Consider the following 56,994-nt stretch of genomic DNA (forward strand, 5'->3'; position numbering starts at 1 on the left):
CTACCGGTCCAAACCCTGCCGCGCAGGCAGATCTCGCAGATTGATCACGACGCAATACGCTCCCTAGTCCCGCAGCAGGCGGCGTTCGCCCCGTCGCGGCGCCCGGCACGTTCCCCCGCTGTCCCAAGGGGGGAGGTGCCCGCGAACGTCGCCTGCCGCGGCCGGGGCGGCGTCGCGGGGCGGACGGTCGTTTCGCCACGCACCGGCGCCGCCGCCACCGGGTGGTGAGGAGGGGCGCCCTCGTACGTCGCGTACGAGGGCGCCCCTTCGGCGTGTGATCGTCCCCCCGGACGCGGCGGAGCCCGCCGTCAGGCTGACGGGCGACCCCGTCCCTCCGGGCCGGCTCCCGAGAGCTTCGGACCGGCCTTGCGGACGCGGTCCGACGCCATGCGGCGAGCACCAGGCACGCAGGCCCGGCACCCCTCGGGAGCGCGACCGGCCACCGTGCACCCGTACCCGGCCGACCGGCTCGAACGCAACGCCGCGGGAGGCCGGCAGCCGGCAGGCCGTCCGCCCCGCCACGGAGTGTCGGGCAGGCAGCCGGGCGGACGGCGCGCAAGCGGGCCGCCGCATTGTACGAGGGGGAGCCGGCGGCCCGGCCGGCCTCTTGCGAGGCAATTCAGTCAACCGTGTCGGAACTCTCCGCGACAGCGCGCGCACAGCACGGATCCAAGCACTCGGTTCACACCCCGTGTGAAGGACGACCCACTAGTCTGTCCGCCACCGAGCCACCGGGGGGCACGATGCAGCCCAACACTCTGCTGGACGCGATCCTGGACGAGGCCGGGGTCTCCCACGCGGGACTGGCCGCACACGTCAATCAGGCGGGCCGGGCACGCGGCCTGGCGCTCCGCTACGAGCACACCGCCGTCGCGCGCTGGCTGAAGGGGCAGCGCCCGCGCGGCCAGGTGCCCGACCTGATCTGCGAGGTGCTCGCCGCCCGGCTGCACCGGCCGGTCACCCTCGACGACATAGGCCTGGGCGTCCCGGGCGAGCCCGCCACCGCGCACGGCACCTCGCTGTCCGGCTTCGTGGAACGGGCCACCGCCCTGTGGCGCTCCGACGAGCAGCAGCGCCCGCACATCCTGGGCGCGCCCGCCGTCACCGGCACGCCCGCCGTGATGCCGGTGTGGGAGTGGGAGAACCCGCCCGAGGACGTCGACGTCTCCCGTGGCGGCCGCCACCGGGTCACCACCGCCGACCTGGAGATGCTGCGCTCCGCCCGCGCCCACTACGAGCAGCTGTACCGCAAGGCCGGCGGCGTCGCGACCCGCGCCCGCATCGTCGGCTTCCTCAACGCCGAGGCCGCACCGCTGCTGCGCGGGAGCTACACGGACGCGACGGGCCGCCAGGTGCACCGGGCCACGGGCGGGCTGGTGGCGATCGCCGGCATCTGCGCCTACGACTCCGACGCGCACGGCCTGGCCCAGCGCTACTTCCACCAGGCGCTGCGGCTCGCCAAGGCCAGCGGTGACCGGGGACTGGGCGCGTACGTCATCGCGCTGCTGGTCAACCAGGCGCTGTTCATGAGGGAGTACCGGCAGGCCGTCGCCTTCGCCGAGGCCGCGCTGCGCGCCGCCGGCAGGCACATCACCCCGGCGCTCGGCTCGGACCTGTACGCGATGCAGGCCAAGGCGTACGCGCACCTCGGTGACGGCACGAGCGCCCTGTCGTGCATCCGGCGGGCCGAGACGGCCGCCGAACGCATCCGGCGCGGGCACGAACCCGACGAGACCGGCTATGTCCAGCCGGGCCTGGTCAACGTGCAGGTGGCGGAGGCCCTGCTCAGCCTCGGCGAACTCCGGGCCGCGCAGGAGCACGCGGCCGCCGCCGTGGACAACCCCGCGCACGACCGCGGACGGGTGCATCGGCTGGCGATGCTCAGCACGATCGAGCTCCGTCGGGGAAACGCCGACAAGGCGGTGGCCACGGCCGTGCGGATGGCCGAGCAGGCCCGCGGTATGGAGTCCCAGCGGCTGCGGGACAGACTCCGGGCGGTCCGTGAACACCTGGTGCGCAGCGGCTGCGCCGGTACCGCCGAGGCCGCCGAACTGATCGACGGGGCGCTGCGCGTGCCGCTGTAGTCACCTCGGCCGTCCTTCCCGGGGTGTGCACGGGTGCGCCCGCCGCGCTGCACGCTGCCCTCTGTGCGCCTGCTGTCAGCTCCTTCCTGCTGCGATATTGCCCCTTACCCAGCGGAAGGTGGCAGAAGCATGCAATGGGCGAAATTGAACGAACAAAATGTGTACTCAAATCGCTGGTTCAGCGTCAATCTCGCGGATGTCGAGCTACCGGACGGCCGGCACCTCGACCACTTCCTGATACGGCTGCGCCCCGTCGCCGTGGCCACGGTGGTGAACGATGCCAACGAGGTCCTCCTGCTGTGGCGCCACCGCTTCATCACGGACAGTTGGGGTTGGGAACTCGCGGCGGGTGTCGTCGAGGACGGCGAGGACATCGCCCGCGCCGCCGCCAGGGAACTGGAGGAGGAGACCGGCTGGCGGCCGGGACCGCTGCACCACCTGATGACCGTGGAGCCCTCCAACGGGCTCACCGACGCCCGGCACCACATCTACTGGGCCGATCGGGGCGAGTACGTCGGCCACCCCGTGGACGACTTCGAGTCCGACCGCCGGGAGTGGGTCCCCCTCAAACTCGTCCCCGACATGGTCGCCCGGGGGGAGGTCCCGGCCGCCAACATGGCGGCCGCGCTACTGATGCTGCACCATCTCAGGCTCGGGCAGGACGGGCCCTGAGGCCGCTACCGCCCGAGGGCCTGCCACACGGCGACGGCGAGGGCGCCCAGCGCGGTCAGGGCCGCGACGGCGGGCAGCGGCCATCGGGCGTGCTCCAGCGAGACGATCCGGGTGCTCAGCTCGTCGACATCCTTGGCGGTCTCCTCGGTGCGATGGCTCAGCAGCGCCAGTCCGCCCTCGACGCGGGCGTGGGCCACATCGAGCCTGCGGCGTAACTCTGCGAGTTCTCCATGGACGATCGGATGCTCGGGGCCGGTGGTCACGAGTCCGCTCCTCTCCGTGTCGGTGGAACCTCCCTAGCATGCGCATGGTGAGTCAACCCGCCTGGTGGACGCGTGGGGAGCGTGTGCGCGAGGCATATGCGTGCCCGGGAAGCACACGGTGTGTGAAACGGACGGGCCCGGCACTCGCCAGGAGTGCCGGGCCCGTCCGCTACGGTGCGTGATCAGCCGTAGGTGTAGAAGCCGGAGCCGGACTTGCGGCCCATCCGTCCGGCGTCGACCATCCGCTGGAGCAGCGGGGGAGCGGCGTACAGCGGCTCCTTGTACTCGTCGTACATGCTCTGTGCGACGGAGGCGACCGTGTCCAGGCCGATCAGGTCGGACAGCTTCAGCGGGCCCATCGGGTGGGCGCAGCCCAGCTCCATGCCGTTGTCGATGTCCTCGCGGCTGGCGATGCCCGACTCGAACATCCGGATCGCGGAGAGCAGGTAGGGGATCAGCAGCGCGTTGACGACGAACCCGGAACGGTCCTGGGCCCGGATGGCGTGCTTGCCCAGCAGCTTCTCGGTGAACAGCTGCGCGCGCCCGAGCGTGCCCTCGGAGGTGGTGAGCGCGGGGATCAGCTCGACGAGCTTCTGCACCGGCGCCGGGTTGAAGAAGTGGATGCCGATGACCTGGTCCGGGCGCGAGGTGGCGACGGCCAGCTTCACCAGCGGGATCGAGGAGGTGTTGGAGGCGAGGATCGCGTCAGGACGGGTCACCACCTGGTCCAGGACCTGGAAGATCTCGGTCTTGACCTGCTCGTTCTCCACGACGGCCTCGATGACGAGGTCCCGGTCGGCGAACTCGCCGAGGTCGGTGGTGAAGCTCAGCCGGTCCTGCGTGGCCTGACGCTCCTCCTCACCGATCTTGCCGCGCTCGGCGGCCTTGGCCAGGGAGTTGAACAGCCGGGTACGGCCGATCTCCAGGGCCTCGCCGGTGGTTTCGGCGACCTTCACGTCGAGTCCGGCACGGGCACAGACCTCGGCGATGCCGGCGCCCATCTGGCCGCAGCCCACCACTCCGACGCGTTCGATGTCGGTCACATCGTCCCTTTCGCTGCTGATCTACGGCTGATGCGCGGCTGTCCTGCGTCAGGCGCAGCCGCTTCTCGGCTGTGGCAGGTCCGCCGTTGTCCGGTGCCTGCTCCGATCGTGCACGTTACTCCGAGGTATCGATGATCGATCGTCCGGGTGGGGCATTCTGGCCCCGAACGATCCGTGACGGAAGCGGATCCGGGCCGGATCGGGGCGTGCATGGGGCGGATGACACGGCGGGCGTTCGCGCTGGCGGCGCTGTCGACCCTGGCGATGGGGCCGTCGGCCCCCGGCGACGAACGCCGCCGCGCGCAGGAGCCGGGCGAGATGCGCGGCATGTGGATCGCGACCGTCGCCAACCGCGACTGGCCCTCCCGACCGGGGCTGACGGCCGACGCGCAGCGCCGGGAGCTGATCGCCCACCTCGACACGGCGGTCCGGCGCCGGCTCAACGCCGTGTTCCTCCAGGTGCGGCCCACCGCCGACGCGCTGTGGCCGTCGCCCTGCGAGCCCTGGTCGGCCTGCCTCACCGGAACGCAGGGACAGGACCCCGGCTGGGACCCGCTGGGCACGGCCGTGACGGAGGCGCACGCCCGAGGGCTGGAGCTGCACGCCTGGTTCAACCCGTACCGCATCGCCGGCCACTCCGATCCGAGCCGGCTCGTCGCCGCCCACCCCGCACGCCGGAACCCCGACTGGGTGGTGACCTACGGCGGCAGGCTCTACTACGACCCGGGCCTGCCGGAGGTCCGCTCCTTCGTCCAGGACGCGGTCCTCGACGCCGTGCGGCAGTACCCCGTCGACGCCGTCCACTTCGACGACTACTTCTACCCGTATCCGGTCGCCGGGCAGACCTTCGACGACGACGCCGCCTACGACCGTCACGGCGGCGCATTCCCGAGCCGGGCCGCCTGGCGGCGCGACAACATCGACCGGCTGGTGCGCGAGACGGCCGCCCGGATCGAGGAGGTCCGGCCCGGCACCCGGTTCGGCATCAGCCCCTTCGGAGTGTGGCGCAACCTCGCCTCAGACCCGCGCGGCTCCGACACGCGGGCCGGGGTGCAGACGTACGACGACCTCTACGCGGACACCCGTACCTGGGTGCGCGAGGGCTGGATCGACTACATCGTGCCGCAGCTGTACTGGAACATCGGCTTCGCCGCCGCCGACTACGCGAAGCTGCTGCCCTGGTGGGCAGAGGTGGCCCGGGACAGCAGGACGCGGCTGTACCTCGGGGAGGCGCTGTACAAGGCGGGGGACCCCGCGCAGCCCGCGGCCTGGAGCGACCCGGCCGAACTGTCCCGGCACCTGACCCTCGCCCGGAACCACCCACAGGCACGCGGGCATGTGTTCTTCGCCGCGCGGGAGGTGGCCGCCGACCCGGCCGGAGCCATGGCGCGGGTGACGGCCGACCACTACCGGCTGCCGGCCGCGCCCCCGCGCTGACCTACGAGGACTGGGGCGCGTGCTCGCCCCGGTGACGGATCTCGGTGTCGGGACCCGGAGAGCACAGCCCCTCGTGCCCGTCCTCGAAGCGGACGCGGTACGGGGGATTGCCCTTCTGGCCCAGGACTTCGACGATCTCGCCGACCTTGTCGTGCTGACCGACCACCCTGCCGTGCTGGACAAGCTGGTCGCCCACGGTTGCGCGCATCTGTGCGGCCTCCTCACCGATCTCCGGGAGCAGCGGTCCGTGGCCTTGAGTCTACGGCGGCGGGCGCTGGTGGGAAGTGGCCCGCTCAGCCGCGGGTCCGCTGCGTGACGGCGATGCACACCAGCACCGCTGCCGCCGTCAGCGGGGCGGCCACCGTCAGGTGCTCGCCCAGCAGCAGCACCGACCACACCAGTGTGAGGAGGGGCTGGGCCAACTGCAACTGGCTGGCCCTGGGGACGCCGACGAGCGCCATGCCCCGGTACCAGACGACCAGGCCCAGGAACTGCGAGCCCGCCGCGAGCCACAGCAGCCCCACGATGCCGTGCACGGTCGGCTGCGCCGGCCGGAGGGCCAGGGCCAGTGCGGCGGCGGGCACCGCCAGGGGCAGGCAGAACACCAGTGCCCAGCCGATCACCTGCCAGCCCGGCATCATCCGCGCCAGCCGGCCGCCCTCGGTGTAGCCGGCCGCGCAGACCAGCAGTGCGGCGAACAGGAAGCCGTCGGCGGCCGTCAGAGCACCCCCGCTCTGCTGCACGGTGAACGCCACCACCGCCGCCGCGCCCGCGAGGGCTGCCAGCCAGAAGGTGCGCGAGGGGCGGGAGCCGCACCGCAGGGCCGAGCACAGCGCGGTGGTCAGCGGCAGCAGACCGACCACCACGGCGGCGTGCGCCGTGCTGGACGTCCGCAGCGCAAGGGTGGTCAGCAAGGGGAAGCCGACGACGACGCCCGCGGCCACCACCGCGAGCCCCGGCCGGTGGGCGCGTGCCGGTACCGGCACGCGCAGGGCCAGCAGGCAGCAGCCGGCGAGCAGCGCCGCGAGGGCACTGCGCAGCGCCACCAGGGCCCACGGGCCGAAACCCTCCAGGGCCCAGGCGGTGGCCGGGAAGGTGAGGGAGAAGGCCGTCACGCCCAGCGCGGCCTGGGCCGGACCAGTGGAGGGCCGGGGCGCCGGGGTGTCGACCGCTATCGCAGCCGGGGCAGTAGCGCTACTCTGAGTTCTCATGTATGAGCGTAGCAGTGTGAGTGAGCTGGCAACTCACCTGCGGGAGGAGCTCGATCGCTACTCTCCCGGAGGAAAGCTGCCGTCCAGCAGGGCCCTGGTCGAGCGGTACCGGGTCAGTCCGGTGACCGTCTCCCGGGCCCTGGCCCAGCTGGCCGCCGAGGGCCTGGTCGTCACCCGGCCCGGCGCCGGCGCCTTCCGGGCCCACCCCCGCCGCGCCACCGAGCCGGCCGGCGACACCTCGTGGCAGGAGGTCGTGCTCAGCGCCGACGGCGCCGCCGACCCGGTCCCCCGCACCGTGGACGCGTCCGGCGTCACGGTCTCCCTCGCCGCACCGCCACCCGGCGTCATCGAGTTCAACGGCGGCTATCTGCACCCCGGTCTCCAACCCGAGCGGGCGATGGCCGCCGCCCTGTCCCGCGCCGGCCGCCGTCCCGGAGCCTGGGGCCGGCCGCCGCTGGAAGGGCTCCCGGAGCTGCGGGAGTGGTTCGCACGCGGTATCGGCGGTTCGATCACCGCCGCCGAGGTGCTGGTCGCGGCGGGCGGCCAGGCCGCGCTGACCACCGCGCTGCACGCCCTGGCACCGCCCGGCGCACCCGTCCTCGTCGAGTCGCCCACCTACCCTGGCATGCTGGCGATCGCCCGCGCCGCCGGACTGCGTCCGGTACCGGTCCCGGTGGACCCGGACGGCGTCCGGCCGGACCTGCTCGCGGACGCCTTCGCCGCCACCGGGGCCCGGGTGTTCGTCTGCCAGCCGCTGTTCCAGAACCCGACCGGTGCCGTCCTCGCCCCCGCACGGCGAGGCGAGGTGCTGCGGATCGCCCGGGAGGCGGGTGCTTTCGTCGTCGAGGACGACTTCGTGCGGCGGCTGGTCCACGAGGACGCGGGCCCGCTGCCCCGCCCCCTGGCCGCCGACGACCCGGACGGCGTCGTCGTCCACGTCGGCTCCCTCACCAAGGCCACCTCGCCGAGTTTCCGGGTCGCCGCGCTGGCCGCTCGCGGTCCGGTACTGGAGCGGCTGCGCGCCATCCAGGTGGTGGACTCCTTCTTCGTGCCCCGGCCGTTGCAGGAGGCGGCGCTGGAACTCGTCGGCTCGCCGGCCTGGCCACGCCATCTCCGCGCCGTATCGGCCGAGCTGAGGACCCGTCGGGACGTGGTGACGGCGGCGCTGCGCCGGCAACTGCCCGAGGCCGCCGTGCCGCACGTCCCGTCCGGCGGCTACAGCCTGTGGCTCCGTCTGCCGGACGGCACCGACGAGTTCGCGGTGGCCGCCGCCGCCCTGCGCGCCGGTGTCGCGCTCGCCCCCGGCCGCCCCTACTTCAGCGCCGAACCCCCGGCCGCCCACCTGCGGTTGAGCTTCGCCGCGGTCGCGGGCACGAAGGAGCTCGCCGAGGGCGTACGACGCCTGCGCACCGCGTTCACGGAGGTGCTGACGTGATGTCAGGGCGAGGTCGGGGGCGCCGGGACCCCGATGCCCCGGCACGTGGCACGCCCCGTCGGACCCGCGGTCCGACGGCGTCCCGCCGCCCGCCGCCCCGCGCGCCCCCTGCCCGCAGGCCTCCCCGTCCGCAGGGCACCCCTCATCGGTCGACGCCGTCCCCGCCGCCTGCCGGGACCGCGCCACGACCGGCACCCCGCGCCTCGCCGACGGCTACGGGATCTCCACCGAGCCCGGCCGCCTCGACACGGGCCGCGTGCACGGCCGGCTGCCCACCGACGCCTACCGGGCGATCGGGCGGCCGCGCGAGAAGCAGGACCGGGCCATCGCCGGCTCGCTCGACCTGGCGTCCACGAGAACGGCTTCCGGGCGCCGGACCGCGCGGAGGGGGGCTGCTGCACACCTTCGGGTGAGGGAGCGTGTACCCCGGGTAGCCGCTGGGTGGCACCCCTTGACCTGTGCACCGAGGCGGCACACCATCACCGCATGCCACTTCGGGTCACATTCGTCGCCGCCGCGCGCAGCTCCTCGCTGCTGGCCGAGCGCTTCGAGGACGACCGCCCGCTGGACCTGGCGGGCTGGGAAGCCGTGCAGCACGCGGCCGGCGACCTGCTGTCCCTCGCCGCCGCCGACCTGCGCTACTGCTCGCCCACCCCGCGCAGCCGGTCCACCGGTGACGCGCTCGGGTACCAGCCGCTGATGCAGCTCGCCCTGCGCGACTGCGACATGGGCCGATGGCGCGGGCTGACCCTGGGCGAGGCGATGGCCCGGGAGCCGCGCCTGGTGGACGCCTGGCTGGCCGATCCGCGCTCCACCCTGCACGGCGGCGAGTCACTGCTGACCTTCATCGGCCGGGTCGGCGGCTGGCTCGACACCCGGCCCGGGCAGGACGGCGGCCGGATCGTCGCCGTGGCCGAGCCGGCCGTGATCCGCGCGGCGCTCGTGTACGCGCTGAAGGCGCCGCCCGCGGCGTACTGGAGCATCGACGTCGGCCCGCTGTCGACGACCACCCTGGCGGGCTGGGCGGGCCGCTGGCACCTGCACCTCGGCGGCGCTCACGTCCAGCCCTCACCCGTGTAGCGGGGCCTTCGTCCGCGTCCCCGCGGAGGGCGCCCCCGGCACCCTCACCCGCGCCGCGCCTCACCCTCCCCGCCCGCTGCAGCGCGCGGCCGGGCGGACGCCGGTTCCTCCTCCCGCTCGTGGCCGGTCGTCAGGACCAGGTCCTTCGTGGGACCCCGCACCCGCCACACCGTGCGCCGGCATGCCCCGCGGACGTGCCGCTCTCCTCCCCGTCCTGGCCCGTCCCGGCCCGTCCTGCCGTTCGATGGGCCGGCCGGTCAGGCCGGGGTGGCCGGGGACTCCGGCGCCGGCTGCTGCCCGAGCGGCAGCAGCCCGCGTTCGGAGAAGACCTTCCTCGCCACGAACGTGGCGTTGAGCGCGCGGGGAAAGCCGCAGTACCCGGACGAGTGCAGCAGCGCCTCGACGATCTGCTCGGGCGTCAGGCCCACGTTGAGGGCGGCGCCCACGTGCACCTCCAGCTGCGCCTCGCAACCGCCGAGCGCGGTGAGCATGCCCAGCGTCACCAGCTGGCGGTCGCGAGGTGCGAGCGCGGGCCGCGCGTACATCTCGCCGAAGCCCCAGGCGACGATCTGGTGCCCCAGCTCGGGGCTGACGTCGGCCAGCGAGTCGATGACCCGCTGCCCGGCCGAGCCGTCGACGGACCGCAGCACCTCCATCCCGTGCGCGAACCGCTCCTCACGGGTGGAGCCGGTGGTGTTCTCGCTCATGAGTCCTCGTCCGTTCCCGGCCGCCGCACCCGCGGCGGCCCTTTGTCGGCGGAGCGCCCCGCGCCGTCCGGCCGGGGGCACTTCGATGGTGTCGTTCCCTGCGCGCCGCCCGGTGCTGCGCCGCTCACGGCGCGTGGCGGCCTCGCCGCGCACGACGGCCGGGACACGGTCCGCCGCTGCGGCGCGGCGCAGCCGCGCAGGGAGCCGGCCGCCGGCCGCAACCCACCTGCCCCGTCCTGAGGGCGCCGGCGCACCGGGCAGGACAGGACCGTAGGCGTTGGAGCGCGCTCCAGGTCAACGCCCGCCCTCCCCGTCCGGTGCCGCGGGGCCGCCCGGCGACCGCCCCGGTGATCAGCGGGCTGAGCGCGGCGGTGGGCCGGCGCGGAGGTACGGACGTCGCCCGTGCTCCCTCATGCCCACGTGTCCGGGCTCGGCGCTGCGCCGGGCAGGGTCCCTACCTCGTCGTGCCCGTCCGGGGCGCCGGCCGCCTGCCCGGCCGGCACGTGGGCCGCGTTCCGGTCCACCGTGCCGGTGCCGTGCGTCGGCAGGCGCAGGGTGAACACCGCGCCTCCCTCGGGGCCCTCGGCTCCGGCCGTCAGGGACCCGCCCAGGCGGACCGCCAGGCGGTGGGCGATGGCCAGGCCCAGTCCGGTGCCCACCGGCCGCAGGTCCCGGTAGCGCTCGTGCAGCACCCCCCGCTCGAAGGCCACCGCCACGTCGTCGTCGGTCAGCCCCGGGCCGCTGTCCCGCACCTCCACCTCCACCGCGTCGTCCCCGGCCCGCAGGGCCAGGACCACGGGGCTGCCCCGCGGCGTGAGGCGCAGGGCGTTGGCGAGCAGGCAGTCCGCGAGCTGGCGGACGCGGAAGCCGTCGGTGCGCACCACCACCGCCCGCCCCGGGTGCTCCAGCCGGAACTCGACGTGGTGCCGGGCGCACCGCTCGCCCCAGGTGGCGGCCGCCTCCCGCACGAGCAGATCGAGATCCACGGCGGCCAGGTCGAGCCGGAAGTCGTCGGCCTCCAGGCGTGCGAGGTCGAGGAGGTCGCCGAGGAAGCGGTCGAGGCGCCGCGCCTCGGTCTGCAGGATGCGGCCCACCTCGGGCAGCCGATGGGCCGGCACCGCGTCGTCGGCCAGGGCCTCCGCATAACCGAGCACGCTGGTGAGCGGGGTGCGGATCTCGTGGGAGATCGACAGCAGGAAGTCCCGCTGCTGCCGCTCCCCGCGCTCCAGTGCCGCATCGAGCACGTTCAGGGCCTGCCTCAGGCGCACCGCCTCCGCCGGGCCCCGGGACGCGGCCGGGTCCGCGTCGGCCACGCCGCGCCGGCCGGCGGCCAGCTCCGACGCCGTCTCCGCGGCGCGGGTGAGCGGTCGGGCGAGCCGGCGGGCCAGGGCCGTGCCCGCGACCACCGCGCCGACCAGGCCGGCCCCGAGCGGAAGCAGCAGGTCGCGGCGCATGCGGGTGGCTGCCGCGTCCACGTCCGTGAGCGGCCGGGTGAGGACGACCGCCCCGCCGTCGCGGGCCGGGCTGCCCTCGACGAGGACGTCGCTGCCGTGCAGGTCCCCGCTCGACGACAGGGGCTTGCCGGACAGCAGTACGTCCCGCTGGGCGGTGCTCAGCACCGGGGCGGCCGGTCCACTGAGCACGCCGGACCGGTCGAGGACGGCGATCCGGACGCCGTTCGCGCCGGCGATCCGCTGCTCTCCCTCGTACAGCAGAGCCGACAGCGCGGGAACCCGGCCGAGGACCTTGGCCTGCCGGGCGAGCTGGTCGCGTTCCTGGGCCTCGGCGGCACCAAGCAGGGTGTGCCAGGCCACCAGGCCGGTGAGCAGCACCGTGACGGTGGTCACCGTCGCGGCCAGGAGGACCAGCTCTCCGGCGAGCCCGGGACGGCGGCGCCGGGCGCCCGGGGCCTGGGCGGGCGTCACGCCGGACGGTCCGTCGCGCCGTAGCCCACTCCCCGCACGGTGCGGATGGGGCTCGCTTCGCCGAGCTTGCTCCGCAGCTGGGACACGTACACGTCCACCACGCGTGGGTCGCGGTAGGCCTCCTCGCCCCACACGTGGGCGAGGAGCTGCCGCCGGGTGAAGACACGGCCCCGGTGGTCGAGCAGATGGGCGAGCAGATTGAACTCCGTCGCGGTCAGCTCGACCTCCTCGCCGTCCCGGTGCACCGTCCGGCGGGCCGGATCCACCCGCAGGGTGCCCATGACGTGGGGCCGGCCGCCGGGTGGGCCCTGGGTGCGGCGCAGCACGGTGTTGACCCTGGCCACCAGCTCGCCCGGTGAGAACGGCTTGGTGACGTAGTCGTCGGCGCCCAGTTCCAGGCCGAGGATGCGGTCCGGCTCGTCGGCCCGGGCCGTGACCATCAGGACCGGGGTCCAGTCCTGGCGCTCCCTGAGGCGGCGGCAGAAGGTCACGCCGTCCAGGCCGGGCAGTGCCACGTCCAGGACGACCGCCACCGGGCGCAGCCGCTCGACGGCGTCCAGGCCCCGCAGGCCGTCGGTCTCGACCTGGGTGGAGAAGCCGTCCCGGGCCAGGTAGAGCTCCTGGACCGAGGCGATGTTCCGGTCGTCCTCGACGATCAGCACCAGTCCCTTGGTGGAGCCCATGCCCGCCTCCCTCCACCCTCGTGTTCGCGGCCCGCGCGGCCCGCGTGCCTGCCGCGATGCTAGTCAACGCGTCCGTGCCCGCGGGCCTGCCGGGGGTCCGGGGGGCAGCCCTCATCGTTCCCTAACACTGTGCCAACGTTCCCCTTGCCTCCGGCGGCCATGATCGGCCCCGTAACGCGGGACGCTCGCAGTCCCCGGAGCACGCGGCGCCACCTCGTGCCCCCGGGCCGGGCTCGACCGGTCGCGGGACACGGGCCGGCGGCCCGCCGTCCTCGGCCGCGGGCCCCGGGCCCCCGCCGTCCGACGCCCCCGGGAAGGAATCCATGGGACTCACCGACCGCACCAGCGCGACCCGTACGAAGGACTCGGGCCCGCCGGGGCGTGGTCTCCTCCACGCCGTGGGGGTGGGCTGCGCCCGCCACCCGTGGCGGGTGATCTGCGTGTGGCTGCTGGTGCTGCTGTCCGCCGTGGCCGCCGATCGCGCGTGGGGTGGTGACTACGCCGACGACTTCAACCTGTCCGGCACCCCGTCGCAGACCGGCGCCGACCTGCTGGACGCGCACGCGGCCGAGGGCGCCCGGGGCGTAGCCGCGCGGATCGTCGTCAGGTCGGACGACGGTGCGCTCACCGCGCACAGGGACGAGCTGACCGCCACCCGCGAACGCCTCGCCGGACTGCCCGACGTCGTCTCCGCCGCCGGGCCGTTCGACTCGCCCGGCGCGGTCGCCGGCGACCGCCGCACGGGCTACTTCACCGTCCGCTTCGACCGCAGTCCCGCCACGTTCGAGAAGTCCTACCTCGACCGTGTCGACGAGGCCGTGAGCGACCTGCGCGCCGCCGACGTCACGGTCGAGTACGGGGGGTCGCTCGGGCAGCTCGCCCGCCCCGCCGCGGCCGAGCACGCGTCGGAGGCCATCGGGATCGGCACCGCGGTGCTCGTGCTGCTGCTGGGCTTCGGCAGTGTCGCCGCGGCCGGATTCCCCCTGCTCACCGCGGTCGTCGGGCTGCTTGCGGGGCTCAGCGCGCTCGGGCTCCTCGCAGCGCAGCTCTCCTTCGCCGTGGCCTCCCCGACACTGGCCACGATGATGGGGCTGGGTGTCGGCCTCGACTACTCGCTGTTCCTCGTCACCCGCCACCGCAAGCTCCTGCACACCGCGCCCACCCCCGCCGAGGCGGCCGGGCGAACCGTGTCCACCAGCGGGCGCGCCGTGCTCGTGGCAGCGCTGACCGTGACCGCCGCGCTCGCGGGGCTCTTCGCCTCCGGGGTGGACTTCATCGGCATGCTCGGGCTCGCCGCCGGCACCACCGTCATCGTCGGCGCGCTGGCCGCCCTCACCCTCACCCCCGCCCTGCTGGGACTGGCCGGACGCCGGATCGACCGCTGGCACGTGCGCACCCCGGTGGACGAACCCGACGACGACGGAGACGTATGGCACCGGTGGGCCGCAACCGTCCGCCGCCGCCCGTGGACCTTCCTGATCCTCGGCCTGCTCGTCCTCGGTGTCCTCGGCGCGCCCGCGGCCTCCCTGCGGCTCGGCCACGTCGACGGCGGCGCCTCTCCCACCTCCTACACCGAGCGCCGGGCCTACGACCTGACCACGGACGCCTTCGGTCCCGGTGCCAACGGCCCGCTCACCCTCGTCGTCACGCTCGACAAGGACCGGCCCACCAGCGCCCACCAGCGCGCCGATCTCGCCCGCCACCTGTACGACGCCCTCACCGGCACCCCCGGTGTCGCCTCCGCCACCCCGCCCACCGCCACCCCGGACGGCGCCCTGCTGGTCTCCACCATCACCCCCGACACCGGCCCCCAGGACGAGGCGACCACCGGCCTCGTCCACCGGCTGCAGGACGACGTCCTGCCGGACACCCTGTCCCCCAGCGGCGCCACCGGCTACCTGACCGGCACGACCGCCGCCCAGCAGGACTTCCGCGACATCCTGTCCGACCGGCTTCCCCAGGTGGTCGGCATCGTCGTCGTCGCGGCGTTCGTCCTGCTGCTCGTCGTGTTCCGCAGCCCGGTGATCGCCCTGAAGGCCGCCGTGCTGAACCTGCTGTCGATCACCGCGTCCTTCGGTGTGGTCGTGGCCGTCTTCCAGTGGGGCTGGGGGGCGTCCCTGCTCGGCATCGGCGAGGCCGTGCCGGTGGAGTCGTACGTCCCGATGATGATGTTCGCCATCGTCTTCGGCCTCTCCATGGACTACGAGATCTTCCTGCTGTCCCGGGTGCGGGAGACATGGCTGGAGACCCGCGACAACCATCGCAGCGTGGCCGTCGGCCTGGCCGGCACCGCCCGGGTCATCAGCTGCGCCGCCCTGATCATGACGAGTGTCTTCCTGGCCTTCCTGCTGTCGACCAACGTCGTCATCAAGATGCTGGCCCTCGGCCTCGGCGTCAGTGTCGTCCTCGACGCCACCGTCGTACGGCTGCTGCTGGTCCCGGCGGCGATGAACCTGCTCGGGCAGGCCAACTGGTGGATGCCGCGCCGGCTGGACCGGCTGCTGCCCCGCCTCGAACCGGAGGGCCGGACCACCGTGCCCACCCCGGAGCGGCAGGCCGCGCCGTCCCCCGCGGAGCCCCGGTGACGGCCCCCTCCGGCCGCACCGCGCGGCCGTCCCCCCGGCCCGCGGACAGACCGGCCGGCGCCGATCGTGCGCGCCGGCCGCGCCGCCGGGCGACATGGCTCGTACTCGCCGCGGTCCTGGCGCTGCTGCTCACCGGTGCCGCCGAGGCCGTCGCGCGCGGCCTGGTCGCCGACCGCGTCGCCGACCGGCTGCGGAACCGGCTGGGCGACACGCACGTGGAGGTGGACGGCCTCGCGCTGGCGGGCCTCGCCCGGAGCAGGTTCGACGGGATCACCGTGACGGGGGACCAGGCCCGCCTGGGGCGGCTGGCCGGCGCGTCCGTGGACCTGAGGCTCACCGGCGTGGACCTCGGGGGCACGCCGCGCGCCGATCACGTGCGCGGCGCGATCACCGTCCCGCCGGACGCCGTGGCCGAGGCCCTGCGGCAGACCTCGTCAGGACTGCCGGTCACCGGCGTGACGCCCGATCCCGCGTCCGGCACCCTCGTCGTCACGGCGCGGGGCGGCCTGGCCACCGTCACGCTGCGTCCGGCGCTGCGGGACGGCCGGGTCACCTACCAACTGCAGGACGCCCGCGTCCTGGGGCTCCCCGCCCCCGACGCCCTCACCCGCCGCATCGAGGAGGCGCTGAAGGAGCAGTCCGATCGGCAGACCGCCCTCCAGCGCTCCGCGCTCCTCACCGTGACCTCGCTCCGCGTCACCTCGGCCGGCGTGGTGGCCACCCTCAGCGCGGACGACGTGGCCCTGGCGGACGCGGCCCACTGACCGGGCAGCCGGGCACGGTCGGGAGCCCGTCCCCGCGGCACGCTGTGACTGAGCGCTTCAGGTGGCGGGTGAGCGGCTGAGTTGGCGGGCGTCGCTAGGGCTTGTCCGGCGGATCTTGGCTGATGGTCGCCAGCAGGTGTGTGACCAGGGGATTATGGTCGTTCTCGCGCCAGGCGACGGCAACTCGTGTGCGGGCGGTGTTGGGTTCGATCCTGCGGAAGGCGACGCCTTTGAGGCGGATGCGTCGGATGCTCGCCGGGGCCAGGGAGACGCCCAGTCCGGTTTCCACGAGGGCGCACACGGTTTGCCACTCCACCGCGTGCTGGACTACCTGCGGTGTGAACCCTGCTGTGATGCACAGGCCGATGATCTGGTCGTGCAGTGTGGGGCCGACCGTGCGGGGCAGCAGCACGAAGGGCGAGTCCGCCAACTGTGCAAGCTGTACGGTCCGTTGGGCGGCCAGAGGGTGGGTGGAGGGCAGCACGGCCACGAAAGGCTCGCTGAGTACCGTCCTGAAGCCGAGCTCTGTCTCGTCGTTGGGAGGTTCGCGCAGTAGACCGATGTCGATGGTCGTGTCATGCAGGGCGGCGATCTGCGGAGCGGTGGTCATCTCGCGGATGTCCAGGAGCACGCCGGGAAACTCGTGACGGAAGGTGCGCAGCAGGCCGGGCAGGATCGTCAGGGCGAGGGAGGCGGCGAAGCCGATCCGCAGGCGGCCGGCCCGGCCACTGCCGACGGCCCGGGCTGCGGCCAGGCCGTCCGCGAGATCGCTGAGCGCCCGCCGGGCGACGGGCAGCAGTTCGCTGCCGGCTGGGGTCAGGGCGACACGTCCTGAGGTGCGGGTGAACAACGCGTGGCCGACCTTGTCCTCCAGGCGGCGGATCTGCTGGCTCAGCGGCGGCTGGGCGATGCCCAGGCGGGCGGCAGCGTGGCCGAAGTGAAGTTCCTCTGCGAGCACGACGAAGGCGTGCAGCTGCGGCAGGGAAAGTTGGGGGCGCTCCATACGCCTAGAGATATCAGGTCATGCATGCAGCCGTATTAGACGTATCAGTGCTGGTCATTTAGCGTTCGGCGCATGACAGAGCGACGCGCGGTCCTCAGCGGCTCGGCCTTTGAGGAGCAGATCGGCTATGCCCGTGCTGTGGTCGACGGCGACTGGGTGCATGTGTCCGGGACGACCGGGTTCGACTATGCCACCATGACGATCTCCGACGAGGTGGTGGAGCAGGCCGAGCAGTGCCTGCGCAACATCGAGGCCGCACTGGCCGAGGCGGGGTGCGCCTTCGCCGACGTGGTGCGCGTGCGCTACCTGCTGCCCGACCGCGAAGACTTCGAACCCTGCTGGCCGGTCCTGCGCCGCTACTTCGGCGACGTTCAGCCGGCCGCCACGATGCTCATGTGCGGTCTCTCCGACCCGCGGATGAAGATCGAAATAGAGGTGTCCGCGCGGCGGCGCATCCCGCCTCACGGTGGTGCCATGAGCGATCACTCGGAAGTGCCTGCCATGCCCGTCGAGGCGTATGAACCCCCGTACTACGCGGCTGTCTTCACTACGGTGCGCACCCAGGACCAGAGCGGCTACAGCGAGACCAACGCACGTATGGAAGACCTGGTGAAGGACATATCCGGGTACCTGGGGATGGACCACGCGCAGACTCCTGGCGGGCTGGGCATCACCGTCAGCTACTTCCGCGACGCCGACGCCCTCACTCAGTGGCGGACCAATGTGGAGCACCGCGCGGCGCAACAGCGCGGGCGAGCCGAGTGGTACCAGAGCTACACACTGCATGTGGCGAAAGTGGAACGGAGCAACGGGTTCACGCGAGCGGAGGTTCCGCAGAGCCCGACAGCAGACTGACCAACGGAGACCACCTCAGCGACCGTCGGGAGAGCCGACGCAGTCGGAAGTGTCGGGCCGAGCGAAGGCGCCCTCACGGTCGCGTCTCCGACGAGCGTACGCACCAGCCGCTTGTCCTCTGGTGTCCTGACGCTGGCTGACGGGAACCCTCATCGTGCTCACCGTCGGTGGCGTCCTTCTGCTGCAAGGGACGCAACCCGTCTCAGACGACGGAGAAGCGGCGAGTTGGAGGGGCGGAGTCCTCCAGTTGGCGGGCAGGGTACTCGACTCTGCTTCTCACCTGCGGGGCTTCCTGGGAAGCAGCACGAGAAGCAGCTCGGGCAGGCTGTGCTGGATGCATGGAGGCTTCGGTCTGCGCACCTGCACCTGCCGTCGAGTCGGGGCCGGTGTGGTCGCACAGCTGCACCTTGGATGATCTCGTCGCACCATACGTCCTCGACCCGGAAGCGGGCGCGTGTCTGGGGTCGGGGCCGGGGTGGACGCGTCGGTGGACGACGGCGTGGAGAGCGTCCCGGGCAGAGGTGGTCTGTCCGGTCCAGGATTTGGCCGCCTTCCCTGCGCTGGCCTCGGTGCCGGTACGCGGGTTCACGTGGCGGGCTCGGCAGCGCCATCGTCCGGGACTGGCATACATGGTGACCACGGGCCGGATGCACGGCTTCGAGAGCCTTGCCGAGCGCCGTCTGCTGCTTGCCTTGGACTTTCTGGACGGCGTCGAGGAGGTGCTGTCCCAGCCGTTCAGGCTGAGGTTCACCACGGTCGACGGCGCCGAGGACCACACGCCGGATTTCCTCGTCCTGCTGCCTGGGACGGCGGTGCTGATCGACGTCCGGCCCGGCCATCTGATCAAGGACAAGGATCTGGTGAAGTTCGCCGCGGCCGAGCGGGCGGCTGCAGCGGCGGGATGGCACTACCTGGTGGTGACCGGCTGGCGCCGTCACGTGGCCGCCGGGCTGGACGCGCTGTCGGCCCGGCGGCGGCCGATGGCTGACCGGCTCGGGCTGCACGGTGAACTGCTGGATCTCGTCGCCGGGCGTCCTCGCCGGTTCGGCGAGTTGGCTGAGGCGACGTCGCTGCCGGCGGCCGCCCGCGCACACGCCCTCCATCTGCTCTGGCACCGGCGGCTGGCCGTGGATCTTGCCCAGCCGTTGGGTGATGCCGCGTGGGTCTATCCGGTGGGGAGGTCGTGATGAGTGAGGAGCGGCAGCCGCAGCGGGTTGAGGATCTGCACGGCCATGATTTGACGCGGGCTCAGATCCGGTCCGCGCATCTGCTGGAGGTGCAGACCGGCTACCGCAGCGGGAGCCGCTATTGGGCCTTGCCGGGAGAGCCGAGGCCCGAGTACGACCCGGAGTGCACCACGCTGACCGAACGGCGCCGGGCGAAGGCGGCCGAGCTGAAGACGCTGGACCGGCGGGAGGCCAAGCAGCTGGGTCTGGAGTGGATCAGCCAGCGCACGCTGGAGCGGATGGCCGCCCAGTACGCCGAGCACGGGCTGATGGGGTTGGCGGACGGGCGGTGGACGCCGCCGCTGCGGGGCCGGCGGACGGTCACCGATCAGGTCGCCGAGGCGATTCGGGCCGTCCACGCCGAGTGCGAGCACCGCTCCAGGGTGAGCATGAAGACCAAGGAGCGGCTGATCCACCAGTACGTGCGCGAGAAATTCGGCCCGGCGGCGGAGGAGAAGATCCCGCACTACACGACGCTCGCGAAGATCTGGAAGGAGTGGTTCGGGCCACAGGGCGCCCGCCAGCGCTATGTCCGTTCGGCCGCAGCGGTGGAGACGGGCAAGGCGAAGGTCGTGGTCACCCGGCCGGGGCAGGTGGTCGCGCTGGACACGACGCCGCTGCCGGTGAAGGTCCTCGACGATGTGTTCGGCGCCCCGATCACCGTCCACCTCACTCTGGCTCTGGATGCCTACTCGCATTCCCTGGTCGCCTTCCGGCTCACGCCGGTGTCGGAGTCGTCGGTGGAGGTGGCGATGCTGCTGCGGGATGTGCTGCTGCCGCTGCCGATGCGCCCGGACTGGGGTGAGGAGCTGGAATGGTCCTACCCCGGTGTCCCGGCCGCGCTGGTGGCAGAGTTCGCCGGGCATCCGGTGGCCGGGCTGCCGTTCTTCGCGCCGGAGACGGTGACCGCTGATCATGGCAGCGTCTACAAGAACCATCACGTCGTCGCCGTCGCCCGTCGGCTGGGGATTGATCTGCTGCCGACCCGCGCCATGCGGCCGACTGACAAGGCCGCCTGCGAGCGCGCCTTCGCCGGAATCCAGTCGTTGCTGCTGGAGTTGCTGCTCGGCTACCGCGGTGTCGATGTCGCCGACCGCGGCGCTGACCCGGAGGGGGATGCGGTCTGGACGCTGTCGCAGATGGAGCACCTTCTGGCCACGTGGATCGTCTCGGTGTGGCAAATGCGCAGGTTGGACCAGAGTGCGCCTGCGTGGGACCCGGGTGGACGGCACAGTCCGAACACGCTGTTCGCTGCTGCGGCGGTCCGTGACGGGATCAGTCTGGAGATCCCCGAGCCGGAGTTGTACTACGAGCTGTTGCCCGCCCACTTCGTGAAGATCGACGCCCGGCGCGGGGTGAAGATCGGCGGACTTTGGTACGGCGGCACCGACCCGGTGCTCGATCCCTATCGCGGCCGGCGCTCGGGACGCAGTGGACGCCACGCCGGCAAGTGGGCGGTCCACCGCGATCCGCGCGACTGCCGCCAGGTCTTCTTCGAAGATCCTGCTCAGCCGGGCTGCTGGAGTGCACTGGACTGGAACGGCCTGCCGCCCGGCGGCGACGTTCCGGCGTTCTCCGACGCACGGGTGGGCGAACTTCTCGCCCAGGCCGCCTGCGCCGGCCTCAAGCCGCTTGATGACCGGGAACTGCTGCCAGTGCTGCTGAAGCTGCTGGCCGCGCGGACTCCGGTGAACCAATGGCCGACCCAGATGACGGCGGCAGAGAAGGCCGAGCGGGCCCGCGAACTGGCGCGGGCACGGTCGGCCGCAGCCGACCGGCCACCCGCCCCGGTCACGGTCCTTCCCGAACCAACCCGGCTGGCCGGCCTGGCCGCCTCCACCCGCCGGGCCGTCACCGCCGACCGGCAGCGCCGCCGCCAGGCGGCGCTCTCCTCCAGGCCGCCGACCCCGCCGCCCCTGCTCGGCGAGGCACTGCGGGAGCGTAATTTCTTTCTGCTGCCCGGCGACCAGGACGACGACCAGCCAGACGAGCCGGGCCCGGAGCCGACATGAGTACGCCCCGGCCGTCTGCGTTTTTTCTTCCCGGGCCGCCGCCGATCCGGGACACCCTCCCGCGCTGGCGGAACTGGGTGGCCACCCGGAACACCTTCGTGCCCGCACCGCAGCTGAGTCTGGCTGAGTGGAGGCACTTGAGCCCGAAGGACAAGGCGCTACACGATCTGCACCGCGCGGTCACCCACGCCAACCTGCCGCTGCTACAGACCCCGATGAGCCTGGCCGTCACCAAACTGCTGCGGGGCCGCGTCCAGAGCAACGCGGTCAAGCTGAAGCCGACCACCTTGTCCGGCCTGATGATCACTGGCGGCGGTTATCAAGGGAAGACCGAGACGGCCTGCGAGTGCCTGGCCACGTTCGAGGAGGACTGGCTGGCTCTGAACCGCTACCTCAACCCCCAGGCCGTCCCCGGCACCCGGGACCTCCACGTTCCCGTCGCCTACGTGCAGACGCCGGTGACCGCGAAGCCCAAGAGCCTGTGCAAGGCCATCCTGCACTTCTACGACGCCGAGGTGAATCCACGCATGGACCTGCCCGATCTGATCCGTCAGGTCGCACTGTCCCTGCGTGAACACGGAACGAAAGCCCTGCTGCTGGACGACATTAATAGGCTCCGCATGCACCGCGCCGATGACCAGGACACCCTCGATCTGATCCGGGCATTCATGAGCATGAACGTCACCCTCGTACTGGTAGGCGTCAACATCCACGGCGCTGGCCTGCTGCGAGAAGGCCGCCATGATCCGCGCAGCGGTCAAGTCGCCTTCCCGCCCTCCCGGCACAAGGTCGTACATGGGGAGGAAGCGACGCAGACCGAGCGGCGCTTCGACGTGGTCGAACTCGACCGCTTCCGCTACGACACCGACGCGCAGATCATGGCCTGGACCGACCACCTCGCCGGCGTCGAGGGCCAGCTTCGCCTGTTCAAAGCCAAGCCGGGCATGCTCACGTCGGGCAGCATGCCCGAGTACTTCTTCGACCGCACCGGCGGTGTGGTCGGCCTCCTGGAACGGCTGGTCGAGGACGGCTGCCGGGAAGCCATCGACTCCGGCGCCGAATGCCTCACCGAGTCGCTGCTGGACGACATCGCCATCACCCTCAACCCCGCCGGCGGCCGCGACCCGGGCGCCGGAGAGATCCCTGACATCCCTGAGCCGAAGGCGTCGAAGAAGAGCAGCACCCGGAGCCGTCCGAGGAACACCGTCCTCGACGACCAGGGCCCCGCCGCAGGGACCGGGAGCTGAGGATGCGTCCCCTGCCTCGAAGCCTTGACCCGCTGCCGGGCGAGTCCCTGCCCGGCTACGTGTTGCGGCTCGCCCACCGGCTCGACCTCGCACCATCTGACGTGGCCCGGCGCACCGGCCTGCTGCCGGCGGCCAGCCAGCGCCTCGTCCGCCTCAGCTACCAGCTATTCATCAACCCCGCCCCGGACACCCTCGCCGACTTCGCCGCCTCGACCCGGCTCAGCCATGAAGAAGTGGCCGCACTCACACTGACCGACCTTCGCGACCACTACCCGCCCCTGGCCCTCAGCCTTCAACAGCCCCGGGGCGCCGGACACCTCCGCCTCGACCACTGGCTCTTCACCGGCTTCCCCCGCTACTGCCCCAAATGCCTGGCCGGAGACGGATCAATCATCCAACAGGCCCACGGCGGTCCCTGGAAGAAGGAATGGCACCTTGCGGTCGTCTTCGCCTGCCTTGAGCACGAGTGCTTCCTGAAACACCAATGCCCTACCTGTCGCCTCCCCGACAATCGGGCCGCAGGCGGCCCGCTGCTGATCCGGCCTGGCGCCCGCCGCCTGCACCCCGCCCAATGCCGCTTCCCCGGTCCCGACTCGGGACGGGGAACGCAGGGAAAAGCCTGCGGAACCCGGCTCGACCACACCGAGACCCTGATCCGGCCCAGCCGGAAACTCCTCGACCTCCAGCGCGACATCCTGGGCGAACTCGACCCCGCCCTGCCCGGAACCCTCACCACCGAGAGCCTGACCGACCTGCGGATGGTCATGGGCTTCATCGCCGCCTCATGGCCCCGGTCCCGCTACCTGCTCGACGCCGACCTCGTGGACTCCGTGAACGCGTACTTCCAGGCGAGCAAGAAGTTTCCCGCCGACAGGCACTACCGGGTGAGCCTGATGAACACGGCACCAGCGGATGCCGTGGTCTGCGGCGCGCTGATCGGCGTTGCCGACTCTCTGTTGTTCGCTGCGAACTCCCGGCAGCGGATCATGAGTCTGTTCGAGGTCTCCTTCGACACCCACGACAGCCGCATGTCCTGGTTCCGCTTCTACGACCGCCACAAAAACACCTGCTCACAGCAACTCCGCGAGATCTTGAAACCGCTGGTCAATGCCACTCCGGCCACTGCCGACCGGTTCGTCCCCCGCGGCCCAGGGTTCGCACCCCACCACGTCCCGGCCTTCCTAGAACAGGACTGGCACGAACGTTTCATCCGGCCGACCCGCATCCCCCTCGATGAGCGACTCGTCCGCCGTTGCGCGGCCATCCAACTCGTTCGCCGGGCCGCCTACTGCGACACCCGTGAAGCGGCCCTCCTCCTGGGCATCCCAGCGGACAAAGTCCCCCGAGGTATCGACGACGACCGCTTGTGGATCGGTGCCAAAGACGCCCCCACAGACTTCCGCATCGCCGTGACCGAGCTCGGCCTGCACCTGGGCGAGAACATCGACCGGCTGCCCGACTACCAACGGCGGCGGGACGTCCTGCGGGACTGGGTCATCCCTCAAAGCGACTGGCTGGAAGTGACCGCACACCTCCCCAGGCCCATCGGCAAACAGCCCGTCCTCGACGACAGGAAGCGTCAGATCGCCTCCATCTTCATCTGGACCCGCGTCACCGGCGGCGAGCACCTCTTTGCTCCCCGGCCCCTCGAACAGACTCAACCCCAGCACATCCAGCGGGCATGGGCCGCACGCCGCCCCACCACCTGGCACCAGCTCGTCGGCCGACCGGACCCGGGTCCGCACTACGCGACCCTCCGGCATCTCCTCGGCGAGTACGCCGAGGACCTGATCAAAAGGGTCGACGCCGGGGCACTCCCGCCAATTGAATGACTCAGGCCCGCCAACTCAGCCGCTCACCCGCCACCTGAAGCGCTCAGTCACAACGCCCCGGCGGGCCGAGCGTGAACTCATTGCATAAACGTGCGGTAATGCGTATAGTCATGCCACCTAGAGGAGGGTGGACATGGCGGTACGTGTGGCGGTGGCCGGGGCGAGCGGGTACGCGGGCGGTGAGGCCCTGCGCCTGCTCCTGGCCCACCCCGAGGTCGAGATCGGCGCCCTGACCGGCAACTCCAGCGCCGGGCAGAAGCTGGGCGCGCTCCAGCCGCACCTGCTGCCGCTGGCCGACCGGGTCCTGAGGGAGACCACCGCCGAGGTGCTCGCCGGCCACGACGTGGTCTTCCTCGCGCTGCCCCATGGTCAGTCCGCCGCCGTCGCCGAGCAACTCGGGCCGGACGTCCTCGTGGTCGACATGGGGGCCGACTTCCGGCTCAGGGACGCCGGCGACTGGGAGAGGTTCTACGGTTCCCCGCACGCCGGGACCTGGCCCTACGGACTTCCCGAACTGCCGGGTGCCCGCGCCGCGCTGGAGGGGTCCAAGCGCATCGCGGTGCCCGGTTGCTACCCGACGGCCGTGACGCTCGCCCTGTTCCCCGCGTACGCGGCGGGGCTCGCCCGGCCCGAGGCCGTGATCGTCGCCGCCTCCGGCACGTCCGGTGCGGGCAAGGCTCCCAAGCCCCACCTGCTGGGCAGCGAGGTCATGGGCTCCATGACGCCGTACGGCGTCGGCGGCGGTCACCGGCACACTCCCGAGATGATCCAGAACCTCAGTGGAGCGGCGGGGCGGCGGGTGTCGGTGTCGTTCACCCCGACCCTGGCCCCGATGCCGCGCGGGATCCTCGCGACCTGCACCGCCTCCGCCGTCGCCGGCACCACGTCGGAGAGCGTCCGCGCCGCCTACGAGAAGGCCTTCGCCGACGAGCCGTTCGTCCACCTGCTGCCCGAGGGCCAGTGGCCGACGACGGCGTCCGTCCACGGTTCCAACGCCGTTCAGGTGCAGGTCGCGTACGACGGCGCCGCGGACCGCATCATCGCGATCAGCGCCATCGACAACCTGACCAAGGGCACCGCGGGCGGTGCCGTCCAGAGCATGAACATCGCCCTGGGACTCGACGAGACCACGGGGCTGTCCACGGTCGGAGTCGCACCGTGAGCCGCGGGCGGCTCCCGGCGGCGGCCGGACCGGCCCCTGCGGCGACCGCGCCGCGGACGACGACGCAAGCCCCACCGGCGCACCGCGCGGGCGGGGCGGAGAACGAGGAGATGCAGTGAGCGTCACGGCAGCGAAGGGATTCACGGCGTCGGGCATCGCCGCCGGGATCAAGGAGAACGGTAACCCCGACCTGGCCCTCGTGGTCAACAACGGGCCCCGCCGCGCCGCCGCGGCCGTCTTCACCTCCAACCGCGTGAAGGCCGCGCCGGTCCTGTGGTCCGAGCAGGTCGTCAGGAGCGGCCAGGTCTCGGCCGTCGTCCTCAACTCCGGCGGCGCCAACGCCTGCACCGGCCCCCAGGGCTTCCAGGACACCCATGCCACCGCCGAGAAGGCCGCCGAGGTGCTCGGCCGGGGCGCCATCGAGATCGCCGTGTGCTCCACCGGCCTCATCGGCGTCCTGCTGCCCATGGACAAGGTCCTGGCGGGGGTCGGGACGGCCGCGGCCCAACTGTCCGAGCACGGTGGCGAGAAGGCCGCCATCGCCATCAAGACCACCGACACCGTCCACAAGACGTCCGTCGTGAGCGGGGACGGCTGGACCGTCGGCGGCATGGCCAAGGGCGCCGGCATGCTCGCGCCGGGCCTGGCCACCATGCTCGTGGTGCTCACCACCGACGCCGACCTGGGCGGCGAGGCGCTGGACGACGCCCTCCGCGCGGCCACCAGGGTGACCTTCGACCGGGTCGACTCCGACGGCTGCATGTCCACCAACGACACCGTTCTGCTGCTCGCCTCCGGCGCCTCCGGCATCGCTCCCGGGCAGGCCGAGTTCGCCGAGGCGGTACGGCGGGTCTGCGACGACCTCGGCCGGCAGCTCATCGGCGACGCCGAGGGCGCCAGCAAGGACATCAAGGTCGAGGTGGTCAACGCCGCGACCGAGGACGACGCCGTCGAGGTGGGCCGCTCCATCGCCCGCAACAACCTCCTCAAGTGCGCGGTCCACGGCGAGGACCCGAACTGGGGCCGCGTGCTCTCCGCGATCGGCACCACAGGGGCCGCCTTCGAGCCCGACCGGCTCAACGTCGCCATCAACGGCGTCTGGGTCTGCAAGAGCGGCTCCGTCGGGGAGGACCGGGAACTGGTCGACATGCGCTACCGCGAGGTGCACATCGTCGCCGACCTCGCCGCGGGCACCGAGACCGCGACGATCTGGACCAACGACCTCACCGCCGACTACGTCCACGAGAACAGCGCCTACTCCTCATGAGCACTCGCAAGCACACGGCACTGCCCAAGGCCCAGACCCTCATCGAGGCGCTGCCCTGGCTGACCCGCCATCACGGCAGGACCGTCGTCATCAAGTTCGGCGGCAACGCCATGGTGAACGAGGAACTGAAGGCCGCCTTCGCCCAGGACGTCGTCTTCCTGCGCCATGCCGGTCTCAAGCCGGTCGTCGTGCACGGCGGCGGCCCGCAGATCAGCGCCGCCCTCGACCGTCACGGCATCGTCAGCGAGTTCAAGGCCGGGCTGCGGGTCACCACCGAGGACGCCATGGACGTCGTGCGGATGGTGCTGGCCGGGCAGGTGCAGCGCGAGCTGGTCGGGCTGCTCAACCAGCACGGCCCCCTGGCCGTCGGGCTGACCGGCGAGGACGCGCACACCATCACCGCTGTCAAGCACCGGCCGGAGATCGACGGCGAGCCGGTCGACATCGGCCGGGTCGGCGAGATCACCGAGATCGACACGGGCGCGATCGAGGCCCTGCTGGCCGACGGCAGGATCCCCGTGGTGTCCTCGATCGCCCGCTCCCAGGACGACGGGCACGTCTACAACGTCAACGCCGACACCGCGGCGGCCGCCCTCGCAGCAGCCCTGGGAGCCGAGACCCTGATGGTCCTCACCGATGTCGAGGGCCTCTACGAGGACTGGCCCCGCTCCGACGAGGTGATCAGCCGTCTCACCGCCTCCCAGCTGGAGAAACTGCTGCCGGAGCTGAGCTCCGGAATGGCCCCGAAGATGGAGGGGTGCCTGCACGCCGTCCGCAACGGCGTGCGCACCGCCCGCGTCATCGACGGCCGTGTCCAGCACTCGATCCTGCTGGAGATCTTCACCGATGAGGGCATCGGCACGATGGTCGTGCCCGACGAGACCACGGCCGCCGTACCGGCCACACAGGGGGAGTCATGAGCAACCGGGAACTGACCGAGCGGTGGCAGGGCGCGCTCATGGACAACTACGGCACCCCGCGGCTGCCCCTGGTGCGGGGCGCCGGCACCACGGTGTGGGACGCCGACGGCCGCGCCTACGCCGACTACGTCGGCGGCATCGCCACCAACGCCCTGGGGCACGCCCACCCGGCCGTCGTCGAGGCCGTCAGCCGCCAGATCGGCTCCCTCGGCCACATCTCCAACCTGTTCCTGGCCGAGCCCACCGTCGCCCTCGCCGAGCGGCTGCTCCAGCTCTTCGGCCGGGAGGGCCGGGTCTTCTTCTGCAACTCCGGCGCCGAGGCCAACGAGGCCGCGTTCAAGATCGGCCGGCTCACCGGCCGGACCCACATGGTCGCCACCACCGGCGGTTTCCACGGCCGCACCATGGGTGCCCTCGCGCTCACCGGCCAGCCCGCGAAGCAGGAGCCCTTCCGGCCGCTGCCCGGCGACGTCACCCACGTGCCCTACGGTGACGCGCAGGCGCTGGCCGCGGCGGTGACGGAGGAGACGGCCCTGGTGGTCATCGAGCCGATCCAGGGCGAGAACGGCGTCGTGGTCCCGCCGGCCGGCTATCTGAAGGCGGCCCGTGCGATCACCGCCGCCACCGGCGCCCTGCTGGTGCTCGACGAGGTGCAGACCGGCGTCGGCCGCACCGGGCACTGGTTCGCGTACCAGGCCCACGAGGGTGTGCTGCCCGACGTCGTCACCCTCGCCAAGCAGCTCGGCGGCGGACTGCCGCTCGGCGCGACCGTCGCCTTCGGCCGGGCCGCCGAGCTGCTCCGGCCCGGCCAGCACGGCACCACCTTCGGCGGGAACCCCGTCGCCTGCGCCGCCGGGCTCGCCGTCCTCGACACCATCGCGGGCGACAGCCTGCTGGAGAACGTCAAGGCGCGGGGCGAGAAGCTGCGTGAGGGAATCGAGGGCCTCGGCCACCCGCTGGTCGATGGTGTGCGGGGTGCCGGCCTGCTCCTGGGTATCGTGCTCACCGGGCCGCACGCGCAGCAGGTGCAGCAGGCGGCCCAGGAGGCCGGTTTCCTGGTGAACGCGCCCGCCCCCGACGTCGTGCGGCTCATGCCGGCGCTGAATCTCGGCGACGACGCGGTGGACGCCTTCCTCGGGGCGCTGCCCGGCATCCTGGACGTGGCCGACGGGGACGGATGATCCGGAGATTGAGACGACGATGAGCCAGGCGCAGGACCACGAGCAGACCTCCGGGCCCGCCGTGCCGCAGACCCGCACCGCCCGCCACCGCCGGATCGTGGACATCCTCAACCGGCAGCCGGTGCGCAGTCAGAGCCAGTTGGCCAAGCTGCTGGCCGACGACGGGCTGAGCGTGACACAGGCGACCCTCTCCCGGGACCTGGACGAGCTGAACGCGGTGAAGATCCGCAACACCGACGGCGATCTCATCTACGCGGTGCCGAGCGAGGGGGGGTTCCGCACGCCGCGGGCGCCGCTGGGCGGGTCGGCGAAGGAGGAGCGGATGCGCCGCCTGTCGCAGGAGCTGCTGATCTCGGCCGAGGCCTCCGCCAACCTGGTGGTGCTGCGGACCCCGCCCGGGGCCGCCCAGTTCCTGGCCTCGGCCATCGACCAGGCCGAGCTGCAGGACATCCTGGGGACGATCGCCGGCGACGACACACTGCTGCTGATCAGCCGCGATCCGAGCGGCGGGCAGGCCCTGGCGGACCACCTGCTGCGGCTGGCCCAGAACGGACACTGAGGCACCGCGCGGGCCACGCCGCCACCGGCCCGCACCCTCCCCGGCGGTCGCCCGGCGGCCCTCCGCCGTCCCCGCACGCGCGACGGCCGGGAGGAGGCCGGGCGCGTGGCGACGCGGTACCGGCCCGCCCGGCCCGGGCTCGCGGGTCGGCCCGCCCGGCCCAGCCGTGCCGCCCGCACGGCCGCTCAGCCCAGTCGCGCCGCCAACCCGTCCGTGCACCGCACCTCGTCACCCGCGGTGATGAGCAGCGCCTCCACGTCCGGCAGGGACTCCAGCCACGTCAGCCCGGCCCGCGACCCCATCGCGAACGCCGCGGTAGCCCAGCAGTCCACCCAGGTCAGAGAGGGACCCACGACGGTCACCGCCACCAGGTCCGTCACGGCGGACCGCCCGGTGCGCGGGTCGACGATATGGGCGCCCCGCTCCGCCGTACCCGACGTGGCGACGGCCAGCCGGTCGACGCCCGCCGCGGAGATCACCGCTGCCAGCCCGCCCGGCCGGAGCGGGTCGGCGATGCCGACGCGCCATGGGCGCCCGGGCCCCGGCATCCCGGCCATCTGGACGTCCCCGCCGCCGTTGACGCTGACGCCGGCGGCGCCGGCCGCCATCAGCGCCCCCGCCGCCCGCTCGGCCGCCCAGCCCTTGACGATGCCCGTCGGGTCGAGGCGGCCGGCATAGCGACGGCTGAACCAGCCGTCGCTGGCCCGCTCGGCCTCGGCGGCCAGTTCCAGCACGTCGGCGACCTCGGGGTCGCACTCCTCCGCGGTCAGTTCACCGCGGGCCAGCCGGGAGATCTGGCTGTCCTCCCGATAGGTGCTGAACACCTCGTCGACGCGGTGCAGTTCGGCGACCGCCTCGTCGAGGGCGGCCCCTACCGCGTTTGGATCCCCGCCGCGGACGTCGAAGGAGAAGACCGTCCCCATGACCTCCTCCGCCCGGCGTACCGCGGCGGGAGCCTCTTCCGAACCCTCCACCGGCTCAGCCACCGACCCGGTCCAGCGCCGACTGGAGCGACTGCCGGTACCCGGCACTCGTGTACGTCGCCCCGGAGACCGCCTCGATGTCCGCGTTGCCGGCCGCGACGGCCTCCCGGCCGAGCCGGGGCAGTGCGTCGGCGCTGATCTGGCCGCTGCGCCCGCCCTGCGGCGCCTGGACGGCCTCGGCCCGGGTGATCCTGCCGCCGCTGACGGTGACGCGGACCTGCACGGGGCCGTACTGGGTCCGCGCCACGTCGCCGGTCACGGTCCGGGCGGTGGCCGAGGCGCCACCGGAACCGTTCGAGCCGGCCGGACCTTCCGTCTTCGCCCGGTCCAGCGCGGACTGCAACGACTGCCGGTACCCGGCGCTCGTGTACGTCGCCCCGGAGACCGCGTCGATCTGCGCGCTCTGCGCCGCGACCGCCTCCTGGTTGAGCCGGGGGACCGCCATTGCCGAGATCTGGTCGCTGCGCCCGCCCCGGGGCGCCTTGACGGCCTCGGCCTCGGTGATCCTGCCGCCGCTCATCGTGATGCGGACCTGTACCGTCCCGTACTGGGTCCGGGCGGCCTCGCCGGTGACCGTGCCGCTGCCGACGGCCCGGGCGCCGCCCTGCGGCGACTCCTGCGCCGTGGCCGTCGCCTGCGGCAGCGCCCCGCCCGCCGCCTGTGCGGAGGACGGGCCGGACACCGGCTTCAACGACAGCAGCAGCACGATCCCGGACACGGTGGCCGCGGTCGTGAGCACGACGCGCCGCACGGGGTGACTCTTCCTCATCGCTCCCACAGCTCCTGAAGACCGCATTCGACGCGGTGTGGTGACGGTCTGCCGCTCACATGGCGAACGACTCGTGATGGATGCGGCGGGCCGGGACGCCGGCGCCGCGCAGGGCTTCGTAGACCGACTGCGCGAAACCGGGTGGCCCGCACATGAACACGTCATGCTCGTCGATGTCGGGCAGCTTCTGGCGCAGCCGCTCCGCCGAGATGTCGGGGCGTGCCCCGTCCGGGCTGTTGACCGCGTACATCAGCCGCGCCCCGCGCTCGTCGGCGATCGAGGCCAGCTCGTCCCACAGCGCCAGGTCCTGGGTGCTGTTGGCCCGGTACAGCAGCGTCAGGTCCCCCGAGGCCGCCGGCAGCGTCTCGAACAGCGCCCGCATCGGCGTGATGCCGACCCCGCCCGCGACCAGCAGCACCTTGCCGCGGCTGCGGCGCCCGGCGGTCAGCGCACCGTAGGGGCCCTCGGCCCACACGCGTGTGCCGGGCTCCAGCTCCCGCAGCCGGGCGCTGTGGTCGCCGATCGCCTTCACCGTGATCCGCAGCACGTCCGGGCGCGGCGCCGCCGACAGCGAGTACGGGTGCGAGCTGAACCGCATGCCCGGGGCCAGGAACCGCCAGCGGAAGAAGTGCCCGGCCTCCGCGCCCATCCGGTGCAGCCGCCTCCCGCCGATCAGCACCGACACGATGCCCGGCGTCTCCTCGATCACCGCCTCGACCCGCATGCGGTGACGCAGGTTCAGCCGGATCGGCGTCAGCACGCGGAACCACAGCATCAGCGCGGTGACGGAGCCGTAGAGGCCGTACCAGAACGTCTTGGCGACGGGCTCGACGGCGAAGTCGTTGCCCGTGCTGATCTGGTGCCAGAACGTCAGGAACACCGCCGCGTACGTCAGCAGGTGGATGTGGTACCAGGCGTCGTACGGCAGCAGGCGGCGGATGCCGCCGACCGAGACCAGGCCGATGACGAGCAGCAGGCCGGTGCCGAGGGCCGCCTTGCCCATGTCCGGCAACTGCTCGACCGAGTTGATCGTCTGCCGGACGATGTCGCCGAGCGACCGGCCCTGCTGGAGCGCGTAGCCCCACATGGTCAGGAAGACGTGCGCGAGCACCAGGCAGATCGTGTACCGGCCGGTCATCGCGTGCCAGCGGGCCACCCGGTCCGAGCCCACCCGCCGCTCCAGCGCCGGCACACGGGCCATCTGGAGCACCACCAGCGCCATGAGGTAGCCGGCGAGAAGCCCGGTGATGCGCCCCGCGTTGAGGACCCTGCCGGTGTCGTCCGCGATGGACGGAGTGTTCCGCCACCACAGCCACAGGACGCCCGCGGCGCCCGCCCACACGGCGAGCACCAGCGGAACGGCGGGGCTGCGCCGCGGGCGGATGCGGCGCATCGTCTGGCGGCGGGCGGCACGGCCGCCGGCGAGTGTGGTGGTCACGGTTCCTCCGTGGGGACGGGACCCTTGGCCCACAGGTACGTGCCACGCCACGGGAGTGTTCAGAGCCCCACCGAGTCCAGGGCGGACTGGAGCGAGCGGCGGTATCCGTCGCTCGTGTACGTCGCCCCCGACACCGTGTCGATGTTCGCGCTCTGCGCGGCGAGCGCCTCACGGCGCAGCTGGGGGATGGCGTAGCTGCTGATCTCCTGGTCGCGGCGGTTCTCCGTCGGATAGGTGACCGCGGTGACCTCGGTCAGTTTCCCGTCCTGGATGGTGATGCGCACCTGGACCGGGCCCCAGCGGGTGTCGACCGAGTCGCCGGTGACGGTCCGGGTGCCGGTGGTGCCGGTGGTGCCGCCCGAACCGGCCGCGCTGCTGGAGCTGGTGGTCGGCGCGGGGGCGCCGACGGCCAGGGCCGGAGTCGTGTGCGGCTTCAGCGACAGCAGCAGTACCACCCCGGAGACGGTGGCGGCACTCGCCAGCACGATCCGGCGCAGCGGGCGGCTCTTCCTCAATGCGTGCACGGGTACGACCTCACAGCTCGAAGGACTCGTGGTGGATGCGGCGGTCCGGCACCCCGGCGTCGCGCAGCTCCCGGTACAGGTCCCGGGCGAAGCCGTGGGGACCGCACAGGTAGACGTCGTACGCGGCGAGGTCCGGGAAGGTCGCGGTGAGGGACCGGGCCGTCAGGTCGGGGCGCTCCCCGTGCGCGCCGTTGAGTGCGTACAGCACCCTCCCGCCCCGCCAGCGCGCGATCGCCTCCAGCTCCCCGCCCAGCGCGAGGTCCTCCGCGCGGCGCGCCCGGTACAGCAGCGTCACCTCGCCCGGCAGCGTCTCGAACAGTGCCCGCATCGGCGTGATGCCGACACCACCCGCGATCAGGAGCGACTTCGGCGCCCTCTGCCGGCCGGCCGTCAGGGACCCGTACGGTCCCTCGGCCCACACCCGGGTGCCGGGCCGCAGCAGCGCCACGCCCGCGCTGTGCGCGCCGAGCGCCTTGACGGTGATCCGCAGCCGGTCCCCGCGCGGCGGCGCCGACAGGGAGTACGGCGTCGACGTCCGGGCCAGCCCGGCCCCGAGGAACCGCCAGCGGAAGAACTGACCCGCCTGTGCGTCCAGTTCCTCCAGCCGGTGCCCGCGGACCACGACCGAGTACACGCCGGGCGCCTCCTGGTGCACGGACTCCACCCGCAACCGGTGCCGGAGGTTGAGCCGGACCGGCACGAGGACGCGGAACCACACCACCAGCGCCGCCACCCCCAGGTACAGCGCGTACCAGGCGGCCGTCGCCGCGGTGCTGCCGACGAAGTCGTTGCCGAGGGCCAGCTGGTGGCTGAAGGCGAGGAACACGGCGGCGTAGGTGAGGAGGTGGACGTAGTACCAGAACTCGTAGCTGGTGCGGCGGCGCGCGGCCCGCACGGAGGTGACGCCGACCGCGAGGAGGATCAGCGTGCCCGCGGTCGCCTTCAGCATCTCCGGGTAGTCCAGCACCACGGTGACCGTCTCGTGCCACAGTGACTGCCGGTCCTGGGCGGCGTACCCGGCCAGGATCAGCACCACGTGCGCGAGCAGCAGGAACATGGTGTAGCGGCCGGCCATCGCGTGCCAGCGGGCCACCCGGTCGGAGCCGATCCGGCGTTCCAGCAGCGGAACCCGGGCCATCAGGCCGACGAGCACCGCACAGGCGTAGCCGCACAGCAGCCCGGTGATCCGCCCCGCCCCGGTCAGCCAGCCCGCCGCCCCGACCACGGAGCCGGTGTCCGCCCACCACAGGGCGATCACGGCCGCGGCACCGGCCCACAACAGGGCCAGCAGCGGGACTGCCGGGGAGCGCCGGGCCGGCGGTACCACGGGCGGTGCCGTCCGCCGCTCGTACACGGTGGTCATCAGTCGCGTCCTTTCGCCGATCCGGGACGCAACTCTGCGCGCCGAACCTCTCAGAGCGCTCTGAGAAGGCGGCTCCCGGGGCCGACTCAGAGGAAACTCAGAGGCTTCTCAGACGCACGTCACCCTGGTCAGGAGGGATCCTGGGGGGACGTCACGATCCTTGAAGGAGCCATGAACACCACCCGCTCCGGCCGGCCCGCCCTCACCCGCCCCGACGGCACCCCGCTGCGCATCCTCGTCGTCGACGACGACCCCGATCTCGCGGAGGTGCTCTCCGGCGCGCTCCGCTACGAGGGCTGGCAGGTGCGCACGGCGGGGGACGGTGCCTCGGCCGTCGCGGAGGCCAGGGAGCTCCAGCCCGACGCGGTCGTCCTGGACGTGATGCTCCCGGACACCGACGGCTTCGCGGTGCTGCGCCGCCTGCACACGGTGCAACCCGACGTGTGCGTGCTCTTCCTGACCGCGCGCGACGCCGTGGAGGACCGGATCGCGGGCATCACCGCCGGCGGCGACGACTACGTGACCAAGCCCTTCAGCCTGGAGGAGGTCGTCGCCCGGCTGCGCGGCCTGCTGCGGCGCGCGGGCATGGCCCGGCTTCTGGACGACGGGCCACGGCTGACCGTGGGCGACCTCGTCATGGACGAGGAGGCCCGCGAGGTCACCCGCGCCGGGGAGCTGATCGACCTGTCGCCCACCGAGTTCGAGCTGCTCCGCTTCCTCATGCGCAACCCGCGCCGGGTGCTCAGCAAGGCCCAGATCCTGGACCGGGTCTGGTCCTACGACTTCGGTGGCCGGGCCCACGTCGTCGAGCTGTACATCTCCTATCTGCGCAAGAAGGTCGACGTGGGCCGCGAGCCGATGATCCACACCGTGCGCGGTGCCGGATACGTACTGAAGCCGGCGACGCGATGAGGGCGGTATGGCAGCTGCGACGTCTGCCCCGGCCCCGCACCCTGCGGGGCCGGCTCATCGCCGGGCTCGTGGTGCTGCTGGCGGTCAGCTGCGCCGCGGTGGGCGTCGCGGCCGTGGTGGAGCTGGAGCACTTCCTCACCGGCCGCGTCGACCAGCAACTGCAGGACGTCGGGACCCGTTTCCCGGCCAGCCTGGAGAACACCCCGGCACCGCGCGACGACCATGACGGCGACGAGCACGGCGACACCCGCCACCAGGCGGCGGGAACGTTCGGTGCCCGCCTGGTCGACGGTGTCGTCACCCACGCCGCCGTCGTCCCCACCGGCACCGCCGTCGCCGTCGAGGGCGTCGACCTGACCGCCCGGGACGAGCAGGAGCTCGCCGCGGTCCCGGTCGACGGCAGGGCGCACACCGTGTCCCTGTCCTCCCTGGACGAATACCGGGTGACCGCCGCCTCGGGCCTGGACGGCGACGTGCTGATCACCGGGCTCCCCATGGAGCCTGTGGAGGCGGCCGTGCACCGCCTGGAGCTGGTGGCCGCCGTCGTCTTCGGTGTGGCGCTCGCCCTCACCGGCGTGGCCGGCGTGCTGTGGGTGCGCTGGTCGCTGCGCCCGCTCAGCCGCGTCGCCGCCACGGCCGAGCGGGTCAGCGAGCTGTCGCTGGCCAGCGGTGAGGTGGCGCTGCCGTCCAGGGCACCGGACTACGACCCGCGCAGCGAGGTGGGGAGGGTCGCCGCCGCCTTCAACCGCATGCTCGGCCATGTCGAGGACGCCCTCACCAAACGGCACGCCAGTGAGGAGCGGTTGCGGAGCTTCGCGGCCGACGCCAGCCACGAGCTGCGTACGCCGGTGGCTTCGGTGCGCGGCCACGCCGAGCTGGCCCTCCTGCATCCCGGGCCGGTGCCGCCGGAGGTGACCCGGGCGCTGGAACGGATCGCGGCGGAGTCGTCCCGGATGGGCGAGATGGTCGACGAGATGCTCCTGCTGGCCCGGCTGGACGCGGGCCGCCCCCTGGAACGGCGCCCGGTCGACCTGACCCGGCTGGTGCTGGACGCGGTCACGGACGCGCGGGCCGCCGGGCCCGGGCACCGCTGGACCCTGGACCTGCCGGAGGAACCGGTCACCGTGCCCGGCGACGCCCACCGCCTGCACCAGGTGCTGGCCAACCTGCTGGCCAACGCGCGGTTGCACACACCCGTGGGCACCGAGGTGGACGTGGCCCTGGGCACCGACGGGGCCGAGGCCGTGCTGTCCGTCCACGACAACGGCCCGGGTGTCCCACGCGACGTCCAGCCGGGCGTCTTCGAACGCTTCACCCGCGCCGAGCACCGCCGCCGCACGGACAGCACCGGCGGCGGGGCGGGCCTGGGCCTGGCGATCGTCGCGGCGGTGGTGGAGGCGCACGGCGGCAGCGTGGCGCTGGACAGCCGCCCCGGTTCCACGACGTTCACGGTCCGGCTCGGCACCGCGTGACCCGTCGGCCGTACCGGGCGCCGCGCGGGTCCGCCGCGCGGGCCGGCCGGCCCGCGCTCATCGGGCCGGCGGGGGAGAAGGAGGCGACGGAGGCAGCGGCAGCGGCAGGCCGGGAAGCCCGTCGATGCTGGTGGCGATGTGCTCCTTCTTCTCGAAGTACGCGCTGAGCGAGTCGTCGTCCTCGCGTGCGAAGCGCTTGCCGTGCAGATCGCGGTCGCCGTCGTAGGTCATGAACGGCACCGCGTAGCCGCAGGAGTCCCGGACGCGTTCGGCACGGACGACGACGACGGCGCGGAGCCCGTGCGCGGTGGTGTCGATGCCGGGGAAGTGGGTGAGCAGCCCGGGGAAGCGTGGGTCGTCACGGAGGACGGGCTCACCCCGGCCGTGCACGCGGACGATGTTAGGCGGCCCCTGGAAGGCGCACCACATCAGCGTGATGCGGCCGTTCTCCCTCAGGTGGGCGATGGTCTCCGCGTTGGATCCGGCGAAGTCCAGGTAGGCGACGGTGAGTTCGTCGAGGATCGCGAAGGAGCCCCGCAGGCCCTTGGGGGACAGGTTGACCGTCCCGTCGCCCGACAGCGGGGCGGTGGCCGTGAAGAAGACGGGCTGCGCCTCGATGAACGAGCGGAGCCTGCCGTCGATGCGCTCATAGGTTTGTCCCATGGGTGACGATTATCGGCTCACCTCGTTCGTCTGTCCGAGGGCATGATCGGGGACGCCGGTTCCGGCGTCCGGCCCGCGGACCGGATTGACGAATCATGCATGGTTTCGCATAATCATGCAGACAGGATCCCGCGTCACACCGACCCACCTCCCGAGGAGCAACGCAAGTGAGCAGCAACAGCGGTGACGTCCGGCTGTGGGGCGGCCGTTTCGCCGACGGCCCCGCCGAGGCCCTGGCCAGGTTGTCCGCGTCCGTCCACTTCGACTGGCGGCTCGCCCCGTACGACATCGCCGGCTCCCGTGCGCACGCGCGCGTGCTGCACAAGGCGGGGCTGCTCACGGACGACGAGCTGACCCGGATGCTCGACGGCCTCGGCCGGCTGGAGGCGGACGTGGCCTCGGGCGACTTCGTGGGCACGATCGCCGACGAGGACGTCCACACGGCCCTGGAACGGGGCCTGCTGGAACGGCTCGGACCCGACCTCGGCGGCAAGCTGCGCGCAGGCCGCTCCCGCAACGACCAGGTCGCCACCCTGTTCCGCATGTACCTGCGCGACCACGCCCGGATCATCGGCGGACTCGTCGCCGACCTCCAAGAGGCGCTGGTGGGTCTGGCGGAGGCGCACCCGGACGTCGCGATGCCCGGCCGTACCCACCTCCAGCACGCCCAGCCGGTGCTCTTCGCCCACCACGTCCTGGCCCATGTGCAGGCCCTGTCCCGGGACGCCGAGCGGCTGCGGCAGTGGGACACGCGGACCGCGGTCTCGCCCTACGGCTCCGGCGCGCTGGCGGGATCGTCCCTCGGCCTCGACCCGCAGGCGGTCGCGAGGGACCTCGGTTTCGAGCGCGGCAGTGCCGGCAACTCGATCGACGGCACGGCCTCCCGCGACTTCGTGGCGGAGTTCGCCTTCGTCACGGCGATGATCGGCGTCGACGTCTCCCGGATCGCCGAGGAGATCATCATCTGGAACACGAAGGAGTTCTCCTTCGTGACGCTGCACGACGCGTTCTCCACCGGGTCGTCGATCATGCCGCAGAAGAAGAACCCTGACATCGCGGAGCTGGCGCGCGGCAAGAGCGGCCGGCTGATCGGCAACCTCACGGGCCTGATGGCCACGCTGAAGGCGCTGCCGCTCGCGTACAACCGCGACCTCCAGGAGGACAAGGAGCCCGTCTTCGACTCCGTCGACCAGCTGGAGATCCTGCTCCCGGCCTTCACCGGCATGATGGCGACCCTCACCGTGCACCGCGAGCGCATGGAGGAACTGGCGCCGGCCGGTTTCTCCCTGGCCACCGACATCGCCGAGTGGCTGGTGAAGCAGGGGGTGCCGTTCCGGGTGGCGCACGAGGTCGCCGGGGAGTGCGTGAAGGTCGCCGAGGCCGAGGGAAAGGAGCTCGACGCCCTGACCGACGAGCAGTTCGCCGGGATTTCCGCCCACCTCACCCCGGAGGTCCGCTCGGTCCTCGACGTCCCCGGCGCCCTGGCCTCCCGCAACGGCCGCGGTGGCACGGCACCCGGGGCCGTGGCCACCCAGCTGGCGGAGGTGAAGGCCGACCTGACGGTGCAGCGGGAGTGGGCGGAGGCGAAGAAGTAGCCCGTACGGCCCACGGCAGGGGCTGCGCCCCTGCCGCCGCGCGCCCGCCGTGCACCGGCGGGGACGGCCGGGCGAGGCGTGCCCGGGTGGCGGTGGAGCACCCGTTCGCGGTTACCTTGGACGCCGGACCGAACGGAACGGAGCCGTCGATGCCCTTCGCACGTCTCGCCGCTGCCACGACGCCCACCTGCCACATCGGGCTGGGCCTCGCCGCCGTCGGCCGCCCCGGCTACATCAACCTCGGCCGGGACCACGACCTGCCCGCCGACCGCAGCGTCGGGGCCCTGCGCGAGCGCACCCACGAACTCCTCGACGCCGCCTACGCCCAGGGCGTCCGGTACATCGACGTGGCCCGCTCCTACGGCCGTTCCGAGGAGTTCCTCGCCGGCTGGCTCGCCGCACGCCCCGGCCTCGACGACGTCGTCGTCGGCAGCAAGTGGGGCTACACCTACACCGCGGGCTGGTCCACCGACGCCGAGCACCACGAGGTCAAGGACCACGGCCTCGCGACCTACGAGCGGCAGCGCGCCGAGACCGACGCCCTGCTCGGTGACCGGCTCGATCTCTATCAGATCCACTCCGTCACCCCGGACAGCCCGGCCCTCACCGACAGCGAACTGCACGCCCGGCTGGCCGAGGCGGCGGCCCTGGGGGTCACCGTCGGCTTCTCCACCAGCGGCCCGGCGCAGGCCGACGCCATCCGCGCCGCGCTCGCCGTCACGGTCGACGGAGAGCCCCTCTTCCGTACCGTCCAGTCCACCTACAACGCCCTGGAGACGTCGGCCGGCCCCGCCCTCGCCGAGGCGCACGACGCCGGTCTCACGGTGATCGTCAAAGAGGGCATGGCCAACGGGCGGCTCGCCGGGCCGCACACGCCGGAGCCGTTGCGGTCCGTCGCCCGGGAGACGGGACTGAGCTGCGACGCCGTCGCCCTCGCGCTCTTGCTGCGCCTGCCCTGGGCCGGCGTCGTCCTCTCGGGCGCGGCGACCGTCGCCCAGCTCGCCTCCAACCTGCACGCTCCGGCCGTCGACCTGGACGAGGACCAGGTGGGCCGCCTCACCGCCCTCGTCGAGGAGCCCCGGGTGTACTGGGAGCGACGCGGGCGGCTGCCCTGGCACTGACGGCGTGCCGGTGCGACGTCACCGGGGTTGCGGCGACGCGACCGCACCGACGGTGCGGCGACGCGACCGCACCGACGGCACCGTGACTCGACGCGGCCGATCGCAAGGGTGTGCGAGCGCACGGCTGTACGCGGGCACGGTGGAACGACGGCTCCCGCGCCCCGTTCCGCCCCCCGGCGGCACCGGCATGCCGGCGCCGCCCCGTTTCCGCCCGCCCGGGGGTACCACCCCCTGGTGAGACCGGTCGGCGCGGGCACCACCCCATGCCAGCCGGAGCCCGGCATGAGACCTATGTGCCTTGAATGAGACAGTGATGTCTCATGTGGGGTATGGTTGTCTCATGGCCGTCGATCCTGACCACGTACTGCGCAGTGCCGCCACCCTGCTGACCCGCAAATCCACCGCGACCATGGACGAGGTCGCCAGGGCCGCCGGAATCAGCCGTGCCACGTTGCACCGGCACTTCGCCGGCCGTGACGCGCTCGTGCGGGCGCTGGAGGCGCTCGGCATCGCCGAGTGCGAAGCCGCCCTGGACGCCGCCCGGCCGGACGAGGGTCCGGCCGGCGAGGCCGTGCACCGGCTCGTCGGCGCGATCGAGCCGCACGCGGGCCTGCTCGCTTTCCTGTACTCCGAGAACCAGCTGTTCGAGGGTGAGCAGCAGAACGCGGGCTGGGCCCGCATCGACGAGCGCATCGCCGATCTGTTCCGACGCGGCCAGGAGGCCGGGGAGTTCCGGATCGACCTCACCCCCGCCTGGCTGACCGAGGCGCTGTACGGCCTGCTGGCCTCCGGCGCCTGGGCGGTAGCGGAAGGGCGCGTCGCGCCCCGGGAGTTCACCTACATGATCGTGGAACTGCTGCTCGGCGGCGCGCGCCGCCCCGCGGACACCCGTTCCGCCTGACCCCCTCCGCGCCGGTACCCGACCCGCGGACACACACGAAGAGAGGAACCATGACCAGCACCCTGCAGCCGGCACCCACGGGCGAGGCGGTGAAGCGCCCGGGCCGCTGGCTCGCGCTGTCCGTCCTCGTGCTCGCCGTGCTGCTGGTGGCCGTCGACGCGACCGTCCTCGGCCTCGCGACCCCCTACATCAGTGAGGACCTCCAGCCGTCCGGCACCCAGCTGCTGTGGATCGGCGACGTCTACTCGTTCGTCATCGCCGGCCTGCTCGTCTCCATGGGCAGCCTCGGCGACCGCATCGGCCGCAAGCGGATCCTGCTCGGCGGTGCCACGGCCTTCGGCGCGATCTCCGTGCTCAACGCCTACGCGACCACGCCCGAGACGATGATCCTGGCCCGCGCGCTGCTCGGGGTCGCCGGTGCGACGCTCATGCCCGCCACCCTGGCCCTGATCCGCAACATCTTCCACGACCCGCGCGAGCGCAGCCTGGCCGTCGGCATCTGGGGCGCCACCGCATCCGCGGGCACGGCCGTCGGTCCCGTCGCGGGCGGCTTCCTGCTGGAGCACTTCTGGTGGGGCTCGGTCTTCCTCATCAACCTGCCGGTGATGGCGGTGCTGGTCCTCGTCGGCATCAGGACGCTGCCCGAATCGCGGAACCCGAATCCCGGCCCGTGGGACCTGATCAGCGTGCTGCTGTCCCTCGCCGGGATGATCGGCCTCGTGTACGCGGTCAAGGAGGCCGCCGCGCACGGCTTCGCCTGGAGCACGCTCGCCGCGGGCCTGCTCGGCGCCGCCGCCCTGTACGGCTTCGTCCGCCGCCAGCTCACGATGCCCGCGCCCCTGCTGGACATGCGCCTGTTCCGCAGTCGTGGCTTCAGTGGGGCGGTCCTCGCCGACCTGCTGACCGTCTTCGGCCTGTCGGGCCTGGTCTTCTTCCTCTCCCAGTACCTGCAACTGGTCCAGGGCAGGCGCCCGTTCGAGGCGGGCCTGGCCGAACTGCCCGCGGCGGTCGGCGCGGTGGCGGCCGGTCTGGTCGCCGGCCGTGCGGCCCGCCACCTGTCGGTGCGCACCGTCGTCTCCGGCGGCCTCGCCGCGATCGGCCTGGCGCTCGCCGTACTGACCTTGCTGGACCGGTCGACCGGATACCCGCTGCTCGGCGCCGCCCTGCTGGTCGTGGGTGTCGGTGCGGGGTTCTCCTTCACCGTGACCGCCGACGTCATCCTCTCCAGCGTTCCCCAGGAGCAGGCGGGCGCGGCCTCCGCGGTCTCGGAGACGGCCTACGAGCTCGGCGCCGCTCTCGGCATCGCCGTACTCGGCTCCATCGTGACGGGTGCCTACCGCGCCTTCCCGGTGCCCGCCGGCGCCCCTGCCGCGGCCCACGAGTCACTGGGCGGTGCGGTGGAGGCGGCACAGGGCCTGCCGGAGCGGACCGGGGAGGCACTGCTGTCCTCGGCCCGGGAGGCTTTCGTGCACGGGCTCACGCTCGCCACGGGGGTCGGCGCCGCCGTCCTGCTGGCCACTGCGGCGGCAGCGTGGTTCATGCTCCGCGGCCAGCGGCTGGACGGCCACCCCCAGGACGGCGGCCGGCAGCACGGCTGACCGCGCCGTGTCGCCCGCGCCACCGGGAGCCGCCGGTGCGCCGGGTGGGACGGTACCGGCGCCGGGTTCCGGCTCGTTGCGCGACACCCCGCACCCTCAGGTGCACCGCCCCCGGCTCCTCCCACCGGGCGCAGGCGTACCGGAGCCCGGTACGCCGAGGCCCCACGCCCGACGGCGTGGGGCCTGCCCCCCGGGCCCGGGCACCGCGGATGCGGCATGGGGCGACGGGGGCTACGAGGAGGCGACGGTGCCTACGCCGCTTCCTTGGCCTTGCTCGCGTACATGTCCACGTACTCCTGCCCCGACAGCCGCATCACCTCGGTCATCACCGAGTCCGTCACCGCCCGCAGCACATAGCGGTCCCGGTCCATCCCCTCGTACCGCGAGAACTCCATCGCCGGGCCGAAACGGACCGTCACCTTGTGCGGCCGGGGCATCCCCGACCCGCCCGGCTGGATCTTGTCGGTGCCGATCATCGCGAACGGCACCACCGGCGCGCCGGTCATCAGCGTCAGCCGTGCGATGCCCGTGCGCCCCCGGTACAGCCGCCCGTCGGGCGACCGGGTGCCCTCGGGGTAGATACCGAAGACCCTGCCCTCCTCCAGCACCCGGCGCCCGGTCATCAGGGCGGCGACGCCGCCCCGGCCGCCGTCCCGGTCGACCGGGATCATGCCGACGCCGGTGAAGAACCAGGCCATGAGCCGGCCCTTGAGCCCCTTGCCGGTGACGTACTCGTCCTTGCCGATGAAGAGGACCTGCCGGTCGCAGACGAGCGGAAGGATCATCGAGTCGATGAACGTGAGGTGATTGCCGGCCAGGATCACCGGACCGTCGCCGGGGATGTGCTCCGCGCCCTCCACCTGTGGCCGGAACATCAGGCGCATGACCGGACCGAGCACTGCCTTGATGATCGCGAAGCGGGACAACGGGCCCTCCGGTGCCAGGGGTTTGCGGTGTGAGTCTGTGTAGCTGTGAGTCTGTGCAGGTGAGGACGATACTCGCGGCCCCCCGGGTGGTGCACATCGGGTTCACGGAGGTCTTACGCACTGTTGACGCGGGTTTACCTGCGGTGCCGTGCCGTGGACGCTGTGCAACACGCCGGGCAGGTGTGACGCACATCGCGCGCGAACCGCCCTGAGATGACCCCCGAACGGCCCTGTGGAGCCGACGGGCCGTCAGGACGCGCCGCGCAGATGCCATCCGCCGTCATCCGCACGTTCGAACCGTGGCCTCCCCTTCGTCATGTCCACGCCCCTACGATCGGCGCGCCAGGACACCCAGCCAGCAGGCCGGCAGGAGGATTCCCCATGGCAACGGACGGAACGCGGGTGCCGCAGGAGCCGGAGGACCGCGCGGGCGGGACCGCGCGGCGGGCACTGCTCGGCGCGGCCGTGCTCGGCGCGGGCGGCGCCGTCCTCGGGCTACCCGGCACCGCGGGGGAGGCACAGGCCGTCGGGCACGGCGGCGGGCTCCGGAGCCTGCCCGTACCGACGATCATCGGGCACCGCGGGGCCAGCGGCTACCGGCCCGAGCACACGTTCGGCTCCTACCAGCTGGCCCTCGACCTGGGAGCCGACATCGTCGAGGCCGGCGACCTCGTACCCACCCGGGACGGCCACCTCGTGTGCCGGCACGAGCCGGAGATCGGCGGCACCACGGACGTCGCCTCCCACCCCGAGTTCGCCGACCGCAGGACGACCAAGGTCGTCGACGGGGTCGCCACCACCGGATGGTTCACCGAGGACTTCACCCTCGCGGAGCTGAAGCGGCTGCGCGCCGTAGAGCGCATCCGGGCCAACCGGCCGCACAACACCCTCTACGACGGCCGCTGGGAGATCCCCACCTTCGAAGAGGTCCTGCGGTGGCAGGACGAGCAGTGCCGTCGACGCGGCCGGCCGGTGTGGATCTACCCCGAGACCAAGCACCCCACCTACTTCCGCAAGCTCGGCCTCCCCCTGGAGGAGCGGGTCGCCAAGCTGCTGCGCAGGCACCGCAAGGACCGGCGGACCTCGCCGGTCATCGTCCAGTCCTTCGAACCGGGCAGCATCGAGCGCCTGAACAAGCTCGTCGACAACCCGCTGGTCGTGCTGCTCTCCTCGGCGCGCAGCCGCCCCTGGGACTTCGTCGAGGCGGGCGACCCGCGCACGGTCGCCGACCTCATCACCCCCCGGGGCCTGCGGGAGATCGCCGGATACGCACAGGGCATCGGTCCCACCCTGGACCTCGTCATCCCCAGGGACGCCGACGGCCGCCTGACCCGGCCCACCACGCTCGTCGCCGACGCGCACAGGGTGGGACTCGTCCTGCACCCCTGGACGATGCGCAACGAGAACCCCTTCCTCCCCGCCGACTTCCGCACGGGCACGGACGCCGACGCCTACGGCGACGCCTTCGGTGCCTTCCGGACGTACTTCGCCACCGGCATCGACGGCGTCTTCACCGACAACCCCGACACCGGCGTGCTGGCCCGCGAGGCCTTCGTCAACGGCTGACCCACCCGATGGGGTGACCGCCGGCCGCCCGGGCAACCCGCCGCCCGGGCGGCCGCGTCGTGCCGCACATGAAGCACGACCTCCTCGCCGCCCTCCGCCCCCTCCTCGCCGCAGAGGCCCGGGCGGAGGCCCACGCCCTCGGCACCGACCCCGGCGACCTGGAGCAGGAGGTCTGGCTCCGGCTGCTGGAGCGCCTCGCCGCCGGCGCCCCGCCGTCCGACCCGCACCGCTGGCTCCGCCGCGTCGTCCGCCTGGAGGCCCGGCGCACCCGGCGCACGCGCCGTCTCGAACGGCCCTACGGAACCGAGCCCGCCGACAGCGGCGACCGGGACCCCGAACGCCTCGCGCTCACCCTCGCCGCCCGCCGCGCCCTGCGCGACACCGTCCGCCGGCTGCCCGGCCGCTGTCCCGGACTGCTGGAGGCGCTCCTGTCGCCGAGGGACCTCACCTACCGGGAGATCGCGGGGGAGTTGGGTATCTCACAGGGCTCCCTTGGGCCAGAACGTTCCAGATGCCTGGAATGTCTGCGCCGGCTGCTCACTCCGGAGGTTGCGGCTCGCGAAGCGCGGGGATAGGAGTGGGGGACAACCGGCGATCAGGTGAGCGGGAGGCATGCACACATGGGCATGAGTGTGACCATCTCGGCGGCGACCGAGCAGGACGCGGAGCAGATCTTCAGGCTCCAGTACCTGTGCTTCCAGAGCGAGGCGGCGCTGTACGGCAACTACCGCATCGACCCGCTCGTCCAGACCCTCGACTCCGTCCGGGCGGAGGTCGCCGCGGACTGCGTCTTCGTGGCCCGGCTCGGCGAAGAGGTCGTCGGCTCGGTCCGTGGACGGGTGACCGAGGACGGGGCGGCCTCCATCGGCAAGCTCTGCGTCCACCCCCGCCTCCAGGGTCACGGCATCGGTGCGCGCCTGCTGCGCGCGGCCGAGTCCGCCCTGGCGGAGGAGCGCGGCGCCACGAGGTTCCGCCTCCAGGCCGGCCACCGCAGCGAGGGCGGATTGCGCCTGTACCGGCGTGTGGGCTACGAGACCGTCGGCACGGCGGAGGGCTCGGACGGCGTGCGGATGATCGTTCTGGAGAAGCCGGCGGGAGCGTACGCCGCTACGGCCTGACCGCGCGGTTCCGGCGCAGCCAGTACAGCGCCGACAGCGGCAGCAGCACGGGGATGAAGACGTAGCCCATGCCGTAGTCCGACCAGACCGTCGCGTCCGGGAACGCCGACGGCTCCACCAGGGTCCACGTGCCGACGATCAGTACGCCCGCGAGTTCGGCGGCGCAGCACACCTGCGCCGCCCGCCGGGCCGTCTCGCCGCCGCGTACCAGCGTGTACGTGATGAACCCGTAGACCAGGCCGGCGACCGCCGACAACGAGTACGCCAGCGGCGCGCGGTCGAACTCTGTGGCGATCTGGTACACCGAGCGCGACACCGCGCCGACGACCATCACGCCGTAGAACCAGACCAGCAGCATCCCGGGGCCGCTGATGAGCCGCTTCGGCCTCTCTTCCACGGTGGTCACCTCAGCCTCCCCAGATGTCGTAGAGCCGCACTTCGAGCACGGCCAGGACGATACCGCCGGCTGCCACCGTCACCGACCCCCACCGGGTGCGCTCCGCCAGCGACATGAACCCGGCCGCCGGGACGCAGGCGAACGCGCCCAGCAGATACGCCACGAAGATCGTCGTACCCTGCTCCGGCTCCCCGCCCCGTGCCAGCAGCACGATCCCCGTCACCAGCTGGAGGGTGGCCAGCAGGGTGACCACGGCCATTCCGATGAAGTGCCAGTCCTTCGTCGGCTGGTCGCGGTAGGCCGCCCAACCGCACCACGCGGCGAGCAGCAGCGCGGCGACACCGGTCACCAGCGTCAGGGCATCAAGCATGCAGTGACCCTATTACGGCCCCGGACGGCCCTCGCCGCCGCCCCGCGACCGCGGGCCCCCGGCCGGTTCGGGGCCCGGGCCGGCCGTCGCCGGGCGCGGCGCGGCGGCCTCCGGCCGCCGTGGCGTTGGCCACAACCGGGGCCGCGCACCCGCTTCCGCGACCCTGCCGCCGGCCCGGCCCGCATCGGTCCAGCGGCCTTGCCCGCACCGGCCGGCGGGCGTTCACCGGGCAGGCAGGGGGAGCCGGGGGGCTCCGTCCGGCACGGGTCCGCGTCCGTCCACGATGCGGACGGGCGCGGCCGGTCGGCACCGTCCGTCTGCTTTACTGATCGCATGACCACGACGAGCTGCCGCATCCTTGCGACCGGGGCGACCATGACGCCCGGTGCTCGCCGCATGTGTCGAATGTGCGCCTTCTAGAGGGCCCCCGCACCACCCCAGAGTCTCGCGCCCCGAAGCGAGCCACCCCGGCACGTCCGTACGGTCAGACCCGTACGTGAGTCCGCCCCCGCCCCCGGCGCCCGAACGGCGCGGGGGACAGCGCGCACCGTTCTTCCCCCGCTTCCACGCCGGCGCGAGCACCGTGCCGCGTTCCCGACCCCATGCACTCCCGCACGGGCACACCCACGCCCGCGCCCCCGACAGTGACGGAAACCCCAGTGATCACCACATCGGGCCTGACGAAGACCTACCGGGCCCCTCGATCCCACGGCCCCGAGGTCACCGCCCTGGACGGCGTCGACCTCCACGTCCGGGAGGGCGAGGTGTTCGGCGTCATCGGCCAGTCCGGCGCCGGCAAGTCCTCCCTCATCCGCTGCATCAACCTGCTGGAGCGCCCCACCGCCGGCACCGTGACGGTGGACGGCCGGGACCTCACCGCGCTGGCCGGCCGCGGCCCCCGTGCCTCCCGCGCCCTGCGCGAGGCACGCAGCCGCATCGGCATGGTCTTCCAGCACTTCAACCTGCTCGCCTCGCGGACCGTGCAGGCCAACGTCGAACTCCCCCTGGAGATCCTCGGCATGTCCCGCCGGGACCGCGCCCGCAAGGCCATGGACCTGCTCGACCTGGTCGGCCTCGCCGACAAGGCCGGCACCCACCCGGCCCAGCTCTCCGGCGGCCAGAAGCAGCGCGTGGGCATCGCCCGCGCCCTGGCCGGTGACCCCGGGGTGCTGCTGTCCGACGAGGCCACCAGCGCCCTCGACCCGGAGACCACCCGCTCGATCCTCCAGCTGCTGCGCGACCTGAACCGGCAACTCGGCCTCACCGTGCTGCTCATCACCCACGAGATGGACGTCGTGAAGTCGGTCTGCGACTCCGCCGCCCTGATGGAGAAGGGCCGCGTCGTGGAGTCCGGCACCGTCGGCGAACTCCTGGCGACGCCGGGCTCCGCGCTGGCCTCCGCCCTGTTCCCGGTGGGCGGCGAGGCCACCGGCGCCGACCGCACCGTCGTCGACGTCACCTTCCTCGGCGAGAGCGCCACCCGGCCGGTCATCTCCCGGCTGGCACGCACCTACACCATCGACATCTCCATCCTCGGCGCCGCCATCGACACCGTCGGCGGCCGCCAGATCGGCCGCATGCGCATCGAACTGCCCGGCCGCTACGAGGACAACGTCGTACCCATCGGCTTCCTGCGCGAGCAGGGCCTCCAGGTGGACGTCGTCACCGAACAGGGCCGGCAGCCCGCCCTGGTGAAGGAAGGTGCGCAGAAGTGAGCGCGACGAACTGGTCCGAGATGCAGCCGCTGCTGAGCCAGGCCTGCTGGGACACGTTCTACATGGTGGGCTGGTCCACCCTCGTCGCCGTCGCCGGCGGCCTCCCGCTCGGCATCCTCCTCGTGCTCACGGACCGGGGCGGACTCCTGCGCAACACCGCCGCCAACAAGGTCATCGGCCAGCTCGTGAACATCGCCCGCTCGATGCCGTTCATCATCCTGATGGTCGCGCTGATGGGCTTCACCCGGTGGATCACCGGTACGACCATCGGCCGCGACGCGGCCATCGTGCCGCTCGCCATCGGAGCGATCCCGTTCCTCGCACGCCTCGTCGAGACGGCCGTCCGCGAAGTGGACGGCGGACTGGTCGAAGCCGTGCAGGCGATGGGCGGCACCACCTGGACCGTGGTCCGCAAGGTCCTCGTCCCGGAGTCGCTGCCGTCCCTCGTCTCCAGCACCACCACCACGGTCGTCGCCCTCATCGGCTACTCCGCCATGGCCGGCACCGTCGGCGCCGGCGGCCTCGGCGACATCGCCATCCGCTACGGCTACCAGCGCTTCGACACCGAACTGATGTGGATCACCGTGGCGATCCTCGCCGTCGTCATCTCGCTCATCCAGTTCGCCGGCGACTGCGCGGCCCGCGCCCTGTACCGGCGCGGCGGGCCGTCCTCTCCCGCGCCCGCGCTCAGGTTCCTCAAGGCCGCCACGGCCGGCAACAGGGCGTCCTGACGCCCCCACGGACTCCCCGTCCCACCCAGGACGGGGCCGCACCACCAAGAAAAGGCACTTTTCGTGCGTAACACCGCCAAGATCACCACCGCCGTCCTCGCCGCCGGAGCCCTCACCCTCGGGCTCACCGCCTGCGGCTCGGACAAGGACTCCGGCTCCGGCGCGACCGGGCCCCTGGTCGTCGCCGCCAGTCCGGTCCCGCACGCCGAGATCCTGAACTACGTCAAGGACCACCTCGCCGAGCAGGCCGGCCTCGACCTGGAGGTCAAGGAGTTCACCGACTACGTCACGCCGAACACGGCGACGGAGGACGGCTCCGTGGACGCCAACTACTTCCAGAACCAGCCGTACCTCGACGACTTCAACAAGAAGAAGGGCACCCACATCGTGCCCGTCGTCACGGTGCACCTGGAGCCCCTCGGCCTGTACTCGCACAAGGTGAAGAAGGCCGACGAGCTGAAGAGCGGTGCGACCGTCGCCGTCCCCAACGACACCGTCAACGAGGCCCGCGCCCTGAAGCTGCTCGCCGCCGGCGGACTCATCACCCTCAGGGACGGCGTCGGCAACGACGCCACCCCCGCGGACATCACCGCCAACCCCAGGAACCTCACGTTCAAGGAGCTGGAGGCGGCACTGACCCCGCGCTCCCTGGACGACGTGGACGCGGCCGTCATCAACGGCAACTACGCCATCGAGGCCGACCTGAAGCCCGCCGACGACGCCCTCGTCCTGGAGTCGCCGAAGGACAACCCCTACGGCAACTTCCTCGCGGTGAAGAAGGGCAACGAGAACGACCCGCGGGTCAGGAAGCTCGCCGAACTCCTCACCTCCCCCGAGGTGAAGAAGTTCATCGGGGACACCTACGCCGGCTCCGTCGTCGCCTCCTTCTGACCCTCCCCCGCACCCGCCCCACCGCGCGGGGTCCCCCGGACCGCCCGGGTGGACCCCGCGATGCGGCCGAGTGCTTTCATGCTGCATGCTGGGCAGTTCAGCACGATCTGAAGTGTCCGAAGGTCTTCTGAAGTTCACGGAGCGGCGCATGACGAGCACCTTCCCCAACATCTCCATCAGCACGGAGCGGTTGGTGCTGCGCCCCCTCGACGAGGACGACGTCCCCGCCATGGCGGCGATGATGAACGACGAGCAGGTCGCGGCCTGGACCGACGTTCCGCAGCCGTTCACCGAGGACGGCGCCCGCACCTGGATCACCGGGTACGCGCCCGCCGAGCGGGAGTCCGGCCGCGGACTCGACCTCGCCGTCACCGAGTTCCTCACCCAGCGCCTGGTCGGCGTCGTGCAGCTCGGCCGGACCGACTGGCACGTGCGTTCCACCGAACTGTCGTACATCGTCGCGCCCTGGGCCCGCGGCGAGGGCTACGCCTCCGAGGCGGCCCTCGCCACCGCGCAGTGGCTCTTCCGCGACCAGGAGTTCCAGCGGATCGAGGTGCGCACCGCCGCCGACAACACCGCCTCCCAGCAGGTCGCCCAGAAGATCGGTTGCATCAGCGAGGGGGTGCTGCGCAATGCCTGCATAGCGCACGTGCGTGCCGACGACGGCACCTGGAGCGACGTCCGCACCGACTTCATCGTGTGGAGCCTGCTGCCCGAGGACCTGGAGGGCGTCGAGGCCGAACTCGCCGACACCGGTTTCACCTCCTACGGAACCTGGAACTGAACCTGCGGGTGACACCCGTGCCGCGCCACCCGGCCGCGCCGGGTAACCTCACGGGGCCCGCCCGCTGCGCGTGCCACCCCCGGCACGGCCCGCAGACCTGCGTACACCCCCTGGAGACTGACGACGATGGCCGACCGGGTCACGGTGATCGGCTGGGACGGCTCGCCGCTGACCGCGACGGCGCGTGCCGCCCTGAGCGCCGCCACGCTGGTGGCCGGCGCCCCCCACCACCTGGCGCTGCCCGAGGTGCCCGCCACCGCCGAACGCATCCGCCTGGGCAGCCTCGCCCTGGCCGCCCGCCGCATCGCCGCCCACCGCGGCACCGCAGTCGTCCTCGCCGACGGCGACCCCGGCTTCTTCGGTGTCGTACGCACCCTGCGCGCACCCGAGTTCGGGCTGGAGGTCGAGGTCGTCCCCGGAGTCTCGTCGGTCGCCGCGGCCTTTGCGCGGGCCGGAATGCCCTGGGACGACGCCCAAGTAGTCGTCGCACACCGCCGCACCCTGCGACGCGCGGTGAACGTATGTCGCGCCCACACAAAGGTCGCGGTTCTCACCGCCCCCGGCGCCGGCCCCGCCGAACTCGGCCTCCTCCTGGAGGGCGTCCACCGCACCTTCGTCATCTGCGAGGCCCTGGGCACCGAGCGCGAACAGGTCACCGTCGTCACCTCGGACAAGGCCGCCGACCACACCTGGCGTGACCCCAACGTCGTCATCGCCGTCGGCCCGGCGGGCGCCGCCGAGGGCGACGCGTGGATCGCCGGCCGGGACCCGTCCGCCGGCCCGCGCGGCTGGGCCCTGCCCGCCCAGGCCTACGACGGCCCCCTCGGCGAGGGCGAGACCCCTTCGCTGCGGGCAGCGCAGCTCGCCCGCCTCGGCCCGCGCGTCGGCGACCTGGTGTGGGACATCGGCTGCGGCTCCGGGGCCTTCGCCACCGAGGCGGCCCGTGCCGGGGCGGCCGTCCTCGCCGTCGACCGGGACCCGGAGGCCTGTGCCCGCACCGGCGCCGCCGCCCGCCGCCACGGCGTCCAGCTCCAGATCGTCCACGGCACCGCCCCGCACGTCCTGGAGAACCTGCCCGAACCGGACGTCGTACGGATCGGCGGCGGGGGAGCGACCGTGGTCTCGGCGGTCGCCGACCGGCGCCCCCAGCGCATCGTCGCGCACGCCGCCACCCGCGACGAGGCCGAGCTCGTCGGACGCGACCTGACCGAACACGGGTACGACGCCGAGTGCTCCCTTCTGCAGTCCGTGGAGCTCGACACCCGCCGATGGACGGAGAAAGAGCGGAGCGTCGCCTTCCTGCTCAGCGGGGTCCTCCCGGACCGCGCCCCGTGATCCTCTCGTCGTACTGCGCGCGGTAGGCTGGCCGATCGTCGCACCACATCCGGTCGTCCGTCACTTCGTCGGTCAATGTCCGGAAAACGCGCTTGTTTTGGGGTGGGTGTGGTACGGCAGAAGCTGAGGACGCGCAACGTGGCGCAGTCCACAGCGGGCTGTCGCGGATCATGCTGTCGCGACGGTGCAACGGCCGCGACAATGCCACTCAATGGCTTTGTCGCCTTTTCCGGGCGGGTCGTTCGTGCCGCCGGGCACGCACGCTCGTTCTTCACTGCGAGCGGTCGGCGCGCCGTTCCGCGTGAGCTGGGCGTAGAGGCACTAACCGATTGGGCGAGGGGTACGCATGACCGACACCGGCCAGGTCCCGGGCGAGGGGCTGCCGGAGAACGCAGGCACGGTGGAACAGCCGGGCGTCGCCGCGCCCGACGCGCACCCCACCCACCTCTCCGAGACCACCGCCGAGGACGAAGAGCTGCTGCTGCCGGGTTCCGGCGGAGCCTGGGGCAACGAGGTGGCGCCACCCGCGCCCGAGCCGGTCGTCGAAGCCGTGCACGAGCCCGGCCCGCACGAGCTGTCCGGCCGTGACAGCGGCTCCGTCGATCTCAGCGGTGTCCGCCTGCCGAACCCGACACCGCCGCCCACCGCCCCCACGGCGCCGATCCCGCCGATCACCCCCCGCCGGCCGCTGCACCTCGGCCCGCCCATCCCCGACGCCTCGAGCAGCCCGGTCCGCTCCCTCGCCGACCGCGGCCCCGCCGGCGTCCCCGCACGCCAGCCGGGGCAGCCCGTCGCCGGATCCGAGTACCTCGACGTTCCGCCGACGCGCCAGGCGGCTCCCCAGGGTGCCGCGCCCTGGACCCCGGCCCAGGCCCCGGTCGCCGCGGGAGAAGCCGCGGCGCAGACGGCTGGTCCACAAGCCGCCGCCCGGGCCTCGCACCCCGAGCCGTCCGGCGCGGCCCAGGCCGCGGTCGCCCGCCTCACCACGGAGGCGGCCGCGGCAGCCACCCAGACCACGGTCCCCGCGGCACCGGACCAGCCGGCACCGGCCGGTACGGAGCCGGCCGCGTACGCCGCTGCCGGGAACGGCACACCGGCGGCTCCGGCCGACGCGGCCCCGCAGCAGCAGGCGGCCGGCAACCCCGACGGCGCAGGCGCGGGAGAGCCGGGCGAGAGCGCGCCGACGGCGCACGCTGCGGCTCCCGCGCCGGTCGCCGAAGCGGCGCTTCCGGTCGACGGGGCCGTCGTTCCCGCCGCCGGGCCGGGCGAGCCGCAGCCCGCGGAGGGTGGCGCGGACGCCGTGACCCGGGAGGTGGGCCGGGACACGCCGCCGACGGACGGCGCGCTGCCGGGTACCGGGGACCCGCAGGCCCCCGGGGCGCCCGCTGCGACGTCTGCACCCGGCGCCGAGGAGACAGCCGCCGAGACGGCCGTGACGGCGGCCGACGGTGTGCCGGCGGCTCCGGAGACGCAGCCGCCGGCCGAGGCCGCCGTGCCCGTGCAGGAGGCCGTGCCCGTGCAGGAGGCCGTGCCCGTGCAGGCCGCCGTCCCCGCGCAGGGGGCCGTGCCCGGCGCCGAGACGGTGCCTGCAGCCGAGCCGGTGCCGGCGCCGGAGGGTGCCTTTGGCGCCGACGTCCCGGTCGCGCCCACGGTCGGTGAAGCGCACGCCGCCCCCGCCGCGGAGCCCGGCGTGCCCGATGGCGCCGGCGCGCCCGCGGAGGCCGAGGCCGTCGCGGGGGCCGAGCCCGTTCCCGAGGGCGCCCCCGTGCCGGATGCGGCGGCCGTTCCCGGGGCCGCCCCGGGTCCCGAGGCCGCCCCGGTCTCCGCGGCCGACCCGGCCGACGTCTCCGTGACGCCCTCCGAGGAGGCCGCGGAGCCCGGCGCGGCACCGGCAGCCGTGCCGGTCGCGCCGGAGGGGGAGTCCACCCCCGCACAGACCGCGCCGCTCCCGGCCCGGGAAGAGACGCCCGCCTCCGAGGCTCCGGCCTCCGGAGCTCCGGCGGCCGGTCCGCTCGCGCCCGAAGCACCGGCGCCCCAAGCCGGAGCGCCCGAGGTGGTCGTGCCCGAAACGCTGGCGCCCGAGGCGGTCGCGCCGGAAACAGTCGCGCCCGACGCCCCCGCACCGGTGGCCGTCGCCCCGCAGGAGTCCCCGGCCGGGGACCAGCGGCCCCGGACACCCACCACCCCCGAGGCGGCCCCCGGCACCGGCACCGCGCAGCAGTTCCCGCCGGCGCCCGTGCCCGGCCCGGAGGCCGTTGCCGGCGCGCCGTCGGCCGAGCCGGGTCAACCGGCCACCGCCCCCGTGCCCGAAGCGGCGCCGGACCAGGTGCCCGACACCGCCCCCGCCTCCGCCCCCGATGCGGCCCAGCGGGCCCCGGAGCCGGCCGCGGAGCAGGGAGCCCCGCAGGCCCCCGAGCCGATGGCCGCGCAGGCCTCCGCCGAGGTCGAGCAGCCCCTGGGTGCCCCCGCCCCCCTGCCGCAGCCCGCGGAATCCGTACAGCCCCAGGACACGCAGCCCATGCCCGACGCACCACCCGGCCTCGACCCGCAGTTCCCGCAGGGGCCCGCGGTGGCGCAGCCCGGTGCCACGGAGACATCCGGCGACGACCTGGCGGCGCGGATCGTGGAGGCCGCCCGGTCCGCGGACACCACGGCCGGGCAGCCCGCCGCGGTGGTTCCGCCCCACGGGCACCCGTTGTCGGCCCGGACCGGGCCGGAGCAGCCGATCGGCCAGTTCGTGCCGGTCGAGGGCAGCGTGCCGACCGCTCCGCACCTCGCGCCCACCCCGCCGCACCCCCTGACCCTGCCGGTGGAGCACCACCAAGCCCCCGAACCCGGCGCCGGCGCCGTCCCCGCACCCCGCGGGGCCGACGCGGCCGGGCCCGCCCCCGAGCCGGGCCCCGGAGCCGACGTCGTGCAGCAGGCCGAGGACCTGCCGACCACGGCCGCCGACCAGGAGGACCACGCCGACCAGGCAGAAGCCGGGCAGCCCGCCACTGCGGCGGACGTACCGCAATCCGCCGGTCCGGCCGCTCCCGGGTACGACGAGGCCGAGCGCGAGGCCGTCCTGAAGGTGATGCGCGAGCGCCGTGACATCCGCAACGGCTTCCGCGACGACCCGATCCCGCACGACGTGCTCCTCCGCGTCCTGGAGGCCGCGCACCACGCACCGTCGGTCGGCCACTCCCAGCCGTGGGACTTCGTCGTCATCCGGTCCGCCGAGACCCGGCGGGCCATGCACGAACTGGCGATGCGTCAGCGCGAGGCGTACGCCAAGTCGCTGCCGAAGGGCCGGGCGAAGCAGTTCAAGGAACTGAAGATCGAGGCGATCCTCGACACGCCGGTGAACATCGTCGTCACCGCCGACCCGACGCGCGGCGGTCGGCACACCCTCGGCCGCCACACGCAGCCGCAGATGGCCCCGTACTCGGCCGCCCTCGCCGTGGAGAACCTCTGGCTCGCCGCGCGGGCCGAGGGCCTGGGCGTCGGCTGGGTCAGTTTCTTCGACGAGCGCGAGATGGTCCGCGCCCTCGGCCTGCCAGAGCACCTGGAGGTCATCGCCTACCTGTGCGTCGGATACGTCGACGAGTTCCCGGACGAGCCCGAGCTGATGCAGGCGGGATGGTCCAAGCGCCGCCCGCTGTCCTGGGTCGTGCACGAGGAGACCTACGGCCGCCGCGCCCTGCCCGGAGAGGAGCCCCACGACCTGCTTGCCGAGACCGTCGCGCAGATCCGCCCGCTGGACGCCAAGGCGCTCGGCGAGGCGTGGGAGCGCCAGAAGCGCATGACCAAACCGGCCGGGGCACTCGGCATGCTGGAGATCATCTCCGCCCAGCTGTCCGGGCTGTCCCGCCAGTGCCCGCCGCCGATCCCGGAGCCCGCAGCCGTCGCGATCTTCGCGGGCGACCACGGCGTGCACGCCCAGGGCGTCACCCCCTGGCCGCAGGAGGTCACGGCCCAGATGGTGGCCAACTTCCTCGGCGGGGGAGCCGTGTGCAACGCCTTCGCCGGCCAGGTCGGCGCCGAGGTGTGCGTCGTCGACGTCGGTGTCGCCGCCGACCTCCCCGCCACCCCCGGCCTGCTGCCCCGCAAGATCCGCGGCGGCACCTCCGACATGACCACCGGCCCCGCGATGACCCGCGACGAGGCCAAGAGGGCCGTCGAGGTGGGCATCGAGACCGCCCGCGACCTGGTGGCGGCCGGGAACAAGGCGCTGCTCACCGGTGAGATGGGGATCGCGAACACCACCGCGTCCGCCGCGCTGATCTCCGTCTTCACCGGTGCCGACCCCGCCGAGGTCACCGGCCGCGGCACGGGCATCAACGACGAGACGCTGGCCCGCAAGACCGAGGTCGTGCGCCGGGCGCTCGACCTGCACAAGCCGGACCCGGCGGACCCCCTCGGGACCCTCGCGGCGCTCGGCGGCTTCGAGCACGCGGCGATGGTCGGCCTGCTGCTGGGCGGCGCGTCCCTGCGCACCCCCGTCATCCTGGACGGTGTCAGTGCCGGCGCCGCCGCCCTGGTGGCCCGGGCGATCGCCCCCGAGGTGCTGGCCGCCTGCATCGCCGGCCACCGCAGTGCCGAACCGGGCCACGTCGCGGCGCTGAACAAGCTCGGGCTGCGTCCGCTGGTCGACCTCGACCTCCGCCTCGGGGAGGGCACCGGCGCG

General features: G+C 73.1%; 49 protein-coding genes and 1 pseudogene (1 of these 50 only partly in view). 33 read left to right on the top strand and 17 right to left on the bottom strand.

All coding sequences use genetic code 11. The annotated features are described in order from the left end of the window. Positions 1-743 precede the first annotated feature (743 nt). Positions 744-2,084 (top strand): transcriptional regulator, encoded by a 1,341-nt coding sequence (locus I3F54_RS20660; RefSeq protein ID WP_240120317.1) that lies wholly within the window; start codon positions 744-746, stop codon positions 2,082-2,084. A 129-nt stretch (positions 2,085-2,213) separates the two neighbouring features. Then, the gene (locus tag I3F54_RS20665) at positions 2,214-2,756 is read left to right on the top strand and encodes an NUDIX hydrolase (RefSeq protein ID WP_240120318.1); all 543 of its coding nucleotides are present in this window, start codon (positions 2,214-2,216) and stop codon (positions 2,754-2,756) included. 5 nt (positions 2,757-2,761) lie between these two features. Here the strand turns inward: I3F54_RS20665 and I3F54_RS20670 are convergent, their stop codons facing one another. After that, the gene (locus I3F54_RS20670) at positions 2,762-3,019 is read right to left on the bottom strand and encodes a hypothetical protein (RefSeq protein ID WP_240120319.1); all 258 of its coding nucleotides are present in this window, start codon (positions 3,017-3,019) and stop codon (positions 2,762-2,764) included. A gap of 182 nt (positions 3,020-3,201) precedes the next feature. Then, entirely contained in the window at positions 3,202-4,062 is an 861-nt protein-coding gene (locus I3F54_RS20675; RefSeq protein WP_240120320.1) for a 3-hydroxybutyryl-CoA dehydrogenase, read from the bottom strand. Positions 4,063-4,272: 210 nt separating this feature from the next. On the opposite strand from I3F54_RS20675, the gene I3F54_RS20680 reads away from it, so the two are divergent. Then, positions 4,273-5,499, top strand: coding sequence for a glycoside hydrolase family 10 protein (locus I3F54_RS20680; RefSeq protein ID WP_374205945.1), 1,227 nt, complete (start codon positions 4,273-4,275; stop codon positions 5,497-5,499). Position 5,500: 1 nt separating this feature from the next. Here the strand turns inward: I3F54_RS20680 and I3F54_RS20685 are convergent, their stop codons facing one another. Together I3F54_RS20685 and I3F54_RS20690 are read right to left on the bottom strand one after the other, a co-directional pair. Continuing rightward, the gene (locus tag I3F54_RS20685; RefSeq protein WP_240120321.1) at positions 5,501-5,707 is read right to left on the bottom strand and encodes a DUF1918 domain-containing protein; all 207 of its coding nucleotides are present in this window, start codon (positions 5,705-5,707) and stop codon (positions 5,501-5,503) included. Positions 5,708-5,792: 85 nt separating this feature from the next. Beyond that, positions 5,793-6,710, bottom strand: a complete 918-nt coding sequence (locus I3F54_RS20690; RefSeq protein ID WP_240120322.1) for a DMT family transporter — start codon at positions 6,708-6,710, stop codon at positions 5,793-5,795. On the opposite strand from I3F54_RS20690, the gene I3F54_RS20695 reads away from it, so the two are divergent. Next, positions 6,709-8,145: a PLP-dependent aminotransferase family protein gene (locus I3F54_RS20695; RefSeq protein WP_240120323.1), complete on the top strand. Its 1,437-nt coding sequence runs from the start codon at positions 6,709-6,711 to the stop codon at positions 8,143-8,145. The two genes, I3F54_RS20690 and I3F54_RS20695, sit on opposite strands and share 2 nt — an antisense overlap. Positions 8,146-8,631: 486 nt before the next feature. Beyond that, positions 8,632-9,225: a histidine phosphatase family protein gene (locus tag I3F54_RS20705; RefSeq protein WP_240120324.1), complete on the top strand. Its 594-nt coding sequence runs from the start codon at positions 8,632-8,634 to the stop codon at positions 9,223-9,225. 257 nt (positions 9,226-9,482) lie between these two features. Here I3F54_RS20705 and I3F54_RS20710 read toward each other — a convergent pair whose 3' ends face one another. The 3 genes from I3F54_RS20710 to I3F54_RS20720 form a co-directional block, all read right to left on the bottom strand. Then, entirely contained in the window at positions 9,483-9,932 is a 450-nt protein-coding gene (locus I3F54_RS20710; protein ID WP_240120325.1) for a carboxymuconolactone decarboxylase family protein, read from the bottom strand. 410 nt (positions 9,933-10,342) lie between these two features. Next, the gene (locus I3F54_RS20715) at positions 10,343-11,857 is read right to left on the bottom strand and encodes a sensor histidine kinase KdpD (protein WP_240120326.1); all 1,515 of its coding nucleotides are present in this window, start codon (positions 11,855-11,857) and stop codon (positions 10,343-10,345) included. Then, positions 11,854-12,540, bottom strand: coding sequence for a response regulator transcription factor (locus I3F54_RS20720; protein ID WP_240120327.1), 687 nt, complete (start codon positions 12,538-12,540; stop codon positions 11,854-11,856). The genes I3F54_RS20715 and I3F54_RS20720 overlap by 4 nt, the downstream gene beginning before the upstream one ends. 323 nt (positions 12,541-12,863) lie before the next feature. On the opposite strand from I3F54_RS20720, the gene I3F54_RS20725 reads away from it, so the two are divergent. Beyond that, a complete protein-coding gene (locus tag I3F54_RS20725; RefSeq protein WP_240120328.1) occupies positions 12,864-15,125 on the top strand; it encodes an MMPL family transporter in 2,262 nt (753 codons plus the stop codon). Continuing rightward, on the top strand, positions 15,122-15,889 hold the full coding sequence (locus I3F54_RS20730; RefSeq protein WP_240120329.1) for a DUF2993 domain-containing protein: 768 nt from the start codon (positions 15,122-15,124) through the stop codon (positions 15,887-15,889). The genes I3F54_RS20725 and I3F54_RS20730 overlap by 4 nt, the downstream gene beginning before the upstream one ends. A 94-nt stretch (positions 15,890-15,983) precedes the next feature. Here I3F54_RS20730 and I3F54_RS20735 read toward each other — a convergent pair whose 3' ends face one another. Beyond that, positions 15,984-16,892: a LysR family transcriptional regulator gene (locus I3F54_RS20735; RefSeq protein ID WP_240120330.1), complete on the bottom strand. Its 909-nt coding sequence runs from the start codon at positions 16,890-16,892 to the stop codon at positions 15,984-15,986. Positions 16,893-16,964: 72 nt separating this feature from the next. Between I3F54_RS20735 and I3F54_RS20740 the strand changes: the two are divergent. The 11 genes and pseudogenes from I3F54_RS20740 to I3F54_RS20790 form a co-directional block, all read left to right on the top strand. Further along, positions 16,965-17,342, top strand: a pseudogene (locus I3F54_RS20740) (RidA family protein); the annotation flags it as partial. Between the two features lie 24 nt (positions 17,343-17,366). Continuing rightward, a complete protein-coding gene (locus I3F54_RS20745; protein ID WP_240120398.1) occupies positions 17,367-17,747 on the top strand; it encodes an antibiotic biosynthesis monooxygenase in 381 nt (126 codons plus the stop codon). A gap of 569 nt (positions 17,748-18,316) precedes the next feature. Then, positions 18,317-18,934 carry a TnsA-like heteromeric transposase endonuclease subunit gene (locus I3F54_RS20750; RefSeq protein ID WP_240120399.1) on the top strand — a complete coding sequence of 206 codons (618 nt, stop codon included), beginning with the start codon at positions 18,317-18,319 and terminating at the stop codon, positions 18,932-18,934. Continuing rightward, positions 18,934-20,985 (top strand): transposase, encoded by a 2,052-nt coding sequence (locus I3F54_RS20755; RefSeq protein ID WP_240120331.1) that lies wholly within the window; start codon positions 18,934-18,936, stop codon positions 20,983-20,985. Before I3F54_RS20750 ends, I3F54_RS20755 begins: the two co-directional genes overlap by 1 nt. A gap of 137 nt (positions 20,986-21,122) precedes the next feature. Continuing rightward, positions 21,123-22,232, top strand: coding sequence for a TniB family NTP-binding protein (locus I3F54_RS20760; RefSeq protein ID WP_240120332.1), 1,110 nt, complete (start codon positions 21,123-21,125; stop codon positions 22,230-22,232). A 2-nt stretch (positions 22,233-22,234) separates the two neighbouring features. Beyond that, the gene (locus tag I3F54_RS20765; RefSeq protein WP_240120333.1) at positions 22,235-24,064 is read left to right on the top strand and encodes a TniQ family protein; all 1,830 of its coding nucleotides are present in this window, start codon (positions 22,235-22,237) and stop codon (positions 24,062-24,064) included. Positions 24,065-24,197: 133 nt separating this feature from the next. After that, positions 24,198-25,226: an N-acetyl-gamma-glutamyl-phosphate reductase gene (gene argC / locus I3F54_RS20770; RefSeq protein WP_240120334.1), complete on the top strand. Its 1,029-nt coding sequence runs from the start codon at positions 24,198-24,200 to the stop codon at positions 25,224-25,226. Between the two features lie 115 nt (positions 25,227-25,341). Then, positions 25,342-26,493 (top strand): bifunctional glutamate N-acetyltransferase/amino-acid acetyltransferase ArgJ, encoded by a 1,152-nt coding sequence (gene argJ / locus I3F54_RS20775; protein WP_240120335.1) that lies wholly within the window; start codon positions 25,342-25,344, stop codon positions 26,491-26,493. After that, positions 26,490-27,413 (top strand): acetylglutamate kinase, encoded by a 924-nt coding sequence (gene argB, locus I3F54_RS20780; protein ID WP_240120336.1) that lies wholly within the window; start codon positions 26,490-26,492, stop codon positions 27,411-27,413. Before argJ ends, argB begins: the two co-directional genes overlap by 4 nt. Beyond that, positions 27,410-28,594: an acetylornithine transaminase gene (locus tag I3F54_RS20785; protein WP_240120337.1), complete on the top strand. Its 1,185-nt coding sequence runs from the start codon at positions 27,410-27,412 to the stop codon at positions 28,592-28,594. Before argB ends, I3F54_RS20785 begins: the two co-directional genes overlap by 4 nt. 19 nt (positions 28,595-28,613) lie before the next feature. Continuing rightward, positions 28,614-29,153, top strand: coding sequence for an arginine repressor (locus tag I3F54_RS20790; RefSeq protein WP_240120338.1), 540 nt, complete (start codon positions 28,614-28,616; stop codon positions 29,151-29,153). Positions 29,154-29,338: 185 nt separating this feature from the next. Here the strand turns inward: I3F54_RS20790 and I3F54_RS20800 are convergent, their stop codons facing one another. The 5 genes from I3F54_RS20800 to I3F54_RS20820 are packed head-to-tail and all read right to left on the bottom strand — an operon-like array spanning position 29,339 to position 34,230. Further along, a complete protein-coding gene (locus tag I3F54_RS20800) occupies positions 29,339-30,076 on the bottom strand; it encodes an FAD:protein FMN transferase (RefSeq protein ID WP_275676561.1) in 738 nt (245 codons plus the stop codon). Between the two features lie 55 nt (positions 30,077-30,131). Continuing rightward, positions 30,132-30,905, bottom strand: coding sequence for an FMN-binding protein (locus I3F54_RS20805; RefSeq protein ID WP_240120340.1), 774 nt, complete (start codon positions 30,903-30,905; stop codon positions 30,132-30,134). A gap of 55 nt (positions 30,906-30,960) precedes the next feature. Further along, a complete protein-coding gene (locus tag I3F54_RS20810; protein ID WP_240120341.1) occupies positions 30,961-32,343 on the bottom strand; it encodes a ferric reductase-like transmembrane domain-containing protein in 1,383 nt (460 codons plus the stop codon). 59 nt (positions 32,344-32,402) lie between these two features. Then, positions 32,403-32,867, bottom strand: a complete 465-nt coding sequence (locus I3F54_RS20815; RefSeq protein WP_240120342.1) for an FMN-binding protein — start codon at positions 32,865-32,867, stop codon at positions 32,403-32,405. 10 nt (positions 32,868-32,877) lie between these two features. Then, the gene (locus tag I3F54_RS20820; protein ID WP_240120343.1) at positions 32,878-34,230 is read right to left on the bottom strand and encodes a ferric reductase-like transmembrane domain-containing protein; all 1,353 of its coding nucleotides are present in this window, start codon (positions 34,228-34,230) and stop codon (positions 32,878-32,880) included. Positions 34,231-34,401: 171 nt separating this feature from the next. Here I3F54_RS20820 and I3F54_RS20825 point away from each other — a divergent pair, with 171 nt between their 5' ends. Together I3F54_RS20825 and I3F54_RS20830 are read left to right on the top strand one after the other, a co-directional pair. Further along, positions 34,402-35,142 (top strand): response regulator transcription factor, encoded by a 741-nt coding sequence (locus I3F54_RS20825; protein ID WP_240120344.1) that lies wholly within the window; start codon positions 34,402-34,404, stop codon positions 35,140-35,142. Next, positions 35,139-36,614: a cell wall metabolism sensor histidine kinase WalK gene (locus tag I3F54_RS20830; RefSeq protein WP_240120345.1), complete on the top strand. Its 1,476-nt coding sequence runs from the start codon at positions 35,139-35,141 to the stop codon at positions 36,612-36,614. The genes I3F54_RS20825 and I3F54_RS20830 overlap by 4 nt, the downstream gene beginning before the upstream one ends. Positions 36,615-36,671: 57 nt before the next feature. Here the strand turns inward: I3F54_RS20830 and I3F54_RS20835 are convergent, their stop codons facing one another. Beyond that, positions 36,672-37,277: a pyridoxamine 5'-phosphate oxidase family protein gene (locus I3F54_RS20835; RefSeq protein WP_240120346.1), complete on the bottom strand. Its 606-nt coding sequence runs from the start codon at positions 37,275-37,277 to the stop codon at positions 36,672-36,674. Between the two features lie 167 nt (positions 37,278-37,444). Here I3F54_RS20835 and argH point away from each other — a divergent pair, with 167 nt between their 5' ends. From argH to I3F54_RS20855, 4 genes are all read left to right on the top strand, one after another. Next, on the top strand, positions 37,445-38,872 hold the full coding sequence (argH, locus tag I3F54_RS20840; protein WP_240120347.1) for an argininosuccinate lyase: 1,428 nt from the start codon (positions 37,445-37,447) through the stop codon (positions 38,870-38,872). A gap of 149 nt (positions 38,873-39,021) precedes the next feature. Next, the gene (locus tag I3F54_RS20845; RefSeq protein ID WP_240120348.1) at positions 39,022-39,993 is read left to right on the top strand and encodes an aldo/keto reductase; all 972 of its coding nucleotides are present in this window, start codon (positions 39,022-39,024) and stop codon (positions 39,991-39,993) included. 340 nt (positions 39,994-40,333) lie between these two features. Beyond that, positions 40,334-40,894: a TetR/AcrR family transcriptional regulator gene (locus I3F54_RS20850; RefSeq protein ID WP_240120349.1), complete on the top strand. Its 561-nt coding sequence runs from the start codon at positions 40,334-40,336 to the stop codon at positions 40,892-40,894. A 50-nt stretch (positions 40,895-40,944) separates the two neighbouring features. Next, complete coding sequence (locus I3F54_RS20855) at positions 40,945-42,492, top strand: MFS transporter (protein WP_240120350.1); 1,548 nt, start codon at positions 40,945-40,947, stop codon at positions 42,490-42,492. 251 nt (positions 42,493-42,743) lie between these two features. On the opposite strand, the gene I3F54_RS20860 is transcribed toward I3F54_RS20855, so the two are convergent. Continuing rightward, positions 42,744-43,418: a 1-acyl-sn-glycerol-3-phosphate acyltransferase gene (locus I3F54_RS20860; protein ID WP_240120351.1), complete on the bottom strand. Its 675-nt coding sequence runs from the start codon at positions 43,416-43,418 to the stop codon at positions 42,744-42,746. Positions 43,419-43,799: 381 nt separating this feature from the next. On the opposite strand from I3F54_RS20860, the gene I3F54_RS20865 reads away from it, so the two are divergent. The 3 genes from I3F54_RS20865 to I3F54_RS20875 all read left to right on the top strand — a co-directional run bounded on the left by I3F54_RS20865 (position 43,800) and on the right by I3F54_RS20875 (position 46,102). Beyond that, on the top strand, positions 43,800-44,984 hold the full coding sequence (locus I3F54_RS20865; protein ID WP_240120352.1) for a glycerophosphodiester phosphodiesterase: 1,185 nt from the start codon (positions 43,800-43,802) through the stop codon (positions 44,982-44,984). Between the two features lie 68 nt (positions 44,985-45,052). Then, positions 45,053-45,559 (top strand): RNA polymerase sigma factor, encoded by a 507-nt coding sequence (locus I3F54_RS20870; protein WP_240120353.1) that lies wholly within the window; start codon positions 45,053-45,055, stop codon positions 45,557-45,559. Positions 45,560-45,604: 45 nt separating this feature from the next. Then, the gene (locus I3F54_RS20875; RefSeq protein WP_240120354.1) at positions 45,605-46,102 is read left to right on the top strand and encodes a GNAT family N-acetyltransferase; all 498 of its coding nucleotides are present in this window, start codon (positions 45,605-45,607) and stop codon (positions 46,100-46,102) included. On the opposite strand, the gene I3F54_RS20880 is transcribed toward I3F54_RS20875, so the two are convergent. After that, entirely contained in the window at positions 46,092-46,508 is a 417-nt protein-coding gene (locus tag I3F54_RS20880) for a hypothetical protein (protein ID WP_240120355.1), read from the bottom strand. The two genes, I3F54_RS20875 and I3F54_RS20880, sit on opposite strands and share 11 nt — an antisense overlap. 1 nt (position 46,509) lies before the next feature. Next, positions 46,510-46,869: a hypothetical protein gene (locus I3F54_RS20885; protein ID WP_240120356.1), complete on the bottom strand. Its 360-nt coding sequence runs from the start codon at positions 46,867-46,869 to the stop codon at positions 46,510-46,512. A 659-nt stretch (positions 46,870-47,528) separates the two neighbouring features. Between I3F54_RS20885 and I3F54_RS20890 the strand changes: the two genes are divergently transcribed. From I3F54_RS20890 to cobT, 6 genes are all read left to right on the top strand, one after another. Next, on the top strand, positions 47,529-48,584 hold the full coding sequence (locus I3F54_RS20890) for a methionine ABC transporter ATP-binding protein (RefSeq protein WP_240120357.1): 1,056 nt from the start codon (positions 47,529-47,531) through the stop codon (positions 48,582-48,584). Positions 48,585-48,604: 20 nt separating this feature from the next. Next, positions 48,605-49,315 carry a methionine ABC transporter permease gene (locus tag I3F54_RS20895; protein WP_240120400.1) on the top strand — a complete coding sequence of 237 codons (711 nt, stop codon included), beginning with the start codon at positions 48,605-48,607 and terminating at the stop codon, positions 49,313-49,315. Between the two features lie 63 nt (positions 49,316-49,378). Further along, positions 49,379-50,206, top strand: a complete 828-nt coding sequence (locus tag I3F54_RS20900) for a MetQ/NlpA family ABC transporter substrate-binding protein (protein ID WP_240120358.1) — start codon at positions 49,379-49,381, stop codon at positions 50,204-50,206. Positions 50,207-50,354: 148 nt separating this feature from the next. Beyond that, entirely contained in the window at positions 50,355-50,990 is a 636-nt protein-coding gene (locus I3F54_RS20905) for a GNAT family N-acetyltransferase (RefSeq protein ID WP_240120359.1), read from the top strand. A 126-nt stretch (positions 50,991-51,116) separates the two neighbouring features. Continuing rightward, positions 51,117-52,325 (top strand): precorrin-6y C5,15-methyltransferase (decarboxylating) subunit CbiE, encoded by a 1,209-nt coding sequence (cbiE, locus tag I3F54_RS20910; protein ID WP_240120360.1) that lies wholly within the window; start codon positions 51,117-51,119, stop codon positions 52,323-52,325. Positions 52,326-52,671: 346 nt separating this feature from the next. Continuing rightward, on the top strand, positions 52,672-56,994 hold the 5' portion of the coding sequence (gene cobT, locus I3F54_RS20915) for a nicotinate-nucleotide--dimethylbenzimidazole phosphoribosyltransferase (RefSeq protein WP_240120361.1). 87 nt of this gene lie beyond the right edge of the window; the window shows 4,323 of its 4,410 coding nt (coding positions 1-4,323); the start codon lies at positions 52,672-52,674; its stop codon lies beyond the right edge, outside the window.

The organism is Streptomyces sp. MUM 2J, assembly GCF_022414535.1.
In the GTDB taxonomy this organism is placed as follows: Bacteria; Actinomycetota; Actinomycetes; order Streptomycetales; family Streptomycetaceae; genus Streptomyces.

Excerpts from the sequence above, each read along its gene's own strand:
- I3F54_RS20660 (WP_240120317.1), top strand. The coding sequence starts at position 744 with ATGCAGCCCAACACTCTGCTGGACGCGATCCTGGACGAGGCCGGGGTC.
- I3F54_RS20665 (WP_240120318.1), top strand. The coding sequence starts at position 2,214 with ATGCAATGGGCGAAATTGAACGAACAAAATGTGTACTCAAATCGCTGG.
- I3F54_RS20680 (WP_374205945.1), top strand. The coding sequence starts at position 4,273 with ATGGGGCGGATGACACGGCGGGCGTTCGCGCTGGCGGCGCTGTCGACC.
- I3F54_RS20685 (WP_240120321.1), bottom strand. The coding sequence starts at position 5,707 with ATGCGCGCAACCGTGGGCGACCAGCTTGTCCAGCACGGCAGGGTGGTC.
- I3F54_RS20695 (WP_240120323.1), top strand. The coding sequence starts at position 6,709 with ATGTATGAGCGTAGCAGTGTGAGTGAGCTGGCAACTCACCTGCGGGAG.
- I3F54_RS20690 (WP_240120322.1), bottom strand. The coding sequence starts at position 6,710 with ATGAGAACTCAGAGTAGCGCTACTGCCCCGGCTGCGATAGCGGTCGAC.
- I3F54_RS20705 (WP_240120324.1), top strand. The coding sequence starts at position 8,632 with ATGCCACTTCGGGTCACATTCGTCGCCGCCGCGCGCAGCTCCTCGCTG.
- I3F54_RS20710 (WP_240120325.1), bottom strand. The coding sequence starts at position 9,932 with ATGAGCGAGAACACCACCGGCTCCACCCGTGAGGAGCGGTTCGCGCAC.
- I3F54_RS20720 (WP_240120327.1), bottom strand. The coding sequence starts at position 12,540 with ATGGGCTCCACCAAGGGACTGGTGCTGATCGTCGAGGACGACCGGAAC.
- I3F54_RS20725 (WP_240120328.1), top strand. The coding sequence starts at position 12,864 with ATGGGACTCACCGACCGCACCAGCGCGACCCGTACGAAGGACTCGGGC.
- I3F54_RS20735 (WP_240120330.1), bottom strand. The coding sequence starts at position 16,892 with ATGGAGCGCCCCCAACTTTCCCTGCCGCAGCTGCACGCCTTCGTCGTG.
- I3F54_RS20745 (WP_240120398.1), top strand. The coding sequence starts at position 17,367 with ATGAGCGATCACTCGGAAGTGCCTGCCATGCCCGTCGAGGCGTATGAA.
- I3F54_RS20755 (WP_240120331.1), top strand. The coding sequence starts at position 18,934 with ATGAGTGAGGAGCGGCAGCCGCAGCGGGTTGAGGATCTGCACGGCCAT.
- I3F54_RS20765 (WP_240120333.1), top strand. The coding sequence starts at position 22,235 with ATGCGTCCCCTGCCTCGAAGCCTTGACCCGCTGCCGGGCGAGTCCCTG.
- argC (WP_240120334.1), top strand. The coding sequence starts at position 24,198 with ATGGCGGTACGTGTGGCGGTGGCCGGGGCGAGCGGGTACGCGGGCGGT.
- argB (WP_240120336.1), top strand. The coding sequence starts at position 26,490 with ATGAGCACTCGCAAGCACACGGCACTGCCCAAGGCCCAGACCCTCATC.
- I3F54_RS20785 (WP_240120337.1), top strand. The coding sequence starts at position 27,410 with ATGAGCAACCGGGAACTGACCGAGCGGTGGCAGGGCGCGCTCATGGAC.
- I3F54_RS20790 (WP_240120338.1), top strand. The coding sequence starts at position 28,614 with ATGAGCCAGGCGCAGGACCACGAGCAGACCTCCGGGCCCGCCGTGCCG.
- I3F54_RS20800 (WP_275676561.1), bottom strand. The coding sequence starts at position 30,076 with ATGGGGACGGTCTTCTCCTTCGACGTCCGCGGCGGGGATCCAAACGCG.
- I3F54_RS20805 (WP_240120340.1), bottom strand. The coding sequence starts at position 30,905 with ATGAGGAAGAGTCACCCCGTGCGGCGCGTCGTGCTCACGACCGCGGCC.
- I3F54_RS20820 (WP_240120343.1), bottom strand. The coding sequence starts at position 34,230 with ATGACCACCGTGTACGAGCGGCGGACGGCACCGCCCGTGGTACCGCCG.
- I3F54_RS20825 (WP_240120344.1), top strand. The coding sequence starts at position 34,402 with ATGAACACCACCCGCTCCGGCCGGCCCGCCCTCACCCGCCCCGACGGC.
- I3F54_RS20830 (WP_240120345.1), top strand. The coding sequence starts at position 35,139 with ATGAGGGCGGTATGGCAGCTGCGACGTCTGCCCCGGCCCCGCACCCTG.
- I3F54_RS20835 (WP_240120346.1), bottom strand. The coding sequence starts at position 37,277 with ATGGGACAAACCTATGAGCGCATCGACGGCAGGCTCCGCTCGTTCATC.
- I3F54_RS20845 (WP_240120348.1), top strand. The coding sequence starts at position 39,022 with ATGCCCTTCGCACGTCTCGCCGCTGCCACGACGCCCACCTGCCACATC.
- I3F54_RS20850 (WP_240120349.1), top strand. The coding sequence starts at position 40,334 with ATGGCCGTCGATCCTGACCACGTACTGCGCAGTGCCGCCACCCTGCTG.
- I3F54_RS20855 (WP_240120350.1), top strand. The coding sequence starts at position 40,945 with ATGACCAGCACCCTGCAGCCGGCACCCACGGGCGAGGCGGTGAAGCGC.
- I3F54_RS20865 (WP_240120352.1), top strand. The coding sequence starts at position 43,800 with ATGGCAACGGACGGAACGCGGGTGCCGCAGGAGCCGGAGGACCGCGCG.
- I3F54_RS20870 (WP_240120353.1), top strand. The coding sequence starts at position 45,053 with ATGAAGCACGACCTCCTCGCCGCCCTCCGCCCCCTCCTCGCCGCAGAG.
- I3F54_RS20875 (WP_240120354.1), top strand. The coding sequence starts at position 45,605 with ATGGGCATGAGTGTGACCATCTCGGCGGCGACCGAGCAGGACGCGGAG.
- I3F54_RS20885 (WP_240120356.1), bottom strand. The coding sequence starts at position 46,869 with ATGCTTGATGCCCTGACGCTGGTGACCGGTGTCGCCGCGCTGCTGCTC.
- I3F54_RS20895 (WP_240120400.1), top strand. The coding sequence starts at position 48,605 with ATGCAGCCGCTGCTGAGCCAGGCCTGCTGGGACACGTTCTACATGGTG.
- I3F54_RS20905 (WP_240120359.1), top strand. The coding sequence starts at position 50,355 with ATGACGAGCACCTTCCCCAACATCTCCATCAGCACGGAGCGGTTGGTG.
- cbiE (WP_240120360.1), top strand. The coding sequence starts at position 51,117 with ATGGCCGACCGGGTCACGGTGATCGGCTGGGACGGCTCGCCGCTGACC.